Raw genomic sequence first — 56,995 nt, 5'->3', positions numbered from 1 at the left:
GGTTCGGCAATCGCTTCCACGGGCACCGGCGGCGGCACGGCGGTGACCGGCTTGAACCATTTGAACCAGGCGCCGGCGGCGGCCAGCAGGGCAACGACAAGAATCAATCCCCAGCGATTTGCGGACATCGTCGGCTCCGGTTGTTCGACAGATATACGGGACAGATATACGGGATTGCCCCGGCCAACGTGTCCGCTCAGGCCGCTTCGCGTTGCGCGAGTGCTGCGGTCAGCAACTCGTAGGACCGCAGGCGATCGGCGTGGCTGTGGATGTTGCTGACGATCATCACTTCATTGGCACCGGTATCGCGCACCATCGCTTCGATCTTCGTCCGCACCGTGCCCGGCGAGCCGACGATGCTCAAGGCGCGCTGCTGGCGCACTTCCAGACGATCGAACTCGCCCCACTCGTAAGCGGCGGCCTCGGCCGGCGACGGGATCGGCAGGTACTGGTTGCGGCCGATGCGCAGCCAGGTCAGATCCATCGACTGCGCGAGTTCATCGGCACGGGCATCGGTCTCGGCGCAGACCACCGATACGCCGAGAATCGCGTGCGGCTTCGGAAACGCTTCCGAAGGCTTGAATGCGGCGCGATAGGCGTCGAACGCTGGTGCCGCCGGCTCCTGACTGAAGTGACTGGCGAAGCTGTAGCCAAAGCCGGCGGCACCGGCCGACGAAGCACTGGCGCCGCTGGAGCCGAGGATCCAGATCGGCGGCAGCGTGACTTCGGTCGGCATCGCGGTGACTTTCGCGTAAGGGTGTCCTGGCCCGTAGCCGCCGCCACCGAAGCGCAGCAGTTCGTTCATCAGCTCCGAAAAATGCTCGCCGCCAGCCGCTCGCAGGGCGCGCGTGGCATTGCCGTTGGTACCCGGCGCCCGGCCGATGCCGAGATCGATACGGCCGGGATGCAGCGCTTCGAGCGTGCGGAAGTTTTCCGCCACGCGCAGCGGCACATGGTTCGGCAGCATCACGCCGCCGGAGCCGACACGAATCGATTTCGTGGCCGAGGCGATATGGCCGATCAGGATTTCCGGTGCGCTGCTGGCAACACTTGCCAGCGCGTGGTGCTCGGCAAACCAGTAGCGCGCATAACCGAGGCGGTCAGCCAGGCGGGCAAGGTCGACAGTGCGGCGCAGCGCTTCGGCGGGCGTCGAGCCGGTGCAGACTGGCACGAGGTCGAGCACGGAAAGAGCGAAGGTCATCGGTTATCTCCACGGACGGGCGGTGCTTGCCGCATCCCGGAAGGATACCGAATGCCATTGCCGGCCCGCATTTCGCGCCCATTTGGGCGTACTTAAGCGGGCAAAAAGAAGGCCGCTTGCGCGGCCGTCTTTTTTACATCTTCCGGGTAAAACTTTCCGACGATCAGACGCCGCCGAAACGATACCGAAGACCCGCCTCGAAGCGGTCGTCGTCACCGCCCTGAACCGCGGCGACCAGCGCGAAACGCGGTGCGATGTAGTAGGCACCGCTGAGACGCAGCGCCACGCGACCATCGCCCACGGCGTTGAAGTAGCGGACTTCCGGGGTCAGTTCGATGATCTTGCTCGGGGTGTAGCGCAGGCCGCCACGCAGGCCGTAGCCAAGGTCATCGGCCTGGCCGATATCGACGTATTCGAGGCCACCGCCGGCGAAAAGGTCGAATTCCGAGTTGATCGGCGTGTGGAACACTGCGCCAGCGCTGAACTGGTTGAGCTCGTCGTTGTTGCTGAATTCGGAGTAGGCAGCCACGTTGGGATGGATGCCCAGCATGCCGGCAACGCGCACGCCCGCATCGCTGCGGCCGTAGGTATCGCGCTGAATGAAGCCGCCTTCAACGTAGTTGTAGTCAGCCGCCGAAACCACCCCTGGCAACAGGGCAAGGGCAGCGAGGGCGGTCAGTCGGCGAATGGACGACTTTTGATTCATCGGGTGTCTCTCCTGTGATTTCTGTTTTTTGAACAACTATTGATGTTTCGACGTTTGGTAACGTGTCATCAATCAAGCTGTCATCAGTTAGCGTGCCCACGGGCCAGAAGCTGTGCAGCCGGCAGTGCCCGCCGTTGGTGACGGGGCCGAGAGTGCCGACTGATGGCTGAATCGATTCTGAACAGAGCCCCAGGCAAGCGCTCAGGCAGAACGCAACGCACCCAAGGCGTGACCGTATCTGCCGCAGCAATGTTCAGGGAGCCAGGGAGCGCTCCCCGGGATAGCTCAGGCCGCGCCGGCAACGATATCGGCAAACGCTTTCGAGCTATAAAAACTGGCTAAGCGACGACGCGCGATCGGCTCCAGCAGTTTCTTCTTCTTGAGCGTCTTGATCACTGAGGGCGCATAGCGCTGCAGTTCGTCAAGAATTCGTTCACGGTCGATACCGAGATCGGCGAGCAGCGTAGCCAGCGTTGCGTCCTCGTACTTCTCGAAGAAGCCATCGATGCCGGCGTCGATGACGATGCGGTACCAGTCCTGCTTGCGCAGATGGCGCCAGGCTTCGAAACCGGTGACGAACAACTCCTCGACGGCGGTTTCGCCGATGTCGTCACGCAGGGCGCCGACCGGTTCGTCGCGCAGCTTGTCCCAGGTATCCAGCGCCAGTTCCTTCAGCAGCTTGGGGCTGGCGTGGGAAATCAGGAACTCCGCGCTGCGCGTGGTCGAGGCCTGCACGGCCTTGGCGATGTACTTGCGCAGGCCTTCCTCGAGCGAGGATTCCAGCTTCGGCGTGGCAACACTGAGCGCGGCGCGGCCAAGCTTCAGCATCGAGCTGGCGCCGGGAATGTTCTTCGCAACATTGCTCTGCGCAAGGTAGCCGGTGATGCCGCTATACAGCAGATCGGAGGCGAAATCGGCGTACAGCGGGCTGGTCACCGCGGCGCGGATGATCTTGTCGCGCAGGGTGTCGAGTTCGAGGATCTGATCGGTGAAATCCTCGAAGTGCTGATCGGTCAGCAGATCACCCGGCGTGGTCTTGCTGTGGATCTCGTGGGCGTAGACGCGGCGGGCAATCTCGCCGACCAGTTCCGGCAAGCCCGGCCCGAACTCGACTTCGCTGGCGAACACCGCGGCGGTGTCCTTGATCTGCTTGCGGGTGACCATGTTGCCGACGGTCAGCTTGCCGGCCGCGAGCAGCGCCGCATCGACTTCCTCGGCCAGCAGCGCCTTCAGGCCCGGGCCGCTGATCTCCTCGACGATGTGCTGCACATGCGCTTCGAGCAGGGCCTCGGCGATACCGGCTTTCTTGTCGACCATCACACTTCTCCAGAATTCGGAATCAGTAGGAAACAACTGTTCGCTAGCTTCGCACAGGCGCGGCCAGCGATGACACAGGCGGCGGTTCCGGCCGTTATCCTGTCTCTCATCAAAACCCGCGAGCGCCCGCTTGAACCCGCAGTCATCTCCTGAAGCCTTGCCGCCGAAGCCGCAACCGCCGGTCGATTACGACTGCTGCGGCGGTGGCTGCGCGGACTGCGAACTGCGCATCTACCTGCGCGAACTGGGCCGCTGGCAGAAGATGGCCCGGCTGCAGGGCATTCCGATCGATGACTGAAGCCGTGCAGCGGCTGGTCGGCTTTCTCGACGCTACACCGCGCGTACTGCTGCTCACCGGCGCCGGCGTCAGTACCGGCAGCGGCATTCCCGACTATCGCGATGCCGACGGCGCCTGGAAACGCGGGCCACCGATCACCGGCCAGGTCTTCCGCAACGATGCGCTGCAGCGGGCGCGCTACTGGGCGCGCAGCATGATTGGCTGGCCGCTGCTCGCCGGGGCGCAGCCCAACGGCGCGCACCTAGCGCTGGCGGCGCTCCAAGCCCAGGGCCGCATCACGCGGCTGATCACCCAGAATGTCGACGGCCTGCATCAGGCCGCCGGCAGCACCGAGGTCATCGATCTGCATGGCCGGCTCGATACGCTGATCTGTCTGACCTGCGATCAGCGCTCGCCGCGCAGCGTCTTCCAGCAGCGCTTGCAGGACGACAACCCGGACTGGGCAGCGCGCACCGCCGTGGCGCTGCCCGATGGCGACGCCGATCTCGAGCATGCGGACTTCAGCGCGTTCACGGTGCCCGGCTGCACGAACTGCGGCGGCATGCTGAAGCCGGATGTCGTGTTCTTCGGCGAAGGCGTGCCGCGCGAACGGGTCGATGCCGCGTTTGCTGCCTTGCAGGCATCAGACGGCCTGCTGGTCGTCGGCTCATCGCTGATGGTCTATTCGGGTTACCGCTTCGCCGTAGCCGCCCGCGAGCGCGGCTTGCCGATGGCCGTGCTGACCTTGGGAAAAACCCGCGCCGACGAACTTGTCGATGTGAAGATCGATGCGTCCTGCGGCGAAGCGCTGACTGCAGCGGTGGCCCATCTGGCCAGAGAGCCGGCCTGCTGAGCGTCCAAGCGAAAGCGGCCTACCAGTGCGGCGGAATCTCGTCCCGCGCCGTGCCCTGGAATACCGGCTGGTCGCTGGACGCCAGACGATCGCCGAGCGCTTTCAAGCGCTGTTCGAGCAGCTCGATCAGGCGCTGCTGGCGCTGGATCTCGGCGCTGAGCACGTTCAGCGAGTCTTCCTGCCAGGTCATCCGCGTTTCTAGTTCGACCAGACGATCTTCGGGGCGGTCTTCAGAGCTGCTCATGTCGGCGTGACGTCGTGGCAAGGCCGGCAGTGTAACGGCAGGCACGGGCTATGCTTAGCGCATGTCCATGCCCAGCCCCGCCATGAAGATTCGTCCGGAACTCGCAATCTGCGAGCACTGCGACAGCGTTCACCAGCGCCTGCCGCTGGAGCGTGGCGAAGCAGCGGATTGCCACGTCTGCGGCGCGACCCTCTACCGCCGGCCGATGCTGGATCTCGATTCCATGCTGGCGCTCACGGTCGCCGCAATGATCGTCTTCGTGGTCGCCAACGCAGCCCCGCTGGTGACCATGGAATCCGGCGGCAACACGACCCGCGGCTGGTTGCTGAGCCTGGTCGCGACCACCTGGACGTCCGGTGTCGGTACCGTGTCGGCGATCCTGATCGGCACCGTATTCCTGTTTCCGCTCGCGCAGATCCTGCTGTATTTCTACGTGCTGCTGGCCTGCCGCCTGAAGCTGCCGGCGGCGCGGTTCGTCGATGCCATGCACTGGCTGCGCCGGCTGCGGCCGTGGAGTATGGTTCAGGTGTTCCTGATTGGCACCCTGGTATCGATCATCAAGATGTCCCACCTGGCGTCGGTGAAACCGGAGCCGGGACTCTGGGCGTTCGGCGTGCTGACCATCCTGCTGACCGCGCTCGGTACCTTCGAATTGCGCGAACTGTGGGCGCTGCACGAAGAGGCGGCCGGCACATGAGCGAACCGACAGGCCGAATCGTGCGCGGCATCGAGCACGGGCTGATCGGCTGCGAAGCCTGCGGGCTGGTGTTGGAACGGCCGGCGCACGGCAGCGACTGTCCACGCTGCGGAACGCCGGTGCATGCGCGGCGTCCGGAATCGCTCGCCCGCAGCTGGGCGTTCCTGGTCGCAGCGATGATCTTGTACATTCCGGCCAACCTGCTGCCGGTGCTGCACTCGACCAAGCTGTTCGAAAGCTGGTCCGACACCATCCTGTCCGGCGTCGTCGCGCTGTGGGAAGACGGCGCTTACGATCTCGCCATCATCGTCTTCACCGCATCGATCGTGGTGCCTCTGCTGAAGATGGGCGCGCTGGCCCTGCTGCTGCTCGAAGTGCAGCGCGGCGGCCGGCAATTGCCGCGTGAACGGGCGCTGCTGTATCGCATCCTCGAGTACATCGGCCACTGGTCGATGCTCGACGTTTTCGCGGTGGCGCTGCTGGTCACCTTGGTACACTTCGGCACCTTGGCGAGTGTCGAGCCGGGCTCGGGCATCGTCGCTTTCGGCGCCGTCGTGGTGCTGACCATGCTGGCGACGATGAGCTTCGATCCGCGCCTGAACTGGGACACGCCACGCCGGCGCGCCAGACCCCTACCCGCAGCCCCCGCCGTCAATCCCGACGCGGCCAAAGACCCGCTATCGCCATGAGCGCAGCCCTGCCTCCCGATGAACTGCCCAAGCCCGAGATTCGTCGGGACGGCCGCAAGCGCCTGTCGCTGATCTGGCTGGTGCCGCTGATTGCGGCACTCGTCGGCCTCGGGCTGGTGGTGCGTACCTGGCTGAACACCGGCACCACGATCACCATCAGCTTCAAGACCGCCGAAGGTCTGGAAAACGGCAAGACCGAGGTCCGCTACAAGGACGTGGTGGTCGGCAAGGTGCGCAGCATCTCGCTGAACGGCGATGACTCCGGCGTGCTGATCGGCGTTGAACTCACGCCCGAAGCCACCCGTCTCGCGGTCAAGGACAGCCGCTTCTGGGTCGTGCGGCCGCGCATCGGCATCGGCGGTGTGACCGGCATTTCCACCTTGCTGTCCGGCGCCTACATCGGTGTCGACGTCGGTCGCGACAAGGAAGAGCAGCGCGCCTTCGAAGGCCTCGAAAAGCCGCCTGCCGTCACTCACGATCAGAAGGGCAAGCAATTCACGCTGACCACCTACGACGCCAGCTCGATCACCATCGGCGCGCCGGTCTATTTCCGCCGGGTGGCGGTCGGCCAGGTCGTCGATTCCGCGCTCGATGAAGATGGCAAGAAGATCACCGTCAAGGTGTTCGTGGAAGCGCCATACGATCGCTTCGTGACCCGCAACGCTCGCTTCTGGAATGCCGGCGGGGTCGATCTCGCGGTGTCTTCCGAAGGCCTGCGGCTGAACACCCAATCGCTGGCCACGGTGCTTGCCGGCGGCATCGCCTTCCAGGCGCCGGACCCGAACAACCCGGGCGAAGCAGCGCCGGCCGATCAGAGCTTCGAACTGTTCGCGAAGATTTCCGATGCGCTGGCGGCAGTCGATGGCCCGTCCGTGGATGCCTTGCTGGTCCTGCGGCAATCGACTCGCGGCCTGTCCGTGGGGACGCCGGTGGACTTCTCCGGCGTGGTCATCGGCGAAGTGAAATCGATGCAGCCGCAGTACGACAGCGCCAAGCAGAGCTTCTACACCAACGTGATGGTCGAGCTGTTCCTGGAGCGACTGGGCCCGGCCTACAAGACGCTGACTGCGCTCGACAATGGCGAAGGCCGGCCGCCTCTGAAGGTGCTGCAGCGCTTCATCAACCAGGGCCTGCACGCCCAGTTGCGCGCCGGCAACCTGCTGACCGGACAACAATACATCGCTCTGTTCTTCAAGCCCGGCAGCGTCAAGAAAATCAGCATTCCTCCGGATAGCACGCCGGAAATTCCGACTGCGCCGGGCAGCCTCGAAGAGATCCAGACCCAGATCGAAAGCATCGTCACCAAGTTCGACAAGATTCCGTTCGAAGCCTTGGCCGCCGATCTGCGCAGCACGCTGAACAACGCCAGTTCCTTGCTCAAGACACTCGATCAGGAAGTGGCGCCGCAGGCCAAGAAAACGCTGGCCGATGCCGGTGCCGCGATCCAGTCGCTGAACCAGAATCTGACCTCGCCGGAAGCGCCACTGCAGCAGGACGCGCGGCGCACGCTGGAACAACTGAACCGCACTGCCGCCTCGCTGCGGACACTGACCGAATACCTCGAACAGCATCCGGAAGCGCTGCTGCGCGGCCGGCCGGTGGAACTCGACCCGCAGCCTCAGCCCTCCGCGGGCGCGGCACCCGACGCGCCCAGGAAATGAGCCGATGAGCAAACGACCCCTCGCGGCATTGATCGCCACTGTCCTGCTCGCCGGCTGTCAGAGCGCCGCGCCGATCCGCTTCTACACACTGCTGCCAGCCGCCACGCGCGCTGCCGCACCTGCGCAAGACCCGGCGTTCCGCATCGAACTCGGCGCGGTGACGATTCCGTCCCAGGTCGATACGCCGAAGATCGTCATTCGTGAAAGCGCCGGCCGACTGGCCCCGGTCGAAGGCCAGCGCTGGATCGCGCCGCTGGCTGACGAGGTTCGTGCCTCGCTCAGTGCGTCGCTGACTCAGAAACTCGGCGTGCCCGATATCGGCTACGCCAGCGCCAGCGAAACCCAGGGCCTGCCGCTGTACCGCGTCCGGGTGACCTTGCGGCGCTTCGAATCGGTGCTCGGCAGCAAGGCCCTGATCGATGCCAGCTGGACGGTCAGCAGCGCCAGCGACAAGGGCAAGAGCGCGAGCTGTGACAGCCGTGTCGAGTCCGACATCGCCGATGGTTTCGATGCGCTCGCAGAAGGCCATCAGCGCGCCCTCGCCGCACTGGCCGGACGCATCGCCCGTGGCCTCGAAGCGCTGAACGCCGGCAAGGCCAGCAATGTCTGCGTGGCGGCTGACGCAGGCTGAACGATGCTGGTCGTCAACGACAGGCTCAGCATCCCGCTGGCCGAGATCGAGCTGACCGCCACCCGCTCGCAGGGCGCCGGCGGTCAGAACGTCAACAAGACCTCGACCGCGATCCATCTGCGCTACGACATCCGAGCTTCCAGCCTGCCCGATGAGTTGAAAGAACGGGTGCTGCTGCGCGCCGATCAGCGCATCACCCGCGATGGCGTTGTCGTCATCAAGGCCCAGCAGCATCGCAGCCAGGAAGCCAACCGCGATGCCGCACTGGCGCGTCTCGCCGATCTGCTGGTCCGCGCGCTGCACGTGCCGATCACCCGTCGGGCGACCAAACCCAGCCGCGCATCGAAGCGTCAGCGAGTTGACGACAAGACCCGGCGCGGTGGGCTGAAAACGCTGCGTCGCAGCGTCGACGACTGATCGCTAAAGATTCAGCTCGATCAATTCCGCTTTCACGCTGCCATCAGCAGCGATGTACAGCTTGGCGACCGTCACCGGCAGGCTGAAACGACGCGGCCCGGCGCTGCCCGGATTGACGTAAAGCCGGCCATCGCGCGGCTCGATCAGCGGCCGATGGCTATGGCCGCTGACGATGACCTGAGCGGCTGCCTCGTCTTTCGCCAGCAGCAGCTTCAGATCGTGCAGCAGATGAATCGCGACCGCGCCGACCTGCAGCATCGCCGTTTCCGGCACGGCCTCGAATGCGACCTCGCGATCGTTGTTGCCGCGCACCGCAGTGACCGGCGCGATCGTCGCAAGCTGCTCGAGAATCGCTGTATCGCCGATGTCTCCGGCGTGCAGGATCGCGTCGACGCCGGCGAGCGCGGCAAGGGCCTGCACGCGCAGCAAACCGTGGGTATCTGAAATCAGGCCGATGACGGCAGGCGGGCGAATCATCGAGGCAGTGTAATGGCCTGGTCGGCAAGGGCGTGCCCGCATGCAGGCGGCATGGTTTCTGGATCACAATGTCGCACTCTCGACCTTGGTCCACGCATGTCCGGCAACACCGTTACCCGTCGTTCCGCGATCCACGGCAATGGGGTTTTTGCCGCCAAGCCGCTGGCCTCCGGCATCGAGGTGATGGAGTACACCGGCCGCCTGCGAACTCACGCGTATATCGACAAGGTCTATTCGGACACCGTCGAGTCCGGCCACACCTTTCTGTTCACGCTGAACGAGCGTTACGTCGTCGACGGCAATTTCGATTCCAACGACGCGCGCTGGATCAATCACAGCTGCGAACCGAACTGCAAGCCGTACGTGATCGAAGATCCAGGCAAGAACCCGAAGCTCGATCGCATCGTCATCGAAACCCTGCGCGACATCGGCCAGGGCGAGGAGCTGACCTTCGACTACGGCATCCGCCTCGACTGCCGCCAGACGGCGCGGCTGAAGAAGATATGGGCCTGCCGCTGCGGCGCGCCGACCTGCACCGGAACGATGCTGAAGCCGAAGCGCTGAGCTTTCCCGGATTACGCGCAGCGGCTGGAAATCGTCGCCAGCAGGCGGCTCAAGGTCAGCAGATGGGTGCCGAGGATCGCCTTGCCGGTGGTCAGCAGTCCGGCGGAGATATGCCGGCGTGGATCGGCCCAGCCGAGGATGTTCATGAACCCCAGGTGACCAAAGGCTTCGGCGGTGTCCGGGCCATACATGCCGGCGGGTTTGGCGCCGAGCATCATGCCTTCGCTGTAGCGCATCGGGATCATCAGGGTGCGATCGAAATTCATTCGGCCGAGTGGCCGGGCGATGCGCGCCACGGTCTCGGCCTTCAGCAGCTGCTGGCCGTTGGCCACACCGCCGTCGAGCAGCATCTGGAAGAAGCGGCTGGTTTCGTCGGCAGTCGCGAAGATGTTGCCGGCCGGAATCACCGCCTGCTTGAAGCTGTCGGTATTCGAGGCGCGCACCACTTCCGGGAACGGCACGAACAGCGCCCGCTCGGCGACCGTCGAAATCGGGAAGCGCACCAGTGCGCCGGCTTCATAGTTGATCGCCACCTCCGGCCAGTACCGCTTGCCGATGCCGTAGGTGAAGTGCTTCATCTTCAGCGGCTTGCGGATGTGCTGATCGAGGTAGCTGGACAGACTCTTGCCGGTCACCTGCTGCAGCACTTCGGCGAGGATGAAGCCGCCGGTGATCGCGTGATAGGACATCTGCTTGCCCGAGGTCGGCGGCGCGGCGCAGATCAGGCGGATGATCCGGTCCCAGTCCTCCATCAGTTCGACCTTGCGCTCGATCTTGGCGATCTTCATCGTCGGGAAGCCGCCGCGATGGGCGAGCACATCACTGATCGTGGTGTCGCGCTTGCCGGCCTGCGCGAACGCCGGCAGGTAGTGGCTGACCCGCTCTTCGAGCCGGATGCCGCCCTCTTCGGCAAGCTTGTGCAGCAGCACCGCGGTGACCGCCTTCGACGCCGAGAAAAGGCAGATCGGCGTCTCCGGCGTCAACAGGCGCTTGGGCACGTCAGCGCCGTCCGCGGGGCCGTTGCCCTCGGCGTGGCCGATCGAACGGTTGAACACCAGCTCGCCGTGGCGACGCAGGCAGAACGCGATGCCGGGATAAGCGCCGCTGCGGTACAGACTTTTCAGCGCAGCCCAGATCGCCTTGGTATCAGCAGCGCTCAAGCCCCCACGCGGCCCGGCCGCTTCGACGTCGTCGGCAATCGTGGTGATCGGATGCAGGTCGCGCGCGATCTGCACCTTCATCGGCTGGAATAGGACCATCTGAACGGGGCTCCTGCCCGGCGCGACTGATGGCGCGGGCCTGTTGTCATGAATGCGGCCGGATGGCCATCGTGTCGCAAAACCTTAACAGAACACTTGTGTTGTTTGATGCCGTTAGAGTGCCCGCATGAACACAACCCATCGTTACATCCACTTCGACCGCCCGGGCGCGGCCGAAGTCATGCAGTTGGTCGAAGGCCCCCGCCCTGCGCCCGGGCCGAACGAAGTGCTGATCAAGGTTTCGGCCGCTGGCGTCAATCGCCCGGATCTGCTGCAACGCCAGGGCGCTTACGCACCGCCGCCGACCGCCTCACCGATTCTCGGGCTGGAAGTGGCGGGCACGGTTGCAGCACTGGGCGCCGAGGTTCGAGGCTGGCAGATCGGCAACCCGGTCTGCGCGCTGACGCCAGGCGGCGGTTACGCCGAGTACTGCGTGGCGCCCGCGGCGCACTGCCTGCCGATTCCTGCCGGGCTGAGCCTGATCGAAGCCGCGGCGCTGCCGGAGACCTCGTTCACGGTCTGGGGCAACCTTTTTTTCCGCGGCCGTTTGAAAGCTGGCGAATCGGTGCTGATCCACGGCGGCACCAGCGGCATCGGCACCACCGCGATCCAGTTCGCGAAAGCCTTCGGCGCCACCGTTTTCGCCACCGCCAACGGTGCCGACAAGTGCGCGGCCTGTCGCGCGTTGGGCGCTGATTTCGCGATCGATTACGCCAGCAGCGATTTCGTCGCCGAGATCGAGCGCGAGACCGGCGGCCGTGGCGTCGATGCCGTGCTCGACATCGTCGGCGGCGATTACACGCCGCGCAACATTGCAGCACTGGGCATCGATGGTCGGCTACTGCTGGTCGGCTTCCAGCGTGGCGCGGCAGCAACGATCGACCTGACCACGATCATGCGCAAGCGCCTGATCATCACTGGCTCGATGCTGCGGCCGCAGACTCATGACGAGAAAGCGGCCCTGGCAGTCGCGCTGCGAGACAAGGTCTGGCCGCTGATTGCCGATGGCCGGATCAAGCCGCTGATCCATGCAACATTTCCGCTCGCCGAGGTCGTCAAAGCGCACCAGTTGATGACGTCCAGCGCCCACGTCGGCAAGATCGTGCTGACCATCGACTGATCGACCGCCCAACAAAAAACCGCAGCCGAAGCTGCGGTTTTTTGTTCAAGCTATCGCGATCACGCCGTCTGCCAATGCAGCGGCTGCATGCGCTGGCGCTGCTCACGCAGGCGATCTTCCAGTACCAGCAACTGCTGGCGCATATCGCTGTGCTGCCACTGGTCGGCAAGCTTGTCGCGCGCCGCTTCAATGCGCTGGCTCTGCAGATGGCTCCAGGCGTTGACGGTGGTCTTGAAGGTTTCCAGCTCGTGTTCGAAACGCTGCTGAAGCACGGCGACCCGGCCTTCGTTGTTGCAGCCCGTCAGTCGCTCGCGCACCTGATCGAACTGCCGCTGCAGCATCGCGCGCTGGATGCGGAATTCGGGCACCCGACGCAGTTCGCGAGTGATGCCCACCCACGACAGCGAGGCGATCAGCCACTTGGTCGGGTCGTACTGCCACCAGCGCACGCCGTTGCGGTAATCCCACTGAAACAGGTGGTGGTAGTTGTGATAACCCTCGCCATAGGTCAGGAAGGCGAGCAGATCGTTGTCCCTTGCAGTGTTCTCGATCGTGTACGGACGACGGCCCCAATAATGAGCCAGCGAGTTGATCAGGAAGGTCACGTGATGATTGACCACCAGACGCAGCAGGCCGGCGACCATCAGATAACCCATGACATCGCCCATCGCCCAGCCCAGCAGCGCCGGGAAGCCGATGTTCATGAACAGCGCCAGCGGCAGGTAGTAGTTGTGCTGGAACATCACCAAGCGATCGTCGAGCAGATCGCGGGCATTCGAGTAATCGGTACGGGCGCTCGGGTAGTCGCGCAGCATCCAGCCGATGTGGGCGTACCAGAGGCCACGGTTGATCGAGTACGGATCGTGATCGACATCGTCGACGTTGGCGTGGTGGATGCGGTGGGTCGAGGCCCAGACCAGCACCGAGTTCTGAAACGCCATCGCACCAAACAACAGATAGAACGCCTTCAAGCTCCAGTGCGCCTGGTAAGCGCGATGCGCCCACAAGCGGTGATAGCCACCGGTGATCGACAGACCGCAGGCATACAGCAGCGCGACACCGGCCGCCCAGGCGCTGGCGCTGACGTCGAAATTGAACAGATACCACGGGAAAACCGTCAGCAGCAGCGCCGTGCTGATCGTGAACATCGCATAGGCAGGCTTGTTGATCGCCGGCCGGGAAGAAGCAGGGTTTGCAGCAGTCATCGAGCAGACTCGTTGAAGGGCTATTTCGCTTTATCGGCAATCAAGGACCATTCTGCAACCGTCCTTGCAAACCAGACATCCCGGAAGCGAGAGACCGGGAAGCTCGGCATTTTCACCTATTGCTGCCGAGCACGTCTCATTGATGACGGCGAGTGGCGTCATTATCAAGACCGGTGTCGACAGCGGCCATCGTTACGCATTCAAGCTGCAACGACAGCCGAACGTCGGACATAAAAAAACCGCAGCCGAAGCTGCGGTTTTTCAAATACGCGCGCTTATTAGAGCGGGCGAATCTGGGTGGCCTGCATGCCCTTCGGGCCGCGCTGCGCCTTGTACTCAACGCGCTGACCTTCTTTCAGGGTCTTGAATCCGGTGCCCTGGATTTCCTTGAAGTGCGCGAAGAGATCTTCGCCGCCATCGGCCGGGGTGATAAAGCCGAAGCCCTTGGCGTCATTGAACCACTTAACGGTGCCCATCGAGTCTGACATTGCTACATTCCTTTAACGGTGAATTGACAAAAAAAGTACCGACACCAGAGGTAGTGTCGTATTTGCGGGCGATCAAGAAATGTAGCCGGGATACTGACAGCACCCGTTTGTAGCGGGGAAACTGACCACGGTAAATACCTTGCTTGAAACGACTGCAAGTGCACTGTACGCGCTAATTCCGCTGCTGTCTAACAAGCGGGACGGATGTCTGGGAAGCACGTCTCGATTGAATTTTGACGTTGCGAAGCAGCATTCGCGGTCGGGTTCCGATCGGTAATTCAACGGGAGCGGCACGTGTCGCGCATCCCCGTGACCAGCCGTCATCGAGTCCTCGGACGAGTTCTTGGAGACCATCGACGAGCATTTGTCCTGCGTCGGTTTAGCGCAGATTCGTGAGCGTTGAACGCGTACATCGGAACCAGCGGTGACTCGGCGGCTTGCGAGCAGGCAAACGGTCGCTACGCCAACCTCACGTCAAAACCACGCAGATTTGCTCACGCGAGGCTTGACGGCCAATACGCCAAATGTGCCTGCAAGTCTTGCAGCAAGAGCCTGGAGCCCTTGTGGCGACACGGTTCAACGATTCGATCAATCAGGAAAGCGGCAGACCGGGCAGACCGCTTTTGTGCACCGTGTATCGCCCGACTCACTGAAGCGCCTACTAGATGTTGTGTTTGATGTCCAGCGATGACACTATTGGATGTGACTTCGTAATTGTCAGCGAGAGGCGTTGATCAATCGGGTCATTTCCTTGAATGTTGGGAGGTTCCCATGGCTGTTAAGAAAGCTGCTGCCAAGAAAGCCGTCGCGAAAAAAGCGGTTGCCAAGAAGGCTGTTGCGAAGAAAGCAGTCGCAACGAAGGTCGTCGCCAAGAAGGCTGTCGCCAAGCCGGCGGTCGCCAAGAAAGCGGTTGCGAAGAAGGCTGTTGCGAAGAAGGTTGCTGCCAAGAAGGCCCCGGCAAAGAAGGCTGCCGCGAAGAAAGCTGTTGCCAAGAAGCCTGCGTAACTAATACGGCGGTGTTCATTGCCGGGCTCGGCGTGTTGCATGCCGAGCCTTTTTTGTCGGCGACTTCCGGCAAAACATCCGGCTAACCCGCTTCGAGCCGTCCCCCTAAGAAAACTTTGCTCAAGCTGCCTCGGCGATCGCTGACGGTTCCGGCTCGATTCCGAAGAACAGGGCCACTGCCTGCCGCTGACGCAGCGCACAGGTTTCAGCGCTGATCTCGCGCCAGAAATCGTCGGCCCCCGGATGATCCTCGCAGTACCAGCGGACATGCTTGCGGCCGATCCGCGTTCCCTGAGCGTCGCCATAAAGACCCGCCATCGCGGCGAGATGCTCGACCAGCAGATGGCCGATCCATTCCCGCGAGGGCTCGGCCAGCAGGCTGCCGGTGCTCAGATAATGGCTGATCTCACGGAAAATCCACGGCCTTCCCTGCGCTGCACGGCCGATCATCAGAGCATCCGCGCCGGTTCGCAGCAGCACCTGCCTCGCCTGCTCGGGCGTGCGGATGTCGCCATTGGCGATCACCGGAATGTTCACCGCCTGCTTGATCGCAGCGATCGTGTCGTACTCGGCTTCGCCTTCGAAGCGATCCTCACGGCTGCGGCCGTGCACGGCGAGTGCCGCGATGCCACAGTCTTCAGCGATCCGGGCAATCGCCACACCATTGCGCTCGGCCCGCGACCAGCCGGTGCGGATCTTCAAGGTCACCGGCACTGGAACTGCCTCGACGACCGCCCGACAAATCCTCGCCACCAGCGCCTCATCGCGCAGCAAAGCCGACCCGGCGTCCACCCGGCAGACCTTCTTCGCCGGGCAGCCCATATTGATGTCGATGAGGTCGGCCCCGTGCTCGACGTTGTGACGCGCAGCAGCGGCCAGCAAGGCAGGATCGTGCCCGGCGATCTGCACCGACACCGGGCCGGGCTCGCCCGCGTGGTCCATCCGGGTCCGGGATTTCTCGGTTTTCCACATCCGGGGATCGGACATGGTCATCTCCGATATCGCGAGACCAGCGCCCAGACGTCGGCAGAGCACGCGGAACGGCCGATCGGTGACGCCGGCCATCGGCGCCAGGATCAGGGCGGGTTCGATCAGGTGCTTGCCAATTTTCACGGCGCCATTTTCGCCGATTGCCGTCGCCGGTGCGCAGGGACGCGCTCCGGACTTCCGTCCGTCACGTCATTGTCGGCATGGTCCTTTAAGATGACGCCATGAATTCGACTGTCAACGGTTCGCGCCTCAGCCGGGCCGACGCCTTTTCGCTGTTCGCCGCTGTCGCCGTCATGGTGGCCGTGCTCTACCTGCACTTGCTGACGGCGCTGCTCGCCGGCCTGCTGGTCTATGAACTGGTGCACTTGCTGGCGGCACGCCTGCGCGTGGCCTCGTTGGGTCGCGAGCCGGCCAAGCTGGTTGCCGTTGCGCTGCTGACGATCATCGTCGTCGGCCTGCTGACGGCGGCCGTGCTGGGGATCGGCAACTTCCTTCGCAATGGCACTGACAGCGTGCCGGCACTGCTCGAACGGCTGGCTGAAGCGATCGACAACTCGCGCAGCCGCCTGCCAGCCTGGATCGTCGACTCGCTGCCCAACGATGCCGAAGCACTGCGCGGCGATCTCGTCGTCTGGCTGCGGGAACATTCGAGTGTGGTGCAGGGCTTCGGCCGATCGTTCGGCCGTGGTCTCGCCCACATCCTGATCGGCATGGTGGTCGGCGCGATGCTGGCCTTGCGCGAAGCCACACCCGGTCATAGCCGCGGGCCGCTGTCGCGCGCGATCGTCGAGCGCTCGTCACGGCTCGCGGAATCGTTCCGCCGTGTGGTGTTTGCGCAGACCTGGATCGCCTCGATCAACGCGCTGTTCACCTGGATCTATGTCGGCGTGGCCTTGCCGGCGTTCGGCGTCGACCTGCCCCAGGTCAAGACGCTGGTGCTGGTGACCTGGATCGCCGGCCTGCTGCCGATTCTCGGCAACCTGATCTCGAACACCGTGATCGTCGCCGTCAGCATCGGTCATTCGCTGGAACTGGCGTTCATCTCGCTGGCGTACCTGATCGTCATCCACAAGCTCGAATACTTCCTGAACGCCCGCATCATCGGCTCGCAGATCCGCTCCCGCGCCTGGGAACTGCTGATCGCGATGATGGTGATGGAAGCGGCCTTCGGCCTCAGCGGCATCATCGCCGCGCCGATCTTCTACGCCTACTTCAAGGAAGAGCTGACGCGCCTGCGTCTGACCTGACTCTCCCCCAACCAATCCCTTTCGAAACCATGGTCAGTGCCCACGATCCGGCCACCGTCGGCGAGCCACCGCATCCGCACGATTTTTCCGAGCAACTGATCACCCAGTTGTACGAGGATCTCGATGGCTATCTGTTCGAGGGCGACGCAGCGATCGATCACGCCTGGCCGCTGGTGATCGAGGCCGTCCGCCATGCGCGGACACGCGGCGCGGTGCTGGTGGTCTTCGCCCGCGCCACACTCGCGGCTCATCACCGCCTGGTGTTCGACGAAACCCCGCCCGACGACAGCATCGCGCTCGATGAAGCTTGCGCCACCGTCGCCAGCTTCGTGCCGGAAGCGCTCGCCCAGCTGCCAGCGCTTAAGTCGCACGCCGAACGCCTGATGCGCCACGTGGCGATCGCCGAGCAATCGCCGGACGCGATCCACGTGCCGCTGTCGAACGCGATCAGTCGTTTCTATGCCGCGCTGGCGGACGAGAACGCCGCGGTCGGCAGCCGCGCATTGATCGAGATGCGCTCGATCATCCTGCATCTCGACGCCTGCGCCGCCGCGCTCGATCGTGCCGAATCGGCACCCGAACCGGTGCGAGTGATCCGCCCGGATCGCTTCCACGACTACTTCATGCACTACGCCAGCCTGGCCCAGAAGCCGGAAGCCTCCGCCGGCAGCGAGCATGCGGTTGCCACCCTGAGTCAGGACGGCCGGATCACGGCAGTGATCACCGAAGACACGCATCCGCTCGAAGCAGCGGCCCGCGCAGTACGGCCGACGATTGCTGGCGATGACGTCACCCGCGATCACACCTTGGTACGCATCCGCGCGCTGCTCGACGTGCTCGATGGCCTGCGCCACGCGCCGAATCCGCTGATCGGCGATGCCCTGAACGACACCACGGTGCACCTGAGCCTGGTGCTCGCCGCAGCGACCGCGCCGCTGCACGCGTCCGGTGGCTTCTCGTTCTCAGCGATTGCCCAGATCGCCCGCTACAACCAGCAGTTGCTGCGCAGCGCGGCGGCCACGCAGCACTGACCGCTCAGGCCGGGCCGACCCAGTCGGCCAGCAACGGCGCGTGCAGCACCGGCGTGAACTCGACGAACCGGTAGCGGGCAAAGCCTTCGCGGACGTAGGGATCGGAGGCGAAGAACTCCTCGACCGTCGCCTGCGAATCGGCCCGCGCCAGGATCAGGCCGCCGACGCCGCTGGCCTGCGGACCGGCAAACAGCAGCAGGCCGTGATCGATGCCGACCTGCATATAGCTGCGATGTGCCGGCCGCACGGACAGCAGTTGTTCGGTGGCGACGAGGTAGGTGCTTTCCAGCAGGAAGTGCTTCACGGCGAATGCTCGGCAAGGTGGAGGGCCGGCAGTTTAGCTGCGCCTGACGCGCCAGCTCACAAGGTCCGCGCCGCGTGAACGCTCAGCAGTACCCAGCCGACCAGAAACAACAGGCCACCGATCGGCGTGATCGCACCGAGCACGCGCACGCCGCTGAGCGCCAGCGCATACAGGCTGCCGGAGAACAGCAGGATGCCGAACGCGAAGGACCAGCCGGACGCGCTCAGCAGTGGCCCGGGCCGGCTCATCGCCAGCAGACCGACCGCCATCAGCGCCAGCGCATGCCAGAACTGGTACTCGACGGCGGTGCGGTAGATCGCCAGCAGGTCCGGCGTCAGCCGTTCCTTCAGCGCATGTGCACCAAAGGCGCCGAAGCCGACGCCGAGGAAGCCGAACAGGCCGGCCAGCATCACCATCAGTTTCGCGCTCATGCCGGCTCCACGGTGCGGAAGATCAATCCGGAACGCTGCAGCCGCTTCAGCAGCGCATCACCCATCGCCGCCGCCGGGGTCAATTGGCCGGCGCGCTTGGGCAGCCGATCGAACGCCAGGCTCAAGCCGGACTCGCCGAGCATCCGCGCAGTCTCGTCATAACCGGGATCACCACCGCGCACTTCGGTAATCAGCCGCCGATCACCGGCCACAGCATGAAAACGCACGCGGAACCAGCTGGCACTACGCTTTGCCTCGCTGGGGCCTTGACCCGAGTCCTTGCGGCCGAGCAGCCAGTTGCGCGCAGGTTTCAGCTGCGAAGCAACGGCCACAGCGCCGACGCCGCCGATCAGTTTTGCGACCTGGGAAAACTTGTCCATCTGCAGAAAATGTCCGTAGCGGAAATCGGGGCCGTAGCGTTCCAGCATCGTCGCCGAACGCTTGACGACCTGGGGATCGATGGTCGGAAACGGCACCACCCAGGTGCCGAGTTCGGGATGGCGGCGCAAGCGTTGCGGGCTGCTGCCGATGCGGCGATCGATCAGCGGCGCTTCACGCCGCCGCCGCTCCATCGCCACGCTGGCGTACTGCCCGGCGCGGCCGAACGCATTGATCGCCGAATGATAGGTGCCGGCCGAGAACTCGGCATCGAGGCTGACATAGGCGTTGATGCGGATCGGTACATCGTCCGGCAGTTGCAGCACCGTGTAATAGACGCCGAGATCGTGCGGAATGCTGTCGAAGCCGCAGCAGTGCACCAGCCGCGCGCCGGTCTGCTTGGCGGTTTCGTGATGCTTGAGCCACATGCGATCGACGAACTCCGGCTCGCCGGTCAGATCCGCGTACTGGGTGCCGGCGGCCGCACAGGCCGAGACCAGCGGCTCGCCGAAGTGCACGTAAGGACCGACGGTGGTGATCACCGCCTTGGTCGATTCGGCCAGTTGCAGCAGCGATGCGGTATCACCGCTGTCAGCCTCGATCAGCGGCAGCTTGGCGCAGGCCGGATTGATCGCCGCCAGCCGCATGCGCACCGCATCGAGCTTGACCCGATTGCGTCCGGCAAGCGCCCAGCGCGCCGTAGGCGGTGCATGTCGGGCGAGATATTCGGCCGTTAGCCCGCCGGTGAAGCCCGTGGCACCAAACAGGACGAGATCGTGGCTGCGGGGCATGGTGGGCACCAGTTCGTGGGGCGTTGAGGCAGGAATTGTGCGCGTTTTCCGCAGCCAGTTTGGAGAACGCTGGTTCGGCGGCGATCAGCGCGGATCGTCGTACCCGCGACCATCATCCTCGATGTCCACGACCCGGCCGTTCTCGAGCAGCACGCGCCGCAGCAGCGAGCGCGCTCCGAAGTTGTAGACCCATTCTTCGCGATAGATCGCGGTGACGAATTCGCCCTGCTGGCTGCGCCGGCCATAACGGCGGATCTCCGGGCTCAGTAGACTCATCTCGCGACGCTCGGCCGGCTCGCCGCAACGCGCCAGCAGTCGGTACTTCGACAAACCATCGACCAGATCATAAGGCGTGCATCGCGGGTTCTCCGGCGGCACGAAGCCGTAGCCATCGGTATCGATATCGACCAGGCGGCCACCGCGAAAACGCAGCAGGCGCAGCAACTGGTTGTTGCCGAAGTTGTAAGTCCACACCTCGGTGTCGTTGAAGCTGCGACCCTGGCGCGGGTCGAACTGCGGCTGCACATCGCGCAGCGCCGGCTCGCCGCAGGCGGCGCGGACTTCGCTCATCCTGTCCTCGGTGGCGACGATTCTCGAACCACAGCGCAGCGTGTCGCCGGCATTGACAGCGCTGCAGACCAGCAACAACAGCAATGCGCCGGAACCGAGCCGGCAGCAGGCTGTCTGTAAGTTTCGGGCGCCTGCGTACACTGTCGCGTTCCTCTGGTTTTTCCGGACTTTCCCCGGGCTTTTCTTCAGGTTTCCATGCGCGCTCTACCGTACACCACCGCCATTCTTGCAGCGCTCGCAGGCGCCGCCTTTTCCGTCTCCGCGCAAGCCGCCGCGGTGAAGACCGAGCACGTCGAAGCCGAACTGGTTTCGGAGGCAAATGCCCTGGTCAGCGGTACCGACAACACGCTGGCGCTGCGCATCGCGCCGCAGAAAGGCTGGCATGTCTACTGGCGCAATCCGGGCGACTCCGGCATTCCGACCTCGATCACCTGGACCCTGCCGGAAGGTGCGACCGCCGGCGACCTGCAATGGCCGTATCCGCACCGCGAAACGCTGGGCGATATCGTCAACTACGGTTACAGCGAAGAGGTCTTGCTGCCGGTCACGCTGACTCTGGCGCCAGGCCTGACGGCCGACGCGCCGCTGGTCCTGAAAGCGAAAGCGAAATGGCTGGTCTGCAAGGACCTGTGTGTTCCCGGCAGCGCCGATCTTGAACTGAGCCTGCAGGTGGTCGCCAACAGTGCCGCGACCGCCATCAACGAGGCGCAGCGCGCCGGCTTCGCGAAGTCGCGCGCCGAGCTGCCGCAGCCGGCTCCGGCCGACTGGACCTTGAACTTCCAGATCTACGACGGCGGCAGCCAGAAGGACCTGGCATTGGCCGTGCGCCGTGGCGCGATCACCAGCGATGGCGATGTCTCGTTCTTCCCCTACGCGGGCGATCTGATCGGCCATTCCGCCGCGCCACGCTGGGCAAAGGATGCCGACGGCAGCCTGCGCCTGTCGCAGACGCTCAGCGATTACTACACCAAGGCACCAGACAAGATCGACGGCGTGCTGGTCGTTCACGACGGCGATCAGGACAAGGCCTGGGAGATCAGCGCCAAGCCGGGCAAGGTCGCGCTGGTGCCGGTCAGCGCCGCGAAGCCGGTCGAGGAAACTCCGCCCGCCGCGGCGCCGTCCCCGAACTACTTCCTGGTGCTGCTGTTCGCGCTGCTCGGTGGCGTGGTGCTGAACCTGATGCCTTGCGTGTTTCCGGTGCTGTCGATCAAGGCGATCAGCCTGGTCGAAGCGCGTGGCGCCACCGCCGCCCGCCAGCGCGCCCACGCGCTGTTCTACACCGCCGGCGTGCTGCTCACCTTTGCCGGTCTGGCGGGTCTGCTGCTGGTGCTGCGCGGTTCCGGTTCGGTGATCGGCTGGGGTTTCCAGCTGCAGCAGCCGGCGTTCGTCGCCGCGCTCGCTTATCTGTTCTTCGCGATGGGCCTGTCGCTGTCCGGCGTCGTCGAATTCGGCACCCGGCTGATGGGTGTCGGCCAATCGCTGGTTGGCAGCGGCGGTTACCGGGCTTCGTTCTTCACCGGCGTGCTCGCCGTCGCCGTCGCCAGCCCCTGCACCGCGCCGTTCATGGGCACTGCGCTCGGCTACGCGCTGGCGCAGCCGGCGGCCGTTGCGATCAGCGTGTTCCTGGCGCTCGGTCTCGGTCTGGCGTTGCCGTTCCTCGCCATCGGTTTCTTTCCATTCCTTGCCAAGGCCCTGCCCCGCCCCGGCGCCTGGATGGAAACCTTCAAGCAGTTCATGGCCTTCCCGCTGTACCTGACGGCGCTCTGGCTGATCTGGGTGCTCGGCGGCCTGACCGACCGCAACGGCATGACCGTGGCGCTGCTCGGGCTGCTGCTGATCGCATTTGCCCTGTGGCTTTGGAAGCGCACTGGCCTGATCAGCAATGGCCTCAAGCTGGCGGCGATCGCCGCTGCGCTGGCCCTGCTGGCGAGTCCGATGATGACCAAGATCGCCGCGACCCACGTCGCCGCGCAGGGTGCCGAGTACGAGCCGTACTCGGAAACCCGGCTCGCAGAACTGCGTGCCGAAGGCCGCACGGTATTCGTCAATTTCACCGCCGACTGGTGCATCACCTGCAAGGTCAACGAGCGCGTGGCCTTGGCGTCCGATGCGGTGAAAAGCGCTTTCGTCGAACGCAAGGTCGTCTGGCTGGAAGGCGACTGGACCCGCGAAGACCCGGAGATCACGCGCACCCTGGAACGCTTCGGGCGCTCCGGCGTGCCGCTGTATCTGGTCTATGCCGGAGCCGCCGAACCCACCGTGCTGCCGCAGCTGTTGACGCCGGAAATGGTGGTCGCCGCGTTGCCACCTGCCGTGCAAGCCGTGAACCCATAACCGCTGTCACCACAAGGAGGTTTGAACATGCGTCTGATGAAGAATCTGGGAATGATCGCAGCCGGCATGGCGTTCTCCGCTGCGGCATGGGCGGCACCGAGCGTCGGCGCACCAGCACCGGCGTTCAGTGCTGTCGACAGCAACGGCAAGACCGTGTCGCTGGCCGACTACAAGGGCAAGCACGTGGTGCTGGAATGGACCAACGATGGCTGCCCGTTCGTGAAGAAGCACTACGGCAGCGGCAACATGCAGAGCCTGCAGAAAGAGTTCACGGCACAGAACGTGGTCTGGCTGTCGGTGATCTCGTCGGCACCCGGTCAGCAGGGCTATGTCGACGGCGCTGCGGCCAACAAGCTGACCGCTGCGCGTGGTGCCACACCCACCGCCGTGCTGCTCGATCCGAAGGGCGACATTGGCCGCCTGTACGGCGCCAAGACCACGCCGCACCTGTTCGTGATCGACCCGGCCGGCAAGCTTGAATACGCCGGCGGCATCGACAGCATCGCCAGCCCCGACCCCGCCGATATCGCAGGCGCGACGCCATTCCTGAAAGTCGCGCTGACCGAAGCGCTGGCCGGCAAGGCGATCAGCACGCCGGTGACCAAGCCCTACGGCTGTTCCGTCAAGTACGGCTGATCGCCCGGGCTGCAACGAACGACGGCCGGTGCTCGCGCATCGGCCGTCTTCGTTTGTGCTGCAGGCTGAAAGCGATCAGTGAGCGCCAGCCACCGGCTTGACCGCAGATGCAGGTGCAGCGTCTTTTGACGGCACTGCCGAGACCGGCAATGACGATGGCAATGGCGTGGTGATGGTCTTGCTCGGCTTCTGTTCGGCGACCTTGCCGATGGCCGCCGTCACCATTTTCTGCAACGCGGCTTCGACCGGCGTCTTGCTGAACGCACCGAGCACGCCGGGCAGCGGCACATAGCCGAAGCCGCTGCCGTAGACGCCCTGCAGATCGAAACCGTAGCTGGTGTTACGGCCCTCGACGGCGGTCGACGCGACGATCCGGCCGGTGGCGGTATCGATGATGCGCAGATCGAGTGCCGCGAAGCCGCGCTTGAAGCTCAGCGACATCACGCCGAAGCTGGAAAAATTCTTGCCCAAGGGAATCGGGATCGGAATCGCCGCGCCGCTCAGGCCGGCATCGAATGCAGTCAGCGCGCCGACCACCAGCAGCTCCGCACCCTCCAGCTCGCCTCGCGGAATCCGCGTTTCGTCACCAACCCGCGCCGACCGCGAGAACTCCTGCTCGACGATCGCCACGTTCAGCGCATCGCGTTCAAGCACGATGAACTGACCGCTGTTGAACAGCTCGGTGACCAGCAGATCGCGAATGCCGGCGGTGATGCCGGACGCTTCCATCTGCTGATCGGCCGGCCGCTTGGCATTCAGCGCGATCACCTGCTTGACCACCGAGGCTTCCTTCAGCGGATCGGTCTTGTCGATGATGTTGCCGACGGCGATGCGGTATTTCGGGCCGTCGTAGCGCTCGGCGCGCGCCTGCTCGATGGTCTGGCCGTCACCGCGTACCACCTTGCTGCCGGTGCAGGCCGCGAGTGCGCCGGCCGCGACGGCAACCGCTGTCAGCAGGATCGCGGTTCGGAGCGAGGGCTTGCGCATGGCAGGTTCACCGGCAGCGCGCTGCCAGTGAACAGGCTCAGAGCTTGGTGTTGGCGATGTGGTTGACCGCCAGTTCGATGGCGTTGCGGATCGCGTTCTCCAGCGGCGTCTTCGAGAACGCGCCAAGGCCGATCGGCAAGGCGCCGCCAGTGAAGATGATGCCGACGCTGTTGTTCGCCGACGTCGCGTTGACCGTCGTCGCGTTGACTACCCTGCCGCTGGCGGCGTCGATGATGCGGATGTTCAAGGTCACGCAGGCCTGCTTGGCCGAAACGATGATCAGAGAACCGCCCTTGCAGCTGGACTCGAACGAAGTGATCGCGCCGCGAATGATCAGCTGCGCACCTTCCAGCTGGCCGATCGGTGCTGCGGTCTCCTTCTTGAAGCGGCTGGAGTTCGACAGATCCTGCTCGGCCGTCACTTCGTTCAGCGCCTGACGTTCCAGCACGATGAAGCGATTGGTGTTGAACAGCGCATTGCTGAGCATGTCGGCCATGCCGCTGCCGATGTCCGGATTCTCGGACGCGCGGTACTCGAAATTGCTCACCGCGATGCGGTAGCGCGGTCCGTTGGCCGGCTCGCTCTGTACCTGCTGAATGGTCGGCGCGCTCGGACGATCGACGACGGTGGCAGACGAGGTGCAGCCGGCGGCGATCAGCACGACCGCAGCGGCAACAGAACGGACAAGCACGGAAGAACTGCGCATGGATGAGCTCCGGAAGGGGTTGCCGCGGACGAGTCGGGTGCGCCGACGCTACGCGAGCGATCTGAACGATAGCTTAACAGCGGCTCCATCCGTTCCCGGTCTCCGGTCTGGCGCGCCAGTCATGGAATCACGGCAAGATTCGCGCATGAACCCGACCCACAACCCCAAGCTGATCCGCTTCGCACTGCACGGCGGCGCCGGTGATCTGCCGGCCGACGCCGGACCGCAAACGGCGCAGCGCGCGGCCTTGCGCGATATCACCGAGGAAGCCGCACGATTGCTGCGTGATGGCGGCAGCGCACTCGATGCGGTGACCCTGGCCGTCGAACGCCTCGAACAATGTCCGCTGTTCAACGCCGGCATCGGCGCGGTGCTAAATCGCGATGGCCAACCGGAACTCGATGCCGCGATCGCCCGCGGCGAAGACCGCGGCTGCGGCGCTGTGGCCGGCGTGTCCCGCGTTGCGAGCCCGATCCGCCTCGCCCGCGCGGTGATGGAACAGACGCCGCACGTATTCTTTGCCGGCGCCGGCGCAGAACGCATCGCCGAAGCGCTGGGGCTGGCGATGGTCGCGCCCGAGCACTTCGTCATTCCGCTGCGGCTGGAACAGCTTGCTTCCGCAAAGGCTTCCGGCTCGATCGCGCTCGACCATGTCGATGACGCGCCACCCCGCGATCCCGATGCCGCGTTCGGCACGGTCGGCGCCGTGGCTCGGGACGGCTACGGCCATCTGGCGGCCGCAACCTCGACTGGCGGCCTGACCAACAAGCTGCCGGGGCGGATCGGCGACAGCGCGGTATTCGGCGCCGGCACCTTCGCCGACGATGCCAGCTGCGCGGTGTCCTGCACCGGCACCGGCGAATCCTTTATCCGCGCGCTGTTCAGCCACGCCGTGCACGGGCAACTGCTGGCCGGCCGCTCGCTCGCCGAAGCCTGCGAGGCAGCGCTGGCCGATGTCCGCCGCTATCAGGGCGTCGGCGGCTGCATCGCGATCGGCCGCGACGGCGCGCTGGTCACGCCGTTCAATGCCGGCGTGCTCTACCGAGCCTGGTTCGATGAAACGGGAGTAGTAAAAGTCGCGATTCGGCGCGACGACGCGAGCTAGATCACAGCCGGTAGCGCGTACAGGCTGACCGGTTCGGCAAAGCCCTTCACCGCGACCGACGGCCGCGATTCCAGCGCGATGTCGCCGGCCAGTTCCATGGTCCGTCCATCGACCAGGATTTCGCCGTGCAGCGCCTGCTCGCAGAGCCGTGAGGCCAGATTCACCGCGGCACCGACCGCCGTGTATTCCAGCCGCGACTGACTGCCGATGACGCCGACGGTGACGAAGCCGCTGGCCACGCCGATGCCGATGCCAAGTGCGTGCGTGTCGCTGGACCAGCGCTGGGTAACGACGGTGACGGCGTCGCGCACTCTATGAGCGATACGCAGGCCGACCACCGCGTGATCGCGAATCGGCAGCGGCGCGCCGACCAGCATCAGGATGCCGTCGCCGGCGTAGTCCTTGATCGTGCCGCCGTACTCACCGACCACCTTGCCGACTTCGTCGTAGTAGTCGCGCAGCACATCGATGACTCGCGAACTCGGGTTCGCCTGCGCGTAAGCGGTGAAACCGCGCAGATCGCTGACCACGACGGTGATTTCGAGAAAGTTCTGCTCCATCGCGTGCTTCATGCCGCGCTGGCGTACCAGTTCCGCCACCTGGAACGACAGGAAGCGCGACATGAACTGGCCGCGCTGGCCCTGCAGCACGTGGTAATGCACGGAACCGATCAGCAGCATCATTTCGCCGATCAGGGTACTGATCGCCGCCGCCTGTTCGGACAGCACGAAAGCGATCATGAAGAACGGCATCGCCACCGCGAAACCGACGATGCGAATGCGTTCCGGGCGGTCCGGCTGACGGCGCATCAATAGCAGGACCGAGACCAGGCCGGTCAGCCCGGAGAACAGGATCGGCCCGGCGAACAACCAGAAGCCGAAGTGTCCGAGTGCCCCGGGTTTGCTGGCAGCAAACTGGAACTCGCTGGCGCGAAGTTCGGGCGCGGCAATCGCGAAGACGCTGTACAGCACACCGGAGACCTGGCCGAGACGGAGCATGCTGTCGCCGCCGCGGGTATCGAGCGCACCGGCCGGAATGGTCCGGCGCACGCGCAGCAGCCACTCCAGCACCGTGATGATGGCCAGCGATTCAGGAATCGCCAGCCAGCCACCAATTCGCGCGCCGGCTCCTGAACCGGGCTGCGCCCAATGTGGAGACAGTTCCAGCCAGCTCGAATTGACGAAGATCGCGATGCCGATCCAGGCCAGCGAGGCCGCCAGTGCTCGCGAAGTCGGCGAGTCACGGTCGGCCGAAATGAACGCCAGGGCCATGCCGAGTGCGACCAGGGACACCAGCACCTGCGGAATGATTGCGGTCATCGTGGCTGGATTATGCGCGGCAGCGGCCGGGCCGGAACGGCCATTCGCAAGCCTTTCCGACTCGATGCGCAGCCGCGCCATTGGTCGGCCGATCGCTGCCGCTCATTTTCGCAGTCGACCCGGTCGAACCCGCTTGTTCCGGTATCGATGCCGGTCATCGGTAGCGGAGTTTGCAGCCTCGTTGCCTGCCGACAATGGCCGCACCGAAAGAGGATTTCATGCACAGATCGTTCGACATTTCGCTGCTCATCGCCACGACCTGCATCGCAGTCGTCGCGGTCGGCTGCGTGATCGATCTGGCCAGCCGCACGCGCGCTTTCAACAAGCTGCGCCAGCTGATCTGGCAGGCGCTCGGCGCAGCCGTGATCGGCGCCGGTTTGCTGCTGATGAACCAGGTCGGCGACCTGGCGATCGGCCTTGGCGTCGCCATCGCTACCACACCGATTTATGCAGTGCTGGCGTGGATCGCGTCGTCTCTCACCGTACTGCTTGCCGTCGTCATGATCAGCCGCAGCCCCTTGAATCTTGCGCCGCTCCCGAAGACCGGTGCCGCCTTGCTGATCGGCGCGCTGTTGAGCAGCCTGCAGTTCGCCAGCATCGAATCCACCGGCCGGGCGCTGGCGGGTGCCGAAGCCGGAATCGCCCGCGGCCTGATGCTGGCCTCGATCGCCATCGGCGCAATGCTCGCCACGCTCGCGGCAATGCGTCTCGACCAGCGTTGGCTCGAGCGCCGCGCCCAACGCGAACTCGAACAGGCCGAAGTCGAGCGGGTGCATCGCCTCGCCTACTACGACAGCGCCACCGGCTTGCCGAATCGCAGCCTGTTCACCGAGAAATTGCTCAAGCAACTGGTCGACGCCAATCGCCGCGACGCCAGCCCGTTCGGTCTGATCTATGCCGAACTGCGCGATTTCCGGGTGCTGCTGCAGCGCCATGGCGATGCGCGGATGAATCGCGTGCTGAAGCTGCTGGCAGAGCGTCTCGGTCAGGAACTGGTCGGTGATGACGTGCTGGCCCGCCTGTCCTATGACGGCCTGATCCTGTTCGTTCGCGAACAGGGCGAGCGCGACACCGCCGCGGCCGTCACTGGGTTCTGCGGCCTGCTGTCGACGCCGATCGTCGAAGGCGGCGACAGTTTTCGCTTCACCTGGGGCATCGGCCACAGCCGCTATCCGGATCAGGGCCAGTCGACCCAGGCATTGATCCGCACGGCGATGACGGTACAGCGCCAGATCGGCACCGAATCACCGTCGATCGCGTCATCGAACCGTCCGCGTTACGCACTCGCTTCCTGATCTACCGCTTTTCCCGCTGCAAACGCGACACCGCTGCGCACGTTTCTCCTCCAGACCCTGAGCCTTGGGCCGCGGTGAGCACTGCTCTCGCGGCCTCTTTTTTGGGCGACGATTATTGGGGGCTCAGGCCGCCTCGCGGCTAGCTCGCGGCTTTCTCCGCGGCGAGCGCGTCGGCTTCGAACAGTTGTTCGAGTTCCTTCGAGAACTCCTTGGCGGTCTGCACCAGCGCCTGCTCGTCGCGATAGATCGCGTGCTGCTTGAGCAGCGTTTCCTGATCGAAATGGCGGAAGCGCTCCAGTTCGCGCTTGATCTGCTGTTCCGGTTCGCCGAGCGCTTGCAACAGCGAGCCGGCGGCTTCCAGGCTGGACGCATAGCTGCGCCGGATGATGTCGGTGATGCCGAGATCCATGAGCCGCATCGCATGCGGACGGTCGCGGGCGCAGGCGAAGATCCGCAGGTTCGGAAAGTGCCGACGGACCACTTCGGCGATGCGCAGGCTCTGCTCGACATCGGCGATGGCAAGCACGAAATAGCGTGCCTTGTCGGCTTTCGCGGCACGCAGAACCTCTACCCGTCCGGCATCGCTGTAGAAGATGGTGTTGCCGAACTGGCGCACGAAATCCACCTGCCGCGCATCGCGCTCGAGCACCGTGTACGGAATCCGCTTGACTCGCAGCATGCGGCCGACGATCTGCCCGAACGGCCCGAAACCGGCGATCAGGATGTCGTGCTCGGGTGCGTCGATCGGATCATAGGCAGGCGGTTCGGCCTTGCCCTGGCTCCAGCGCGCGATCAGCGCGTACAGCGGCGGCGTGGCGATCATCGACGCGGTGACCACGACGATCAGCAGATCCTTCATGCCGTCCTGCAGGATGCCGGCGGTGGCTGCGACGCCGAACAGCACGAAGGCGAATTCACCACCCTGCGGCAAGGCGAAGGCGAGCTTCAGCGCCGAATCGTTGGCCAGGCCGGAGACGCGGCCGATGAAGTACAGGATGCTGCTCTTGACTGCGATCAGGCCGAAAGTCAGACCCAGCACCACCAGCGGCGCGAGCATGACGAGGCTCAGCTGCGCCGACATGCCGACGGCGATGAAGAACAGTCCGAGCAGCAGGCCCTTGAACGGCTCGATATCCGCCTGCAGCTCGTGGCGGTATTCGGAATCGGCCAGCAGCACGCCGGCCAGGAAGGCACCAAGCGACATCGACAGGCCGACAGCCTCCATCGCCAGCGCCGTGCCGGTGACGATCAGCAATGCGGCGGCGGTGAACACTTCTGGCATCTCGACCGCCGCCAGTCTGCGGAAGATCGGCCGCAACAGATAGCGGCCACCGACGACCACCAGCACCACGACGGCCAGCGCTTTCGCGCCACCCAGCCAGCCGCCGGAACTGTGGCCTGCGATCGGCGTGCCGAGCAGCGGCAGCAATGCCAGGAACGGGATCACCGCGATGTCCTGGAACAGCAGGATCGAGAACGCCGCGCGACCGTGGTGATCGGCCAGTTCCTTGCGTTCAGCGAGCATCTGCAGCACGAAGGCAGTCGACGACATCGCCAGCGCGAAGCCGGCGACGATCGCGGCATCGCTGGGCAAGCCCAGGGCAATCGCGCAACCGGTGAGCGCCGCCGCCGTCAGCAACACCTGGGCACCGCCCAGGCCGAAGACATGGGCGCGCAGGCGCCAGAGGCGGCTGATCTGCAATTCCAGGCCGATCACGAACATCAGCAGCACCACGCCGAACTCGGAGACGTGCAGTACCCGCTCGACGCCTTCGATCATGCCCAGGCCGCTGGGGCCGATCAGCAGGCCGGCGAACAGATAGCCGAGCACGGCGCCGAGGCCCAGCCGCTTGAACAGCGGCACGGCGATCACGGCAGCGGCGAGAAACAGCGCGATTTCCTTCAGCATCGGGAGTCCGGTTGTTGTGAAGCTGGACGCCGCTGCGGAAGCAACGGTGATTTCCGTTATCGTGCCAACTATCCCCGAGATTTCAGGATCAGCGATGACTTACTGCGGTAGATGGCTGGCGGCCTCCATCATCATAGCTTGTGGTTCCGCACTTCCCGTCGGTGCCGACGAACCAACCCCGGCCCCGCTGCCGCGGCCCGAGGCCGTAGCCGACGCGATCAACCATGGCCTTGCTGACGAATCGACAACGCCGCCAGCAGCTGCCGCGCCGCGAACGCTGAGTCCCGCCGAGGAACAGGCCGAGTACGAGAGGCGGCGCAGCACCTCGTGGCGAATCATCGTCGACCCGGACACCTTCGCGCTGACCTCCGACACCAAGGGTCTGAGCCTGTACAAGTCGATGTACCTGCTGCCGGCGACCTATTCCGGCCGCTATCCCGGCGCCTCCAGCGAAGTGCTGTTCACGATCAGCGGCAAGTTGAAGCTGTTCGACTACCCGATCTTTTTCGCCTATTCGCAGAAGTCGTTTCTGCAGGCTTTCAACGGCGCCGATTCCAAGCCGTTTCGCGACAACAATTTCAACCCGGAAGTGTTCTACCGCTTCAAGCCGGTCAACCGCGCCCGCTGGCTGAACCTCGGCGCCGATCTAGGTCTGGAGCACGAATCGAATGGCCGCGAGCTGCCCGATTCACGCAGTTGGAACCGCCTCTACTTCGCGCCGTTCTACGAACACCAGGGCACGCTGGTCTATTGGAAGTGGTGGTACCGCCTGCCCGAGGACCAGAAGCGCGCGGTCACCGATCCCAAGCGCGACGACAACCCGGACATCCAGGATTACCTCGGCTATACCGAACTGCAGGTGCAGCAGCGTCTGTTCACCCGCCATCAGGCCAGCACCCTGGTGCGCTACAACCCGACCACCGGGCGTGGTGCCTTTTCGCTGCGCTATTCGGTGCCGGGACCCGGCGAGAACTTCTTCTGGACGGCCTATTTCTGGCAGGGCTACGGCGAAAGCCTGCTCGATTACAACCGCTCGGTCACCCGCGTCGGCCTGGGCATCTCGGTCGCCCGCTAGCTAAGCGGAAGCGCGGCGCCAGCCCGGCTCGCACCACAGCGCCGAGATCATCCGCAGCGCGCCGTCGGCATCGAGGCGCAGCGTGTACTGCACCTCGATGGTTTCCAGCAGATGACCGTCGCGGTGATAGCGGCGGATGTCGGCGACCTCGGCCTGCATCAAGCCGGTGGCGCAGCGCGTCGTGGTGATCGCGCCGATTTCGGTGTGGCCGAAACCGGCCGCTTCGAGCGCGACGAAAATCTCGCGCAGGAAGGCCTGCAGCGCAGCGCGATCCGCCAGCACATGGGTGCCAGCCGCCAGCACGAACACCGCCGGCTCGGTGAAGAACGAAGCCATCGTCGGGAAATCGCGAGCATTCCAGGCGGCGATGTAGTCGTGGACGCAGCGCTCGACAGTGGCAGCCGTGATCGGCGTGGTGGCAGGCATTGCCGGCTGCTTATGCCGTTTCGGCCGCGCGGCGAACCAGGGTGAAACCTTCGTAACCCTTGGCGACCACGTCCTTGCACTTGTCGACATAGGTGTTGAAGCCGACGTAAGGCATGAACACGCGGGTCTTGCCCGGCACGTTGGAGCCTAGATACCAGGAGTTGCAGGTCGGGTAGACGGTCAGGTCGGCGACTTCGTTGACGTGATCGACCCAGGCATCTTCGGCCGGCTGCTGCGGCTCGATCAGCGCGACACCGGCCTGTTCCAGATGGCGGATGGTGTCGCTGATGAAGTTCACGTGCTGGTCGATCGACACCATCATGTTGGTCAACACCGAGGGGCTGCCTGGGCCGCTGATGAAGAACAGGTTCGGGAAGCCGACCGTCTGCAGGCCCAGATAAGTGCGCGGGCCGGCGCTCCATTTCTCGCGCAGCGGCTGGCCGTTGCGGCCCTTGATGTCGACACCGAGCAGCGCACCGGTCATCGCATCGAAACCGGTGGCGAAGACGATGTCATCGACCGGATATTCGTTACCACCAACCTTGATGCTGTCGGCGGTGAACGACTCGATCGGCTGCTTGCTGACGTCGACCAAGCTGACGTTGTCGCGGTTGAAGGTTTCGAAGTAGTCGGTGTCGCTGCACAGGCGCTTGCAGCCGACCACGCCGTTGCGCGGCGCCAGGATCTCGGCCTTGTCCGGATCGTTGACGATGCCGTGGATCTTGTCGACGATGAACTCGGCGACCGTCTTGTTCGCTTCCGAGTTGAACATCAGATCGTTGAACGCGGCCATGAAATGCAGGCCGCCGTGCTCGTTCCAACGCTCCTCGTAGATGCGCTTGCGCTCTTCCGGCGACACGCTGAGCGCGGACTGATCGTTGAGATGAAAATCCGTCGCGAACGGCTGCTCGTAGGTGAACTTGCGCAGTTCACCGTAGCGGGCCTTGGTGGCATTGCGATCCGCTTCGCTCAAAGGCCGGTTGCGCGCCGGCACCGAGAAGTTCGGCGTGCGCTGGAACACGGTCAGATGATCGGCCTGTGCGGCGATATGCGGCGTCGACTGGATGCCCGAAGAACCGGTACCGATCAGGCCGACCTTGCGGCCGGTGAAATCGACACCTTCGTGCGGCCAGTCACTGGTGTACAGCACGCGGCCCTTGAACGATTCGACACCCGGAAACTGCGGCTTGTTGGCGATCGAAAGCGTGCCGGTGGCCATGATGAAATAGCGCGCGGTGACCCGCTTGCCGTCGTCGGTCTCGATCGTCCAGCAGTTGCGCGATTCATCGAACGCGGCGCTCAGCACCTTGGTGTTGAACTGCAGGTCCGCGCGCAGATCGTATCGATCGGCCACGTGATTGGCGTACTTCAGGATCTCCGGCTGCGCGGAATAGCGCTCCGGCCAATTCCATTCCTGTTGCAGCGCATCGTCGAACTGGTAGCTGTATTCCATCGATTCGGTATCGCAGCGCGCACCTGGATAGCGATTCCAGAACCAAGTGCCGCCAACGCCGCTGCCACGTTCGAAGACGCGGGTCTTCAATCCCTGCTGGCGCAGACGATGGAGCATGAACATGCCGGCGAAGCCGGCGCCGACGACGATGGCGTCGAAGTCAGTCTTTGCGGAAATGGGGCTGCGGTCATCCATGGATCTGCTCCTCGTTAGGCACGTTGACGGCGCCAGCTTCGATCGGCCGGTCGTCTCTGCTTGGAGAGTGCCTGTGCCGCAACAGCCGCGCAGCCGCCCTTTCGGGTAGGCGCGTTGTTGCGGTACCAGCCCCTCAAATCTTGCCGGTCACACCGCCGTCGGTGAACAGCGCCAGATCGACACCTTCGCTGACCAGCGAATTCGGCCTCAGCGCGAATTTCGGCCGCACCCACCAGACGATCAGCGGCAGCACCACCAGCGCCAGGACCATGTTGATGCCCATGATCGCGATCAGCAGCAGGCCCATGTCGGCAACGAACTTCAGGCCGGACATCACGTACCAGGGAATGATGCCGATGACCATGACGCTGGCGGTGAACAGGATCGCCTTGCCGGTAGTACGCAGCGCGGCATCGATTGCCTTCGCCCAGCGCTGGTCCGGCGTGCCGCTGGTGCTCTGGATTTCCTCGCAGATCCGCGACAGCAGATAGATGCCGTAGTCGATGCCGACGCCGACGCCGATCGCCGCGACGATCATCGAATTGGTATCGAGGCCGACGCCGAGCAGATGCATCGCCGCGATCAGTGCTTCATTGGCGAGGTTCACCGGGATCAGCAGGATCAACCCCGCGACCATCGACTTGTAGGCGAACGCGCAAAGGATGAACACGAACACGTTCAGCACCACGATCACCACCCACTGATAGCGCTTGATGACCCGGTTCACCGCTTCCTGCAGCGCGATGGTGCCGGTTGCCAGGCGTACGGTGAAATCCTTGTGATCGACACCGACTGCCTCAACTGCCGCCGTTGCCGAAGCCAGCGCGGCATCGACGGTTTCCTGCTTGTTGTCGGGATACCAGAGCGACACCGTCGAGTGCTGCAAGCTGCCGTCGACGACATGGCTGAAGTTCTTGCTGCTCGAGCCCATCATCGCGCCGATCGCTGCCGACGACACCGCGCGCTCGCGCGGATCGATCGTCGACCAGCGCGGGTCGCCGCCGTTGAACAGGCGGTTCGATTCGCGCAGGTAATCGGCAAACGACAGCGTTGCCCGTGGCGGATTGGGGCCCTTCTCCATCAGGTCCTGCAGCCGGGTCATGGTGTCGTAGGCGTCAACCGTGTGCGAGGCCCACTCCGTCGAGTCCGGGTTCTTCGCTTCGAGCACGATCTCCAGCGTGTTGACGCCGGGGAAGCTGCCGTTGATCGCCCGCACCGACTGATTGAACTGCGAGTCGTTCCAAAGCAGGTTGGTGCCTTCCACCGGGTTGCCGATCTTGATTTGCGACGAGGTCCAGATCACCAGCACCGACAGGATCACGACGACGACCGAGGTCAGCCGCGCCCGCGGGCCATGACTGAGGTTGGCGATCACCGCGAGCAGCCGCTGGATGCGCCGATGAACACCGGATTCCCGGCCGTGGCCGACCAGCGATTCGACATTCTTCGGTGCCGGCAAAGTGGCCAGCAGCAGCGAGATCAGCACGCAGCCGGTGGGAATCAGCCAGACCGCCCACATGCCGCAGAAGATCGCGTGGCGGACCATCGCCGGAATCGGCGCGGCCATCACCACGACGATGCCGAGCACATCGGTGAGGATGCCGAGCACGCTCGGCGCCATCATCACGCTCATGGTGATTTCGGCTGCTTTCACGCGGTCTTTCACGTGTGCATAGATTTCGTAATAGCGCTCGGTGAACTGCACCGAATGCGAGAACGAGCGCGCAGTCAGCAGCAGCGGCACGATCATCAGCAGCGGCTCGATCGAGATGTTCAGCCACCCAACCAGGCCGAAGGCCCAGATCGCCGCCGTGGCGCTGGTCAGGATCGGCGTCAGCACGCCGACCATGTTGCGCATGTACAGCGCCAGCGAGGCGATCAGCAGGCCGAGGGTGACGGCGAAGATGCCGACCATCTGCCACTCGTAGCGATAGACCCAGCCGATCAGGGTCGGCTGGCCGGCGATGAACACTTCGGTATTGGCATCGCGGGCGCCGGCAGCGAGCGCCTCGACATACTCGAAAGCCGTGCCGTAATCGACCTTATCCTCGATGAATGTCGCCATGATGATCGTCGAGCGGTTGTCCTCGCTGATCAGGAAGGTGCGCACGTTCGGCGCGCGATCGACCCGGGCGCGGAAGTCCGCCACTTCGTCGGCATCGGCCGGCGAGTGATCGGACATCAGCGGCCGCATGTCGATACCGAACGGCGTGGCTTCCGAGTAGCGCGCCTTCTCGGTGGTGATCGACAGGATCTGCTCGTGATCGACACCCGGCGCCTTGTCGATATCACGGGTGAACTGCCAGGTCTTGGCCAGGGTCACCGGGTTGAAGATGTCGCCTTCCTTGACCCGCAGCATCACCATCACCATCAGCGGGCTGCCGAAGTTCGGGTGCGCCTTGTAGACCTGCACGAACGGATCATCGGTCGGCAGCAGATCGCGGAAGATGGTTTCCAGCTTGACTCTAGGCAAGCCGGCGGCGAAGAACAGTGTGATCAAGCCGAAGATCGCAAACGAAAGCCGCCGGTGCCCGAGCACCCAGCGAGCCAGTCGGGCACGCAGCGTATACATGGTTCATCAACTCCAGGCGTCGGGCCGCGCGGCCCGACGGTGATCGGGGGAGGATCAGTAGATCAGAAAGACTTGAAACTCAGGTCGCGCCGAGACGCTGCAGTGCCACCTGGGTCAGGTACTTGTCGTAGTACTTGGGATCGTTGGCGCCGCTCAGATGCACGCCTTCTACCTGCCTGACCTGCTCGATGCGGGTGATGCTATTGGTCTGGATGTCGCTCGAGGTGACATGCGCCCAGCTCCAGTATGGATGCTTGCCGTCCATGAACTTCTTGCCGCCCTGGTCGTACAACGAGTAGGCGCCGTCGAAGGAGCGGTACGGCTTCATGTTGCGGTCGTAGGTGACCATGCCGATGACGATCTGGTTGCGAGCGTCGAAGTAGACACGCTTCTTGCCGATCGGCGCGCGCGGGAACTTGACCGGCTCGGCTTCGACGATGATCGCTTCCGGCACCAGTTCGACAGTGGCGTCCCAGAAACTCTTCCCCTTGGGCCCGCCGTGAGTCTTGTGCTCCCAGTTCGGATCGTCGGACGCCCAGCCATCGGCCAGACCTGCGAGGAACGGGCCGCGGCCGACGATCTTGTAATTGCCCCAGGTGTACAGCGGATCACCGGCGGCCCAGGCATCAGACAGGAACAGCGTCAGGCCAGGGATCAGCGGTTCGAAGCGTTGATCGGACGGGAACTGGCGAATGCGGCGGAACTCGGGCACGTAGCCGTAGAGCGCCGGGAAGGTCGAGTGATCGTAGTCCCAGATGTTCAGGAACGAGGTGCCGCGATAGGCCTGTGGCTGGGTGAAGAACACCGACTGGTAGCGCAGCTTGTCCTTCTGGCTCGGCACATAGGGCATCGGGTCCATGGTGACGCGGGCTACTGGCGAATACTCGCACCAGCCACCGGTGTAGGTGAATCGGACATCGCCGCCCGGGTCGGTCGCGTACAGCTTCAGCGCGTAGAACGAGGCGTCATGGCGGCCCCAATTCAGGGTCTGCGCAGCAAACAATTCAAGGCCGTTCTTCGGGTCTGGAAACGGGTTGCCGCCGATCCAGGGCTGGCCATCGGCCTTGTTGACGACATTGCCCCGGGCATCGAAGCCGGCCTTGCCGTTGTTCCTCAGCGTCGCTTCGATGTAATCCCAGGGCGACAGCCGCATGATCTCGCTGGTGGTCTTGCCGATCTTGAGCTTGCGACCCTGCTTGAGAATCTGCTCGTAGCGCACCGGCTCCAGCAGATCCTTCACGTATTCGACGTTGCTCGAATCGATGATGTCGCCGGTCTTGAGCTTGCCCTTGGTATAGCCCTCGATCGACAGCAGCTCGTCCGGATAAGCCTTGTTGATTTCACCGTTGGCCGAAATCGCTTCGCTCAGCGGCATCAGCACGCCGGCACCGAGCACGCCGCGCGCTGCGTCGTTGAGGAACTTGCGACGCGAAAAGCCGCGATCGAAACGATTGATATACATAGGCAAAGCTCCTCGGTGCGGGGTCAGCGTCCGGTACTTTTGCCGGCCGCCTGATCAATGTGTCTGGTCAATGTGCTGGGTCAATCTCTGATCTGGATGCAGCCCCGCCACTGTCGGAGCGAATCGCAACCGACAGCCTGGGTGGCAATGGTAGGCATGCAGACCAAGTGCCGACGATAACGCATCCGCCGCGCTTGCGGCGCCTGCACCGCAATGGCCGCAAACACTGAAGAATCCGATGTTTTCTTCATCCTCGGACCGCTCGAAGCGGCAAGGCGTTCAGCATCTCCGACACACGGCAATCGTGGATTCCACCCGTCCGGGTAGTGCGCGCCCCATCCCCTAGCGTTGACCCTCACTTGACGATAAGCACTGGTCGGGATACCGCCAGGCGGAGGAGCGAATGACCCGATTCAAACCCCAGACCGACCTCTTGGCCGGAGTGGCTGCATGAGCGCCGCGCCGGTAGTGGAACTGCTGCGCCGTCCGGAACGGCTGGAGCCGCGACGCCCTTCATACGATGCCTCGCTGCTCTTCGAGCATGCCGCCGTGGCGATCGGCCATACCCGTGATCGCCAGTTGCAGCGCTGCAATCGGCGCCTCGAAACGCTGTTCGGCTACGGCCCCGGCGAGCTGAACCACCGCAATCTGCAGATGTTGTATCCGAGCTACACCGACTATGTCGCCTGCGGCCGCAGCAGCGCACGGCTGCTTGAACGCCAGGGGCACTGCCGCATCGAACGGCAGATGCGCCGCCGTGACGGCAGCCTGTTCTGGTGCCAGTTGAGCGGTCAGGCGGTCGATGTCAGCCGCCCATCGGCAGGCTCGGTATGGACGCTCGAAGACATCAGTACCCGCAAACAGGCCGAGAGCGCGCTGCGCGAGACACAAGCCCAGCTGGAGCAGCAACTGGCCGATGTCCGCCGCCGTCACCAGCAGGAACTGGCTCGCGCCTCGCGCCTGAACTCGATGAGCGAAATGGCTGGCGCGCTGGCCCACGAACTGGCCCAGCCCTTGGCCGCCACGCTCAACTACCTGCACGGCTGCCAGTTGCGCCTCAAGCAAGGTGATTGCACCTCGGAAAAACTCGACGGCGTCATCACCCGGGCGATCCAGCACACCGAGACCGCCGGCAGCATCGTCCGCCAGGTACACGGCTTCGTCCGTCGCCATGTGCCGGAAACCACCGCCACCGATCTCCACACGCTGATCGGCGAAATGCTCGGCCTGCTCGATCACCAGCGCCGCAAGCTCGGTGTGCGCGTCGAACAGGCACTGGCACCTTCGCCGTCGACGGTGATGGTCGACGCTCTGGAAATCCGCCAGGTGCTGCTGAACCTGATCCGCAATGCCTACGAAGCGATGGCCGCCAGCCCGGCCGAGCAACGCCTGCTGCGCGTCGAATCGCGACAGCTGGACGGCGGCCGGGTTGAAGTCACGATCAGCGACCGCGGCCCCGGCATTTCGCCGGAAGCCTGCAGCCAGATCTTCGACGCCTACTTCACGACCAAGCAGGACGGCCTGGGCCTGGGCCTGGCCGTCTGCCGCTCGATCATCGAATCCCACGGCGGCAGTCTGCGCGTCGCCGCCAACCCCGAAGGCGGCGCCTGTTTCCGCTTCGATCTGAATACCGTGATGACCTCATGAAACCCCACAGCGAAATGACCGAAGCCCAGACTCCAACCTACTCGCAGAGCCGGCCCACCGTGTTCGTCGTCGATGACGATGCCGCGATGCGTGATTCGCTGCGCTGGCTGCTGGAATCTGCCCAGCTGAACGTGCAGACCTGCGATTCCGCGGAAGCCTTTCTGGACATTGCACGGCCCGATGCCTGCGGCTGCCTGGTGCTCGACGTGCAGATGCCCGGCCTGAGCGGCCCGGAGCTGATGGACGAACTGAAGCGCCGCCATGTCCATCTGCCGATCCTGTTCCTGTCCGGCCACGGCGATATTCCGACCGTGGTGCAGGCGATGAAAGGCGGTGCCGTCGATTTCCTGCAGAAACCCTACGACAACGCCCAGTTGCTGGAACGCATCGGCCAGGCGTTGACCCTGGATGCCGACAGCCGCGACGCTCGCCGCCGCGAATTTCTCCGCAGCCAGCGGCTGGAAGGATTGACCGCCCGCGAGCGTGAAATTCTCGAGCAGGTGGTCGCCGGGCGCAGCAACAAGGAAGTCGGCCGCAAGCTGGCCATCAGCTACAAGACCGTCGAAGCTCATCGCGGACGGCTGATGCGCAAGATGGGCGCGGCCTCGTTCGCCGAACTGCTGCAGATGATGCTCGGCGGACGCCGCGAAACGATCTGACTGCTGCATCCTTCTCCCAAACCAACTTCCATAACACGGCACCTGGACGGCGCGAGTCGTCCGGGCCGTTCGAGTGGCCATCGGGGCTCACGCCCTGACCCACCAACAGCACCAGTCGTCGCTGTCATTTCACCCTCAGGAACCTGAAACCATGTCGCAGTCTGCAGCCGTCAACCGCCGCCTCGTCCTTGCCCAGTCGCCCAAGGGTGAGCCGGACGCGAGCACCTTCCGCCTCGAAACCGTCGCCGTGCCGACGCCGGGCCCGGGACAGATGCTGCTGCGCACCACCTGGCTGTCGCTGGACCCGTACATGCGCGTGCGCATCTACGAAACCGACGGTTACATGGCTTCGGTGAAGCCCGGCGAAGTGATGGTCGGCGGCACCGTGTCAGAAGTCGTTGCCTCGAATCTTCCGGATTACAAGGTCGGCGAGCTGGTGCATTCCTACGCCGGCTGGCAGGACTACACGCTGTCCGATGGCAGCGACGTGATCATCAAGCTGCCGGCCAACGCCAAGCAGCCGAGCCTGTACCTCGGTTCGCTGGGCATGCCCGGCTTCACCGCCTGGTATGCGCTGAACCAGATCGGTCACCCGAAAGCCGGTGAAACCTTCGTCGTCGCAGCGGCAACCGGCGCGGTCGGCCAGATCATCGGCCAGCTCGCCAAGCTCGCTGGTTGCCATGTCGTCGGCATCGCCGGCGGTGCCGACAAGTGTGCCTATGCGGTCAAGGAACTGGGCTTCGACGCCTGCATCGACCACCGTGGCGCCGGCCTGCCGGAGCGTCTGAAGGCGGCTTGCCCGAAGGGCATCGACATCTACATGGAAAACGTCGGCGGGTCGGTGTTCGATGCGGTGCTGCCGTTGATGAATCTCAACTCGCGGATGCCGCTCTGCGGCCTGGTCGCCCACTACTCCGGCGCCGGCATGAACGGAGCCGATCGCCTGCCGGGCTTTCTGACCGAAGCCCTGTTCAAGCGCATGAAGCTCGAGGGCTTCATCATTTTCGATCAGTACCCTGCTCACTACGCCAACTTCCTCGCAGCGATGACCCAGCCGATCGAATCCGGCGCGGTGAAGATTCGCGAGCACGTCGTCGGATCGCTGGAAGAAGCGCCGCAGGGCTTCACCGAACTGCTCGCCGGCGGCAACTTCGGCAAGGTCGTGGTCAAGGTCGCCTGAGCGGCCCTGCCCGATGACCCACCGCGGGCCTGGCTGCCCACCGGGCCCGCAGGATGGGCTGGCGACGCTGTCGTCTCCTATTGAACACCTCGTCTGCGGCCGGGTCCGGATGCGCGGTAGATTGCCGCCCGCACCGTTGATGTCAGCAGGCCAGGAGAACCAATGATTCCGGGTGCCCAAGCGGCCGCCAATGCCGAGGCCGAGGTCTACAGCCACAAGCTGTTTGCCCCGACCAGCTACACAGGCGCGATCCAACGCAAGGAAGTGCTGCAGCGCGCCCTGCGCAGCAGCACTGCGCGCGTCGTATTCCTGCAGGCACCGGCCGGGCACGGCAAGACCACGGCACTGCAGCAGCTGAAATCGCTGTGCGAGTCCGAGGGCTGCCGCACCGGCTGGCTGAGCTTCGACGATGCCGACAACGACACTCGGCGCTTCTCGGTGCATCTGCAGGCCGTGGTTGCCTCGCTGATCGGCGATGACGCGATGGACGCCCCGCCGGCGGGCGACGAGGACTTTGCCGGCCCGAAGCTGCGCACCCGCACCGACTGGATCGTCGACCGCCTGCTGAAGATCGGCGCGCCGGTGGCGATCTTCCTCGACGAATTCCAGGTGCTGACCAACAAGTCGCTGCTGGCCTTCTTCCGTGAGCTGTTCGAGCACGTGCCGGCCAATGTCCGGATCTTCGTCGGCTCGCGCTCGGTGCCGGACATCGGCATGGCCAAGCTGCTGGTCAACAACCAGACCACTCTGCTGCGCGCCGATGATCTGCGTTTCTCGCGCAGCGAAGTCGAGCAATTCTTCGCTTCGAGCGGCGCCATCGAGATCAGCCGCGAGGAAGTGGAATCGGTCTACCTGCATACCGAAGGCTGGCCGGCGGCGATCCAGCTGTTCCGCTTGAGCCTCGCCAACCCGGACGTGCGCCGCACACTGGCTGATTTCGGCGCCTCCCGCCCGCGCGAGCTGGCCGAATACCTGACCGACAGTGTGCTGTCGCTGCAACCGCCGGACGACCAGGAATTCCTGCTGCGCACCTCGCTGCTCGGCCGCATGTGCGCGCCGTTGTGCGACGAAGTCACCGGCCGCAGCCGTTCCCAGGACACCTTGCTCAGGCTGGAACGCTCCGGGCTGTTCATCCGCAGCCTTGATGCCGAACTGCGCTGGTTCAAGTATCACGCGCTGTTCTCGACCTTCCTCGCCGAGCAGCTGCGCAGCGAGACTCCCGAGATCGCCTACGAGGTCCACCAGCGGGCAGCCGCCTGGCACTACCGCAATGGCAACTACGAAGAAGCTGTCCATCACGCGCTGGAGTACGGCGACGCTGAACTCGCTGCCGATGCGCTGAACATCTGGGCATCCAATCTCGTCTCGCGCGCTCATCTGATGACGGTGGAGCGTTGGTTTTCACGGCTGCCGCTGGAAGTGACACTTAGCCGCAGAGAGCTGGTCGTGAAGGTCGCCTACGCACTGACCTTCCTGCGCCGTTACAGCGAGATGCGCAAGATCGAGCTGGTGCTGGAGCGCGATGCAGACCTGCCGCCGGTCGCCACGGGTTGCCACTGCGGCATCGTGCTGTCGATGGCGGCGATGTCGCGCAACGAAGTCGCGAAAGCGTTCGCGATCCTCGAGAACGTCGACGTCCGCAACCGCGAGATGGTGGGCTTCGGCGCCTTCGAATACGGCGCGGCGGCCAACCTGCTGGCCTATCAGGCGATCACCTGCGGCGATTTCGAACGCGGCCGCGAACTGATCGCCATCGCCCGCGACCACAACGAGCGCAGCCAGGCGACCTTCAGCGGCGGCTATACCGTTGCCATCGACAGCATGGGCTATCTGTTGCGCGGCCAGATCGATGAAGCCCAGATCCGCCTGCGTACCGGCATGGCCGAGCATCAGCCGGAGCTGGACAAATCCTTCGCATCGGCGGCAATCGCCTCCTGTTACGCGATAGTGCTCTACGAAGCCAACGAGCTCGACGGGCTCGAAGCGATGGCCGGTGCCCACCTGCAGGCGATCGCCGATTCGACCCTGCCGGACTGGATGCTCACCGCCTACCTGGCCGTGGCCCGCGGCCACGATGCGCGCGGTCGCAGCAACAAGTGCAGCGAAGTGCTCGACGAGGCCGAAGCGATCTGCCGCGCCAACGGCTGGACGCGTCTGGTCTCGACCTTGAACTGGGAGCGGGTGCGCCGGTCGCTGCTGACTGGCGATGCAGTGCGCGCCAACAAGATCGCCGCCAGCATCCGGGCGGACAAGCTGCCGCAGCCGGAAGGCTGGCTGCCGTTTGCCGAGGAGATCGAGGGTGAGATTCTCGGCCGTATTCGCCTGGCGATTCACGGCGGCGATCTGGCCCAGGCTACCGAACTGATCTCCGCCGAGATGGCCGATGCCTCGGGCCGCGCCTATCGGCTGATCAAGCTGCATCTGCTCGAAGCGACGCTCCAGCACCGCAAGGGTCAGCGCAATGCCTCGCATCGCAGTCTTCGCAAGGCCTTGCAGCTGGCCGAACCGGGCGGCTACGTGCGGGTGATGCTCGACGAAGGCAACGACGTGATCAATCTGCTGCAGGAGGAGTACAGCGCGCTGCAGGCTTCGGTCGGCGGCGGCGAAACTCGCCTCGGTCCGAGCCGCGTCTATCTGGAACTGCTGCTCAACGCTGCCGGCCGCAGCCTCAGCACCAGCTCCGCCAGCGGTCAGCGGCCACTGGAAGCCTTGACCGACCGCGAGAAGGAAATTCTCGTCTTTCTCGCCAATGGTGTTTCCAACAAGGAAATGGCAGGCCGCATCTTCGTCTCCGAAAACACCATCAAATTCCATTTGAAGAACATCTACTCGAAGCTCGCGGTCAGCAGCCGAGTACAGGCCATCACTGCCGGCAGACAGCTTGGCCTGATTGCCTGAGCGTTGTTCTGAACACCCTGTTCAATGGATTTGTACGTCTCGCCCAATAAGCGCGACTACCCTTGGAAACTACCCTTCGGTGTAGTGCTGGACCAGCCCGCAGAACGTCTAATCCAATCAACATAAATTAGAAACCACTGAGCGCCTGCAGCCCTGCAGCGCACTCAGAAGGTTACAGCGGGAGGAACGGAAAGGATGATGACGTCACTGATGTCAGCGGTCGGCTGTTTGCCATATAGGGCTGCCCCGCACCCCGCTTTCTAATTCGAAATTAGCGGGCAGCCATTGCAGGCTGTCGATTGGCGACATCCTTCTCCATTGAGGTTCTAGCGAATGTTCTCGTTGCGATTCCGGATTGCGAAGTGGGTGATGAATCACCGGGGCCTCAGCGCCGCGGTATTCGCTCTGGTCACCCTCTTTTTCGGCATAGGTCTGAAAGACGTCAAGCTCGACACCATCTTCTCCGATCTCCTGCCCCGCGACGAACCCTATGTGCAGGTGTTCAAGGACCATCCGAACTTCGGCAACCCGCTGACCTTCACCTTGATGCTTCAGCGCAAGGACGGCGACATCTACAACGCCGAAACCTTGTCGAAAGTCTGGAACCTCACCCGTGACATCGATCTTGCGCCCGGCGTCGACCATGACCAGATCCTGTCGATCTCCACGGAGAAGGCCCGCTACGCCGAAGCCACGCCGTTTGGCATCGACATGCGTCCGCTCATGGGTGACTCGGTGCCGACCTCGCCGGAGGAAATCGCCGACTTCAAGACGCGGGTCGAGAAGTCTCCTAATGCGCGTACCTTCCTGATCTCGGCCGATCAATCGGCGACCCTGATCAACGCGACGTTCATCGAATCGCGCCTCGACTACGCCGAAGCTTTCAAGTACGTGCAGGGTCTGGTCGTGGCGGCTCGCGACGAACACCACAACGTCTATCTCGCCGGCCAGCCGGCACTGACGGGTTGGGTGTTCACCTACAAGCAGGAGATGTTCAAGATCTTCGCGATCACCCTCACCGCCCTGGTGGTCGCGCTGGCCTTGTACATGCGTAACGTCGTCGGCATCGTCACGCCGATCGTCACCAGCATCGTCGCTGCGATATGGGGCTTCGGCCTGACCGGCTGGATCAAGTCGCCGATCGAGCCGCTGCTGATGGTGGTGCCGCTGTTGCTGGTGGCGCGTTCATTCTCCCACTGCGTTCAGTTCACCGAGCGCTACTACGAGATTTACGCGCACCTGAAGGATCGCAAGCAGGCAGCCGAGATCACCATGGGCGTGATGATGGCGCCATCGATCCTCGGCATCTTCACCGATATCGTCGGCATCTTCCTGATCGCCATCGCGCCGATTCCGGCGATGGAACGCTTCGCGCTGTTCTGCGGCTTCTGGTGCGTCTGGCTGATCCCCACCGGCGTGTTCCTGATTTCGCTGCTGCTGTCCTGGCTACCGCCGCCGAACAACGTCGACGAACTGGTCGGCAAGGGTCACACGACTTTCCTGCAACACCTGCTGCGCCGCATCGCCACGCTCACCTATGGTCGGGCCGCGCCGTGGACGGCCGGCGTCATGGTCGGCATCGGCGTCTTCGCCGTTCAGAATGCGCTGCATATCCGCATCGGCAATCCAGTGGAAGGCTCGAATCTGCTGTGGAACGATTCCGAGTTCAACGAAGCGGTCCGCCAGATCAATCGCAACTTTGCCGGCGTCAACACCCTGGAAATCATCTTCGAGGCCAAGGACCAGAAGTCGCCCAATCGCTTGATGCAGCGGGCCGAAACCATCGAGACGATGGCGGAAATCCAGCACCTGATCGAGAACGGTCCGGACGCACCACGTGCCACGCTGGCCTTCGGTGACTATCTGGGGGAAGCCAATCGTCTGTTTGGCGGTGGCGATCCTCGCTGGGGGCCGCTGGACCCGACTGATTTCCATGTCGGCGCAGCAGCCGGCGCGGTAATGGTCGGCTCCAGCCCGAAAGCCTTTTTGCACGTCATCGATTTCGAGCAGCAGAACGGCACCGTGTCGTTGTGGTTCAAGGACAACAAGCAGGAAACCGTGGATTCGGCTCTGCGTGAAGCCAAGAAGGCCATCGACATCGTCGGCGTCGACCACAAGGAATTCACCATTCGTCTCGGCTCGGGCACCATTGCCCTGCAGTACGCGATGAACCACGTCGTCGAGCGCTATCACTACCTGATCATCGCGCTGCTGAACCTGGTGATCCTGGCCGGCTGCAGCCTCGCCTACCGCTCCTTGGTGGCCGGCATCATCCTGCTGATTCCGGTGAACATGGCGAACTTCTCGCTGAACGCCGCGATGCACGTGATCGGCATCGGCCTCGACATCAATTCGCTGATGGTGGCTGCGATCGGCGTCGGTGTGGGCATCGACTACGGCATCTATCTGCTCAGCCGCATCTGCGAGGAGTACCACGCCCAGGATCATGACTGGGGACGCGCCATTACCGTGTCTCTGGTGACGACCGGGAAGGCGATCCTGTTCACCGCATCGATCATGTTCGTCGGCATCCTGCCGTGGATCTTCATGTCGAGCCTGCGCTTCATGGCCGACATGGGTCTGCTGCTGACCCTGACCATGCTGTTCAACATGATTCTGGCGCTGGTGCTGCTGCCGCTGCTGGTCTGGATCGTCAAACCAAAATTCGTGGCCAGAAAGGACCTGCTGGTTGGCGAAGGTGTGGATCTGTCCGCTTTCACCGGCGCTGCCGATGAAACGCCGGCCACCCATTCGAAGCTTGCACCCAGTGCCAGTTGATTCGCAGCAAAGCTACCGATACCGTCCGTCGGTGAGTGAGTCCATTTGTGGGTGCAGGCCGTAGTACTTTGTGGAATGGGGAAGACCGGTTCTCTGATCGGTGCTTAACCTTCAAGTCAACGGCGCATCGCCGCACCGTTCTTAATGTGCATCGTCAGCGAGGAGTGGAAAACATGAGAATCAAGAAATACGACTTCAATTATGGGCGCCGTATGCTCATGGAGAAGGCCGCCAAGGGTGTCGGCACCGCCGGTGTTCTCGCACCGCTGTGGCCGATGATCGGAAACGCCGCAGACACCAGCAAGGCCTATCCGGACGAACTGCTGTCGATCTCGATGTTCACCAAGGGCAAGATCAAGCCCGGCGACGTCATCAGTGCTGCCAATGTCGACGCAGTCAAGGATCTGTTCGATCCGATCACCTACATCCAGATCAAGAATCAGGGTCGCAAGATCAACGTTGTAGAGTCCACCAAGGACGCCTCCAAGTTGTTCCCGAACCAGTATCTGAAAGCCACGCTCAAGAATCAGGGCACGGCCAAGTTCGATGACACCGGCAACATCGTCGGCAAGGATGGCGGGCCGTGGAATGGTGGCAATCCATTTCCGGAACCGAAGAATGGACTGGAAGCGATTTCCAACCTGACCCTGGCTTGGGGCCGTCATTCGTATTCGCAGTACGCGATTCGTGACTGGGATATCGCGCCGGATGGCAGCGAAGCCTACAAGTACGATTTCGTCTGGTGCGAAATGAACACCACGGCGCGTGCAGACGGCACCGTCTACAACGGCAAGAAGGACCTGCTGCGCTATCAGTCGGTGTTCTTTACTTCGCCGTCGGAAACCGCCGGCTCATCGTTCCTGAACACCTGGTATTACGATCAGCGCAAGTTCCCGGATCTCTACGGCTACCTGCCGGCGTTCCGGCGCGTGCGCCAGTTCCCGGCCAACCAGCGCTTCGAGCCGCTGGTGCCGGGTATCACGCTGTTCCTGTCCGATGCCTGGGCAGCCGGCGATCCGATGCTGACCTGGGGCAACTACAAGATCGTCGGCCGCCAGCCGATGATGGGCTGCATCAGCGGCATCAACTTCCGCGGCGGCTATCACCCGAACTACGAGCGCACCGTGCACGGCGGTCCGAAGGGCACCACGTTCTTCGACACCTGGTTCGAGCTGATTCCCGAGTGCATCGTGCTCGAAGCCGAACCGACCGGTTATCCGCGTTCGCCGGTGGGCAAGAAGCGCATCTGGATCGACGCCCGCAACGGCATGTTCGTCGCCTACATCACCTATGACCGCCGCGGCGAGATCTGGAAGTCCTTCGAGCCTGCCTTTGCGCAGTACTCGAACGACAAGATGACCATCAAGGATGCCGATGGCTTCCCGGACTGGTCATGGGTGTACGTCCACAGCCATGATCTGCAGGCCAACCGCATGAGCCGCTTCTCGCAGGTGAGGGAAGTGACCGGCGGCTACAAGTCGAAGTTCTCCGAGCAGGGCGAAGACGTCTACTCGAAGTATCTGACCACTCAGGCAATTTCTCGCCTCGGCACCGGCTGATCCCGGTTCGAAGCGTTTCGCAGTATGGCGGCTTCCGCTCCTACGGAAGCCGCCATTCGAATATTCCGGAGAGTTGGTACCGCATGAAGCACACACTGAAATCGGCCGTCGTCGGCGCAGCATTGGGCTTGGGTCTCTGCGCGTCTGGCGCGCCGCAGGCCGCCACGGCGACAGCCGTGGTCACAGGCACTGTCCACGACGCCTTGTTCGCCGTCTCTTTCGACGGCAGCAACGGCCTTGCCGCCGGTGCTCCCGGTACTCTCCTCGAAACCACCGACGGCGGCCAGAAATGGGCACCGGCGAAGAACGTTCCGACGAAGCTTGCTTTGCTCGGCGTTGCCTTGAAAGGTGAACACGCGATCGCTGTCGGCCAGCAGGGCCTGATCCTGACGCGCAGCGGCGGCGAGTGGAAGAAGGTTGAATCCGGCAGTACCGAAAGACTGCTTTCGGTCGCCATCAATTCGAAGGGCGCGGCAGTTGCCGTCGGCGCTTTCGGCACCGTGCTGTCGTCCAGCGATGGCGGCGCCACCTGGGCGGCCATCAAGCCGGTCTGGGAGCAATACGCCGAAGCCGGCACCGAGCCGCACATGTATGCCGCGGCGATCGACGAGAACGGCACGATCACCGTCGCCGGCGAGTTCTCGCTGATCATGCGGCGCGCCGCGGGCAGCGGCGAATGGAAGTCGTTGAACAAGGACGATGCTTCGCTGTTCGCGTTGTTCATGGGCAGCAACGGCATCGGCTATGCGGTCGGCCAGAACGGCACCGTGCTGCGCAGCGCCAATAACGGGGACAGCTGGACCAAGGTGGATGCCGGTACCGGCGCCATCCTGCTCGGCGTTCATTCCAGCAACGATGGCAAGGTGGTGGTCACCGGCATGCGTGAAATGCGCTACAGCAGCGATAACGGCAGCACCTGGACCGGGGTCACCGGGGGTGGCGTCAACACCCTGTGGTATCAGGGCATTGGTCAGCCGGAAGGCAGCACGGCAGCACTGGCCGTTGGTCAGGCGGGACGCATTCTGCGAATCGAGAACTGACCGGTCGACCACAGATCGGCGGCAATCGCATTACTAAAAAAAACGGGTCTGCATACGGAGGGGTAAACAATGAGCAACAGCAGCAAGATTCCAGGGATCAAGATCATTGTCGCGGCAGCCATGGCGCTTGCGAGTGGCGTGGTGTTCGCGCAGGACAGCGGTGGTGACGGCGGCGGCAGTACCAACGTTGATGGCAGTGCCAGCAATGGCAGCGGCATGTTTGCCGATTTCGACGTCAGCTGGGGCGGCTTCATCCGCCCCGAACTGGCGATCAGCCTGGGTTCGGAGAACCCCAACAATCAGCGTGGCAACACCTTCAATGGCGTGCCTACCGCGAGAATGCCGGGTGTGCCGCAGCCGGTCGATGCGCTGGGCGGCCTGCTGCCAGCGTTCTCGGTTCCGAACCCTTTGCTCAATGACACCGTGACTCGTCCGGTCAATCGGGCGAACAACTTCTTCAACCTGAATCTGCTGCGCATCGAACTCGAAGGCGCGATGAAGTTCACGCCGAGCCTGAAACTGGTGGCCCGTCTGCGCAGCATCGTCGATCCCGGCAACTACAGCAGCTTCGATCCAGTCAGCGTTGCCAATGCCGCCACCGGCAGCATCCAGGGCGGCGATCCGGGCCTCTATGGCGGCGCGCCGAACTACTTCCAGTTCAGCGTCGACGGCATGAAGCGGCCCAACCCGCTGGAAGCCGCCGGCCCGAACTACCTCGTCTACTTCCCTGCCCTGTTCCTCGACTACCAGGAAGGCCCGCTCAACGTTCGAGTCGGCAACCAGCAGATTGCCTGGGGTCAGGCGATCTTCTTCCGGGTGCTCGATGTCGTCGACGGCATCGACTTCCGCCGTCACTCGATTCTGGACAACGCCCAGGAAGAGTTCTCCGACAAGCGCGTGCCTTCGCTCGGCGTACGCGTGAACTACCAGTTCACCGACGAAATCCTCGCCGACGCTTTCGTGCAGAAGTTCCAGCCGACGATCTACGGCAATCCGAACACCCAGTACAACGTCATCCCGTCGCAGTTCACGGTGCATGACCAGTACGCCGACTACGACACCAAGCTCAGCTACGGTATCCGCTTGAAGGGCAACTTCGGCCAGTGGGGCGCGCAAGCGATCTTCGTCAGCCGCCTGAACCCGGACGGCGTGTTCCGCTGGACGGCCTCCGGCGTCAACAAGAACCTGCCGAACAACAATCCGCTCGGCCTCGCGGTCAACGCCCTGAACAACGGCCTCACGCCGAATCCGCTCACCGGCCAAGTCGGCACTTCCGGCGAAATCCTCGCGCAGACACCGTTCGAGGCATCTCCAGGCGGTGTCTACTCGGCGAAGGAATGGTTCACCTATGCGGCTTCGGCACGCCTTGATGGCGTTGGCGGTCTCAACGCCGCAATCAACGAGTTCGGACCGTCAACCAACAGCCTGCTGGCTTCGCCGGTCGACAACTACACGGCCGCCGGCCGCGAGTTGGATACCTTTTTCATCGCCGCCGGCGACGGCTTGCGTGGCCACATCGCGCGCGAGTACTTCCGCGAGTACAACATCGGCGGCGGTGTCAGCTACGTGGTCGAAGGTGAACCGGGTTCGCTGCTCGATCAGCTGATCATCAACCTCGAAACCACCTACACACCGGATCGCCGCTTCACCAATCCGACCCTGAGCCGCGACTACATCAAGGAAGGCAACCTGGTGAGTGCGTTGGTCATGGAGAAGTACCAGCGCTTCTCGACCAGCTTTCCGGCGACCTACATGGTGCTGCAGTACATGCACCGTACCAAGGACGATTTGTTCGGTCGTTCGCTGAAGGGTTATGGCGGTTCGGTAGACCAGGCAGCCACCGGCGTCAACGGTGGTTCGGACTACGTGGTGTTTGCCTTCCAGCAGCCGTTCCCGCAGGCGATCTGGCGTATCGACTTCGCCGGCCTCTACGACGTCCGCGGCGGCCTGCTGCTGCAGCCGGGTATCCGCTGGAAGCCGAATGGCTCGATCACCGCCGATGTCTTCTACTCATATATCAACGGCTCGATCACCGGCGGCAATCCGAACAACAACGCGCTGTCGACGGCCGCCTTCGCGGACGAAATCACCTTCCGCGTCGGCTACCAGTTCTGATGCGGCAAGCAGTGACTGTCTCAAGGTTTCAGGGTCGGTAAAAGAGTCTGTCAGAAAGTCTGAATCCCGCTGGAAATCGGCCGGCCTCCCGCATCTGCGGCAGGCCGGCTTTTTTTATGCTCTGGCGCAGCCGAGGGCTTGCACCCGATCATCCCGGCAAGCGCGATGACTACCCCTGCGGGTAGCGGTTGCCTTGCATCACGAACCTAGATTGGTATGCAGCCATACTGGAGCTCGCCCATGCACGCTTTCCTGTCTTCGGGCTACTGAGCCACAACGCCATGCCCGCCCTCGATGCCCCCTTGATCAGCGAAGGCACGCCCCTGTGGACGCCAGGCGCAGAGCTGATCGCCAGCTCGAACGTCGTCCAGTTCCTGCATTGGCTACGCGATCAGCGCCAGCTCGACCTCGCCGATCACGATGCGCTATGGCGTTGGTCCACCCAGGAAACGGCGGCCTTCTGGGCGGCGATCTGGGACTACTTCGATGTCCAGTCCGATACGCCCTACCAGCGTGTGGTCGATCGCCTGACGATGCCGGGAGCCAAGTGGTTCGAAGGCTCGAGAGTCAACTACGCCGAGCACCTGCTGCGCCATGAAGCCGTGCAGCCAGCCGCTGCCATCGCCTTCCACCACCACAGCGAAAGCCGCGAGCCCGGAAGCTGCACCTGGGCCGAAACCGGCCGCCAGGTGCGCATCCTGGCAACTCAGCTACGCGCCCTAGGCGTCCGCCCGGGCGATCGCGTGGCTTCCTATCTGCCGAACGTGCCGGAAACGGCGATCGCGATGATGGCCACCGTCGCGATCGGTGCCGTCTGGTCCTCGGCATCGCCGGAGTTCGGCGCCCGCACGGTGATCGATCGCTACGGGCAGATCGAGCCCAAACTGCTGTTCGTCGCCGATGGCTATCGCTTCGCCGGCAAGGTCTACGACCGCAGCCGCGAAGCCCGCGAGATCGCCGCCGCCCTGCCCAGCCTGCGCACGGTCATCTGGCTGCCCTATCTGTACCCGGACAAGGCCAGCCCGCCCGTCGATGGTGCGCTGGACTGGAACGATCTGATGGCGCACCCGGACGTGCCGCGCCAGACGTTCCGCTACGAGCGCGTGGCGCACGATCACCCGCTGTGGGTGCTGTTCTCCTCGGGCACTACCGGCCTGCCGAAAGCGATCGTCCACAGCCATGTCGGCGTGCTGGTCGAGCATCTGAAGCTGATGAGCTTTCATCTCGATCTCAAACCCGGCTCGACGATGTTCTTCCACTCGACCACCGGCTGGATGATGTGGAATCTGGTCATCGCCTCGCTGCTGACCGGTGCCAGCGCCGTGCTCTACGACGGTAGCCCGTTCCACCCGGCGCCGGACCTGCTCTGGCAGATCGCTGCCGAAACTCGGGCAACGCACTTCGGCGCCAGCCCAACCTTCGTGCAGATGATGGAAAAGGCCGACCTGACGCCGGGCCGGACGCATGACCTGTCGGCCCTGCTGGCGATCACTCTCTCCGGCGCGCCGTCAACGCCGGAAACCTTCGCCTGGTTCTATCGCGCGGTGAAACCCGATGTCTGGGTCAGCTCGCAATCCGGTGGCACCGAGATCGTCAGCGGTTTCGTCGGCGCCAGCCCGACCCTGCCGGTGCGTGCCGGCGAAATCCAGACCCGCATGCTCGGCATGGATGTGCGCGCCTGGCGCGACGATGGCAGCGAAGCGATTGGCTCCGTGGGCGAACTGGTCTGCGTCAAACCGTTCCCCTCGATGCCGCTGCGCTTCTGGAACGACCCCGACGGTCGACGCTACCACGAGGCCTATTTCCAGGCCTTCCCTGGCGTCTGGCGGCACGGCGATTTCATCCGCATCAACGCGCAGGGCGGCTCATACATCCACGGCCGCTCGGACTCCACCTTGAACCGCAACGGCGTCCGCATCGGCACCGCCGAGGTCTACCGCGCCGTGGAACTGATCGACGCCATCGACGACAGCCTGATCGTCTGCTGCGCCCTGCCCGGTGGCCACTGGTTCATGCCGCTGTTCGTGTGCCTGAAGCCGGGCTGCCTGCTCGACGACGCCCTGATCGCCACGATCAAGGATCGCCTGCGCAAGGACTGCAGCCCCCGCCATGTTCCAGACCGTATCTACGAAGTGGAGGCCATCCCCTACACCTTGACCGGCAAGAAGATGGAAGTGCCGGTGCGCAAGCTGCTGATGGGCCAGACCCCGGAGAAGGTCGCCAGCCGCGACGCGATGATGAATCCGGATGCCATCGACTGGTTCGTGCGCTTTGCGCAGGAGTCACTGGACTATCAGTGGCGGCCTTCGGCAGCGTGAGGCGCATCGCGGCATCCGGGCTGCGCGGGCTCGGGCTAGATAGCCGTCGGGTCGCCCAAAGTCTGATTGAGCCGGACAGCCGCTTCGACGAGACGGCTCGCCGTGTGGCTGCTGACGTCCTCGTTCTGAAGCAACACGATGGTGGCCATCTCGTACATGCCGCCGGGCTTCAGACGCGGATCGATCTCACGTAATCGCTGTCCGCGCCAGAAGCCGAACAGCACGCGGTGCTCTTCGGCACGGATCAGTAGCACCGGGCCATTGGACAGATAAACCAGATGCCCCCACTTGATCACTTCATCGAGGCTGGCATTGGCGACGACGATGGCGCGCAGCTGCTCGACCGTGTGGCGCTGCCAGCCGGAGAGTGCGGCAACGTAGGCATCGGGGCTAGCGGCGGGAATCGATTTCTTCATCATCGCGAGCACCTGTGGCTGTCCGGCTGTTTATTCGGAGAGATTACGAGCTAATGCTGGCTTGTTCTCGGCTTGATCTGCCTTCGCTGTTGTTTGCTGATTTCAGAGCACTATTCCGCGCTGTCGCGCGGGTCACTTTCCTTGAACGCCCAAGGAAAGTAACCAAAGGAATGCGCCCCGCGGCATGCCGCCGACTCGTGAGAAGAAGAGGCGCGAGTCGGTGCCCTGTGCTTCTCGCGCTCTCCGGGGCACCGCGCCGACAGGCCATCCATGGCCTGGCAGCGCTCGACCGGCATCCATGCCGGTCGTCCCTCTCCGAGCACTGCGATGCTCGGCGGCATGCAGGGGGGATGAACGTCAGAAGCAAAGCACGGCAACGTCAAAAGCCAAGGCGGCTTCGCTTTTGATTCTGCTGTTGCCGTTGCCGTTGGACCCCCTTAAGCGCGCCGAGCATCGCAGGCCATGGCGGACAGGCTCCGAAGGAGGCGAGGCAGGATGCCGAAGCCTTTTCGCCGCGCCACGGATGGCGCGTCGAAAAGCCCCGTCATGGCCGAGAAGCACAGGGCATCGGATCGCGCTTCTGTTTCTCGCGATCCGACGCAGCGCCGGGGGCGCCCTTCCTTTGGTTACTTTCCTTGGGCGCCAAGGAAAGTGACCCGCGCGACAGCGCGGAACAGTGCGCCGAAATCAGCCAACGAAAACTAGGGCGGATCAAGGTCACAACAAGCAAAAAATGAAATCCGTCGGGATGCGTGATGAAGCCGCTTTCCCCATCTAGTCAGGCTCGGGCTGTACGTCCATCGCATAAAGCCGCCGTTCCAACTCTTCCTTAGTTGGAACATGCTTTTCCTCGAGCATTTTGGTTAAGACTTCGCGAACAAGATTGAAGCTGGCAAGCACGTCTGCGTTGTCGTGCTTGGAACCTCCGTGTGCCGCAGAAGAGCGGCGGTCATAAAGCTTTGCCACTTCCTTGGCGCGAGCATGGCGTCTCATACCAGGCGCCTCAAGATACGCTGCTATAAGGGCGGACACACGGAAACGAAGCTCTGCGGTGGATGGCGAAAAGAGTGCCTCTAATGCGGCCCAAAGTGCCATGATCGTGAGCGCGGATCGGTGCACGTATTGACCGATGTTCAATGCGTCGACCGCAAGAGAAAACTCTGAACTCTGTGAAATGAACTTGAGCGCAACTGGCCATTTTTCGGCGACCCAAAGCGCTGCAGCTTTGTTGAAAGGCTCGCCACTCGTAGCAAGTTGGAATCTGCGCTCTTCCGCTTCAATTGGGTAAAGCCATGCATCAGTGTTGCTGGTCTGGGCACTTGCCTCAAAGGGCCGATTGGAGAAGATGCTCAGTGAGGCGGCAGGATCAACACCCAATCGCAGAGTGAACGCAATAGCACGAGCTATAGAGTCCGTACTTCCGAGAGAGGCTGTAGGCACGGCTGGTATGAAGAGCTCTGCCGTGATGTCGTGAGCAATTCCACCACGCGTGGCGGTCCACGGCCCTAGGTGAGGCTTCCCTGATTCGGCCGGCGCGAAGGCCATCATGAAGTTGGCAAACAGATGAGCGGATACTTGTCTGAGCTTAACGCCGTGACCGAGGTCGTAGGCTTGATCTTGAAGGGGCAGGCTTGCAAAGCCTGCGAAGAGGTCTGGACCGGAGGTTTCCATTTGGACGGAGTGTGACGCCGCGTCATACGGACGAACAGGGCGCAGTCCTGACTAAGCCAGAGATCTCGGGCTCAACCAACGCCGCGGCTCTGCCCATCCCAAAACGGCTTACGCAGCTCTGTCTTCAACACCTTCCCCGCCCCCGAAACCGGCAGCGCCTCACGCACTTCCAGACTACGCGGGCACTTGTAGCCGGCGATCAGCGTCTTGCAGTGCGCATACAACGCTTCCTGCGTCAGCGACGCGCCCGGCTTCAGCACGACAGTGGCGTGCACCTTCTCGCCCATCTCGGTGCAGGGAATGCCGATCACCGCAACGGCGGCGACGGCCGGATGCTTCGAGACGGCATTCTCCACTTCGACGGAATAGATGTTCTCGCCGCCGGAGATGATCATGTCCTTCAGGCGATCGACGATGAACACGTAGCCGGCTTCGTCCATGTAGCCCATGTCGCCGGTATGCATCCAGCCGTTCTTCAGCGCTTCGGCAGTGGCTTCCGGCTTGTTGAGGTAGCCGATCATCACGTTCGGGCCGCGGGCGATGATCTCGCCGACTTGGCCTCTCGGAAGCTCATTGTCCTGCTCATCGACGATACGCACCTGCACGTGATAGCTGGCGCGGCCGCCGGAGCGCAGGCGGTTGCCGGTGCGGGTTTCGATGGCGTGTTCGGATGACGGCAGCGCGGTC

Annotated in this window: 51 protein-coding genes (2 of these 51 cut by a window edge); 26 read left to right on the top strand and 25 right to left on the bottom strand. The window is 63.7% G+C overall.

The genetic code is table 11. The annotated features are described in order from the left end of the window. The 4 genes from G513_RS23260 to G513_RS0114855 form a co-directional block, all read right to left on the bottom strand. A protein-coding gene (locus G513_RS23260) for a DUF3014 domain-containing protein (RefSeq protein WP_084711551.1) crosses the window boundary here: on the bottom strand, nucleotides 1-128 show its 5' portion. It extends 676 nt beyond the left edge of the window; 128 of the gene's 804 nt are visible here — the first part of the coding sequence; it begins with the start codon at nucleotides 126-128; its stop codon lies beyond the left edge, outside the window. 68 nt (nucleotides 129-196) lie between these two features. After that, nucleotides 197-1,201, bottom strand: coding sequence for an LLM class flavin-dependent oxidoreductase (locus G513_RS0114865; protein WP_022977645.1), 1,005 nt, complete (start codon nucleotides 1,199-1,201; stop codon nucleotides 197-199). Nucleotides 1,202-1,364: 163 nt separating this feature from the next. Then, nucleotides 1,365-1,907, bottom strand: a complete 543-nt coding sequence (locus tag G513_RS25055) for a hypothetical protein (protein WP_028475589.1) — start codon at nucleotides 1,905-1,907, stop codon at nucleotides 1,365-1,367. Nucleotides 1,908-2,192: 285 nt separating this feature from the next. Beyond that, on the bottom strand, nucleotides 2,193-3,224 hold the full coding sequence (locus G513_RS0114855; protein WP_022977643.1) for a hypothetical protein: 1,032 nt from the start codon (nucleotides 3,222-3,224) through the stop codon (nucleotides 2,193-2,195). Nucleotides 3,225-3,354: 130 nt separating this feature from the next. Here G513_RS0114855 and G513_RS25530 point away from each other — a divergent pair, with 130 nt between their 5' ends. Continuing rightward, a complete protein-coding gene (locus G513_RS25530; protein ID WP_084711550.1) occupies nucleotides 3,355-3,522 on the top strand; it encodes an oxidoreductase-like domain-containing protein in 168 nt (55 codons plus the stop codon). After that, nucleotides 3,515-4,354, top strand: a complete 840-nt coding sequence (locus G513_RS0114845) for an NAD-dependent protein deacetylase (RefSeq protein ID WP_022977641.1) — start codon at nucleotides 3,515-3,517, stop codon at nucleotides 4,352-4,354. Before G513_RS25530 ends, G513_RS0114845 begins: the two co-directional genes overlap by 8 nt. A gap of 19 nt (nucleotides 4,355-4,373) precedes the next feature. On the opposite strand, the gene G513_RS0114840 is transcribed toward G513_RS0114845, so the two are convergent. Further along, nucleotides 4,374-4,598 carry a SlyX family protein gene (locus tag G513_RS0114840; RefSeq protein ID WP_022977640.1) on the bottom strand — a complete coding sequence of 75 codons (225 nt, stop codon included), beginning with the start codon at nucleotides 4,596-4,598 and terminating at the stop codon, nucleotides 4,374-4,376. An 82-nt stretch (nucleotides 4,599-4,680) separates the two neighbouring features. On the opposite strand from G513_RS0114840, the gene G513_RS0114835 reads away from it, so the two are divergent. From G513_RS0114835 to arfB, 5 genes are read left to right on the top strand one after another with little or no spacing between them, the layout of a single operon-like run. Continuing rightward, entirely contained in the window at nucleotides 4,681-5,295 is a 615-nt protein-coding gene (locus tag G513_RS0114835) for a paraquat-inducible protein A (RefSeq protein WP_028475588.1), read from the top strand. Further along, complete coding sequence (locus G513_RS0114830) at nucleotides 5,292-5,984, top strand: paraquat-inducible protein A (protein ID WP_051144441.1); 693 nt, start codon at nucleotides 5,292-5,294, stop codon at nucleotides 5,982-5,984. Before G513_RS0114835 ends, G513_RS0114830 begins: the two co-directional genes overlap by 4 nt. Beyond that, the gene (locus tag G513_RS0114825) at nucleotides 5,981-7,645 is read left to right on the top strand and encodes a PqiB family protein (RefSeq protein WP_022977639.1); all 1,665 of its coding nucleotides are present in this window, start codon (nucleotides 5,981-5,983) and stop codon (nucleotides 7,643-7,645) included. The genes G513_RS0114830 and G513_RS0114825 overlap by 4 nt, the downstream gene beginning before the upstream one ends. Nucleotides 7,646-7,649: 4 nt before the next feature. After that, on the top strand, nucleotides 7,650-8,276 hold the full coding sequence (locus G513_RS0114820) for a PqiC family protein (RefSeq protein WP_022977638.1): 627 nt from the start codon (nucleotides 7,650-7,652) through the stop codon (nucleotides 8,274-8,276). A 3-nt stretch (nucleotides 8,277-8,279) separates the two neighbouring features. Then, entirely contained in the window at nucleotides 8,280-8,693 is a 414-nt protein-coding gene (gene arfB / locus G513_RS0114815) for an alternative ribosome rescue aminoacyl-tRNA hydrolase ArfB (protein WP_022977637.1), read from the top strand. A gap of 3 nt (nucleotides 8,694-8,696) precedes the next feature. Here the strand turns inward: arfB and G513_RS0114810 are convergent, their stop codons facing one another. Beyond that, complete coding sequence (locus G513_RS0114810; RefSeq protein ID WP_022977636.1) at nucleotides 8,697-9,170, bottom strand: metallophosphoesterase family protein; 474 nt, start codon at nucleotides 9,168-9,170, stop codon at nucleotides 8,697-8,699. Nucleotides 9,171-9,266: 96 nt separating this feature from the next. Between G513_RS0114810 and G513_RS0114805 the strand changes: the two genes are divergently transcribed. Continuing rightward, entirely contained in the window at nucleotides 9,267-9,734 is a 468-nt protein-coding gene (locus G513_RS0114805; protein WP_022977635.1) for an SET domain-containing protein, read from the top strand. A gap of 11 nt (nucleotides 9,735-9,745) precedes the next feature. Here the strand turns inward: G513_RS0114805 and G513_RS23250 are convergent, their stop codons facing one another. Next, nucleotides 9,746-10,993, bottom strand: coding sequence for a serine hydrolase domain-containing protein (locus tag G513_RS23250; RefSeq protein WP_022977634.1), 1,248 nt, complete (start codon nucleotides 10,991-10,993; stop codon nucleotides 9,746-9,748). A gap of 127 nt (nucleotides 10,994-11,120) precedes the next feature. Between G513_RS23250 and G513_RS0114795 the strand changes: the two genes are divergently transcribed. Then, complete coding sequence (locus G513_RS0114795; protein WP_022977633.1) at nucleotides 11,121-12,113, top strand: NAD(P)H-quinone oxidoreductase; 993 nt, start codon at nucleotides 11,121-11,123, stop codon at nucleotides 12,111-12,113. A gap of 59 nt (nucleotides 12,114-12,172) precedes the next feature. On the opposite strand, the gene G513_RS0114790 is transcribed toward G513_RS0114795, so the two are convergent. Further along, nucleotides 12,173-13,318, bottom strand: a complete 1,146-nt coding sequence (locus G513_RS0114790) for an acyl-CoA desaturase (RefSeq protein WP_022977632.1) — start codon at nucleotides 13,316-13,318, stop codon at nucleotides 12,173-12,175. 278 nt (nucleotides 13,319-13,596) lie between these two features. Further along, on the bottom strand, nucleotides 13,597-13,806 hold the full coding sequence (locus tag G513_RS0114785; RefSeq protein ID WP_022977631.1) for a cold-shock protein: 210 nt from the start codon (nucleotides 13,804-13,806) through the stop codon (nucleotides 13,597-13,599). 771 nt (nucleotides 13,807-14,577) lie between these two features. Here G513_RS0114785 and G513_RS23245 point away from each other — a divergent pair. After that, complete coding sequence (locus G513_RS23245; RefSeq protein WP_033417917.1) at nucleotides 14,578-14,811, top strand: histone H1-like repetitive region-containing protein; 234 nt, start codon at nucleotides 14,578-14,580, stop codon at nucleotides 14,809-14,811. Between the two features lie 120 nt (nucleotides 14,812-14,931). On the opposite strand, the gene dusB is transcribed toward G513_RS23245, so the two are convergent. After that, nucleotides 14,932-15,924 (bottom strand): tRNA dihydrouridine synthase DusB, encoded by a 993-nt coding sequence (dusB, locus tag G513_RS0114775; protein ID WP_022977630.1) that lies wholly within the window; start codon nucleotides 15,922-15,924, stop codon nucleotides 14,932-14,934. A 98-nt stretch (nucleotides 15,925-16,022) separates the two neighbouring features. On the opposite strand from dusB, the gene G513_RS0114770 reads away from it, so the two are divergent. Together G513_RS0114770 and G513_RS0114765 are read left to right on the top strand one after the other, a co-directional pair. Next, the gene (locus G513_RS0114770; RefSeq protein ID WP_022977629.1) at nucleotides 16,023-17,048 is read left to right on the top strand and encodes an AI-2E family transporter; all 1,026 of its coding nucleotides are present in this window, start codon (nucleotides 16,023-16,025) and stop codon (nucleotides 17,046-17,048) included. A 29-nt stretch (nucleotides 17,049-17,077) separates the two neighbouring features. Further along, nucleotides 17,078-18,079, top strand: a complete 1,002-nt coding sequence (locus G513_RS0114765; protein ID WP_022977628.1) for a hypothetical protein — start codon at nucleotides 17,078-17,080, stop codon at nucleotides 18,077-18,079. 4 nt (nucleotides 18,080-18,083) lie between these two features. Here G513_RS0114765 and G513_RS0114760 read toward each other — a convergent pair whose 3' ends face one another. The 4 genes from G513_RS0114760 to G513_RS25050 all read right to left on the bottom strand — a co-directional run bounded on the left by G513_RS0114760 (nucleotide 18,084) and on the right by G513_RS25050 (nucleotide 20,694). Next, nucleotides 18,084-18,383: a YciI family protein gene (locus tag G513_RS0114760; RefSeq protein WP_022977627.1), complete on the bottom strand. Its 300-nt coding sequence runs from the start codon at nucleotides 18,381-18,383 to the stop codon at nucleotides 18,084-18,086. A gap of 56 nt (nucleotides 18,384-18,439) precedes the next feature. Beyond that, entirely contained in the window at nucleotides 18,440-18,814 is a 375-nt protein-coding gene (locus G513_RS0114755) for a DUF423 domain-containing protein (protein WP_022977626.1), read from the bottom strand. Beyond that, entirely contained in the window at nucleotides 18,811-19,983 is a 1,173-nt protein-coding gene (locus tag G513_RS0114750) for a saccharopine dehydrogenase family protein (protein WP_022977625.1), read from the bottom strand. The genes G513_RS0114755 and G513_RS0114750 overlap by 4 nt, the downstream gene beginning before the upstream one ends. Before the next feature lie 84 nt (nucleotides 19,984-20,067). Further along, a complete protein-coding gene (locus tag G513_RS25050) occupies nucleotides 20,068-20,694 on the bottom strand; it encodes a DUF2845 domain-containing protein (RefSeq protein ID WP_022977624.1) in 627 nt (208 codons plus the stop codon). A 54-nt stretch (nucleotides 20,695-20,748) separates the two neighbouring features. Here G513_RS25050 and G513_RS0114740 point away from each other — a divergent pair, with 54 nt between their 5' ends. Continuing rightward, nucleotides 20,749-22,887: a protein-disulfide reductase DsbD family protein gene (locus G513_RS0114740; protein WP_022977623.1), complete on the top strand. Its 2,139-nt coding sequence runs from the start codon at nucleotides 20,749-20,751 to the stop codon at nucleotides 22,885-22,887. A gap of 27 nt (nucleotides 22,888-22,914) precedes the next feature. After that, nucleotides 22,915-23,523, top strand: a complete 609-nt coding sequence (locus G513_RS0114735; protein ID WP_022977622.1) for a thioredoxin family protein — start codon at nucleotides 22,915-22,917, stop codon at nucleotides 23,521-23,523. 75 nt (nucleotides 23,524-23,598) lie between these two features. Here G513_RS0114735 and G513_RS0114730 read toward each other — a convergent pair whose 3' ends face one another. Both G513_RS0114730 and G513_RS23235 read right to left on the bottom strand, forming a co-directional pair. Further along, on the bottom strand, nucleotides 23,599-24,510 hold the full coding sequence (locus tag G513_RS0114730) for a CsgG/HfaB family protein (RefSeq protein ID WP_022977621.1): 912 nt from the start codon (nucleotides 24,508-24,510) through the stop codon (nucleotides 23,599-23,601). A gap of 37 nt (nucleotides 24,511-24,547) precedes the next feature. Then, complete coding sequence (locus tag G513_RS23235) at nucleotides 24,548-25,216, bottom strand: CsgG/HfaB family protein (protein WP_022977620.1); 669 nt, start codon at nucleotides 25,214-25,216, stop codon at nucleotides 24,548-24,550. A 145-nt stretch (nucleotides 25,217-25,361) separates the two neighbouring features. Between G513_RS23235 and G513_RS0114720 the strand changes: the two genes are divergently transcribed. Further along, a complete protein-coding gene (locus G513_RS0114720; protein WP_051144437.1) occupies nucleotides 25,362-26,321 on the top strand; it encodes an isoaspartyl peptidase/L-asparaginase family protein in 960 nt (319 codons plus the stop codon). On the opposite strand, the gene G513_RS0114715 is transcribed toward G513_RS0114720, so the two are convergent. Continuing rightward, complete coding sequence (locus G513_RS0114715) at nucleotides 26,318-27,640, bottom strand: adenylate/guanylate cyclase domain-containing protein (protein ID WP_028475583.1); 1,323 nt, start codon at nucleotides 27,638-27,640, stop codon at nucleotides 26,318-26,320. The genes G513_RS0114720 and G513_RS0114715 overlap by 4 nt on opposite strands. Before the next feature lie 218 nt (nucleotides 27,641-27,858). On the opposite strand from G513_RS0114715, the gene G513_RS0114710 reads away from it, so the two are divergent. Then, nucleotides 27,859-28,935, top strand: coding sequence for a GGDEF domain-containing protein (locus tag G513_RS0114710; protein ID WP_169560661.1), 1,077 nt, complete (start codon nucleotides 27,859-27,861; stop codon nucleotides 28,933-28,935). Nucleotides 28,936-29,074: 139 nt separating this feature from the next. Here G513_RS0114710 and G513_RS0114705 read toward each other — a convergent pair whose 3' ends face one another. Then, nucleotides 29,075-30,844: a monovalent cation:proton antiporter-2 (CPA2) family protein gene (locus G513_RS0114705; RefSeq protein ID WP_022977617.1), complete on the bottom strand. Its 1,770-nt coding sequence runs from the start codon at nucleotides 30,842-30,844 to the stop codon at nucleotides 29,075-29,077. Between the two features lie 94 nt (nucleotides 30,845-30,938). Between G513_RS0114705 and G513_RS25045 the strand changes: the two genes are divergently transcribed. Next, nucleotides 30,939-31,919: a phospholipase A gene (locus tag G513_RS25045; RefSeq protein ID WP_022977616.1), complete on the top strand. Its 981-nt coding sequence runs from the start codon at nucleotides 30,939-30,941 to the stop codon at nucleotides 31,917-31,919. On the opposite strand, the gene G513_RS0114695 is transcribed toward G513_RS25045, so the two are convergent. From G513_RS0114695 to G513_RS0114680, 4 genes are all read right to left on the bottom strand, one after another. Beyond that, entirely contained in the window at nucleotides 31,920-32,345 is a 426-nt protein-coding gene (locus G513_RS0114695) for a DUF6841 family protein (protein ID WP_022977615.1), read from the bottom strand. It lies immediately after the preceding gene. Nucleotides 32,346-32,355: 10 nt separating this feature from the next. Next, nucleotides 32,356-33,993, bottom strand: a complete 1,638-nt coding sequence (locus G513_RS0114690) for a flavin-containing monooxygenase (protein ID WP_022977614.1) — start codon at nucleotides 33,991-33,993, stop codon at nucleotides 32,356-32,358. A gap of 133 nt (nucleotides 33,994-34,126) precedes the next feature. Further along, the gene (locus tag G513_RS0114685; RefSeq protein ID WP_022977613.1) at nucleotides 34,127-36,565 is read right to left on the bottom strand and encodes an efflux RND transporter permease subunit; all 2,439 of its coding nucleotides are present in this window, start codon (nucleotides 36,563-36,565) and stop codon (nucleotides 34,127-34,129) included. A gap of 79 nt (nucleotides 36,566-36,644) precedes the next feature. Then, the gene (locus G513_RS0114680) at nucleotides 36,645-38,027 is read right to left on the bottom strand and encodes a DUF1329 domain-containing protein (RefSeq protein WP_022977612.1); all 1,383 of its coding nucleotides are present in this window, start codon (nucleotides 38,025-38,027) and stop codon (nucleotides 36,645-36,647) included. A gap of 450 nt (nucleotides 38,028-38,477) precedes the next feature. Between G513_RS0114680 and G513_RS25040 the strand changes: the two genes are divergently transcribed. From G513_RS25040 to G513_RS0114635, 9 genes are all read left to right on the top strand, one after another. Next, complete coding sequence (locus G513_RS25040) at nucleotides 38,478-39,674, top strand: ATP-binding protein (RefSeq protein WP_022977611.1); 1,197 nt, start codon at nucleotides 38,478-38,480, stop codon at nucleotides 39,672-39,674. Continuing rightward, nucleotides 39,671-40,333: a response regulator transcription factor gene (locus G513_RS0114670; protein WP_022977610.1), complete on the top strand. Its 663-nt coding sequence runs from the start codon at nucleotides 39,671-39,673 to the stop codon at nucleotides 40,331-40,333. Before G513_RS25040 ends, G513_RS0114670 begins: the two co-directional genes overlap by 4 nt. Nucleotides 40,334-40,484: 151 nt before the next feature. Further along, complete coding sequence (curA, locus tag G513_RS0114665; protein WP_022977609.1) at nucleotides 40,485-41,513, top strand: NADPH-dependent curcumin/dihydrocurcumin reductase; 1,029 nt, start codon at nucleotides 40,485-40,487, stop codon at nucleotides 41,511-41,513. Between the two features lie 162 nt (nucleotides 41,514-41,675). Further along, nucleotides 41,676-44,411 (top strand): winged helix-turn-helix domain-containing protein, encoded by a 2,736-nt coding sequence (locus tag G513_RS0114660; RefSeq protein WP_022977608.1) that lies wholly within the window; start codon nucleotides 41,676-41,678, stop codon nucleotides 44,409-44,411. Between the two features lie 333 nt (nucleotides 44,412-44,744). Continuing rightward, complete coding sequence (locus G513_RS0114655; RefSeq protein ID WP_022977607.1) at nucleotides 44,745-47,189, top strand: efflux RND transporter permease subunit; 2,445 nt, start codon at nucleotides 44,745-44,747, stop codon at nucleotides 47,187-47,189. Nucleotides 47,190-47,362: 173 nt separating this feature from the next. Next, nucleotides 47,363-48,748, top strand: a complete 1,386-nt coding sequence (locus tag G513_RS0114650; protein ID WP_022977606.1) for a DUF1329 domain-containing protein — start codon at nucleotides 47,363-47,365, stop codon at nucleotides 48,746-48,748. Nucleotides 48,749-48,831: 83 nt separating this feature from the next. Beyond that, entirely contained in the window at nucleotides 48,832-49,788 is a 957-nt protein-coding gene (locus tag G513_RS23220) for a WD40/YVTN/BNR-like repeat-containing protein (protein WP_022977605.1), read from the top strand. A gap of 69 nt (nucleotides 49,789-49,857) precedes the next feature. Next, nucleotides 49,858-51,903 (top strand): DUF1302 family protein, encoded by a 2,046-nt coding sequence (locus G513_RS0114640; RefSeq protein WP_022977604.1) that lies wholly within the window; start codon nucleotides 49,858-49,860, stop codon nucleotides 51,901-51,903. Between the two features lie 281 nt (nucleotides 51,904-52,184). Continuing rightward, on the top strand, nucleotides 52,185-54,221 hold the full coding sequence (locus tag G513_RS0114635; RefSeq protein ID WP_022977603.1) for an acetoacetate--CoA ligase: 2,037 nt from the start codon (nucleotides 52,185-52,187) through the stop codon (nucleotides 54,219-54,221). A 35-nt stretch (nucleotides 54,222-54,256) separates the two neighbouring features. On the opposite strand, the gene G513_RS0114630 is transcribed toward G513_RS0114635, so the two are convergent. From G513_RS0114630 to G513_RS0114620, 3 genes are all read right to left on the bottom strand, one after another. Next, entirely contained in the window at nucleotides 54,257-54,640 is a 384-nt protein-coding gene (locus tag G513_RS0114630; RefSeq protein WP_022977602.1) for a DUF1801 domain-containing protein, read from the bottom strand. 771 nt (nucleotides 54,641-55,411) lie between these two features. Then, nucleotides 55,412-56,308, bottom strand: a complete 897-nt coding sequence (locus G513_RS25035; protein WP_022977601.1) for a HEPN domain-containing protein — start codon at nucleotides 56,306-56,308, stop codon at nucleotides 55,412-55,414. Between the two features lie 71 nt (nucleotides 56,309-56,379). Continuing rightward, on the bottom strand, nucleotides 56,380-56,995 hold the 3' end of the coding sequence (locus tag G513_RS0114620) for a long-chain-fatty-acid--CoA ligase (RefSeq protein WP_022977600.1). The gene runs 941 nt beyond the window's last position; 616 of the gene's 1,557 nt are visible here — the last part of the coding sequence; its start codon lies off the right edge, out of view — the gene reads right to left on this strand; its stop codon occupies nucleotides 56,380-56,382.

Origin of the sequence: Nevskia ramosa DSM 11499, assembly GCF_000420645.1 — a bacterium.
Lineage (GTDB): Bacteria > Pseudomonadota > Gammaproteobacteria > Nevskiales > Nevskiaceae > Nevskia > Nevskia ramosa.
Note: the sequence above shows the minus strand (reverse complement) of the source record. Positions and strands in the feature narration are given on the sequence as shown.

Excerpts from the sequence above, each read along its gene's own strand:
- G513_RS0114785 (WP_022977631.1), bottom strand. The coding sequence starts at position 13,806 with ATGTCAGACTCGATGGGCACCGTTAAGTGGTTCAATGACGCCAAGGGC.
- G513_RS0114840 (WP_022977640.1), bottom strand. The coding sequence starts at position 4,598 with ATGAGCAGCTCTGAAGACCGCCCCGAAGATCGTCTGGTCGAACTAGAA.
- G513_RS0114690 (WP_022977614.1), bottom strand. The coding sequence starts at position 33,993 with ATGGATGACCGCAGCCCCATTTCCGCAAAGACTGACTTCGACGCCATC.
- G513_RS0114735 (WP_022977622.1), top strand. The coding sequence starts at position 22,915 with ATGCGTCTGATGAAGAATCTGGGAATGATCGCAGCCGGCATGGCGTTC.
- G513_RS0114640 (WP_022977604.1), top strand. The coding sequence starts at position 49,858 with ATGAGCAACAGCAGCAAGATTCCAGGGATCAAGATCATTGTCGCGGCA.
- G513_RS0114670 (WP_022977610.1), top strand. The coding sequence starts at position 39,671 with ATGAAACCCCACAGCGAAATGACCGAAGCCCAGACTCCAACCTACTCG.
- G513_RS23220 (WP_022977605.1), top strand. The coding sequence starts at position 48,832 with ATGAAGCACACACTGAAATCGGCCGTCGTCGGCGCAGCATTGGGCTTG.
- G513_RS25055 (WP_028475589.1), bottom strand. The coding sequence starts at position 1,907 with ATGAATCAAAAGTCGTCCATTCGCCGACTGACCGCCCTCGCTGCCCTT.
- G513_RS0114630 (WP_022977602.1), bottom strand. The coding sequence starts at position 54,640 with ATGATGAAGAAATCGATTCCCGCCGCTAGCCCCGATGCCTACGTTGCC.
- G513_RS0114710 (WP_169560661.1), top strand. The coding sequence starts at position 27,859 with ATGCACAGATCGTTCGACATTTCGCTGCTCATCGCCACGACCTGCATC.
- G513_RS0114770 (WP_022977629.1), top strand. The coding sequence starts at position 16,023 with ATGAATTCGACTGTCAACGGTTCGCGCCTCAGCCGGGCCGACGCCTTT.
- G513_RS0114720 (WP_051144437.1), top strand. The coding sequence starts at position 25,362 with ATGAACCCGACCCACAACCCCAAGCTGATCCGCTTCGCACTGCACGGC.
- G513_RS25040 (WP_022977611.1), top strand. The coding sequence starts at position 38,478 with ATGAGCGCCGCGCCGGTAGTGGAACTGCTGCGCCGTCCGGAACGGCTG.
- G513_RS0114855 (WP_022977643.1), bottom strand. The coding sequence starts at position 3,224 with ATGGTCGACAAGAAAGCCGGTATCGCCGAGGCCCTGCTCGAAGCGCAT.
- G513_RS0114685 (WP_022977613.1), bottom strand. The coding sequence starts at position 36,565 with ATGTATACGCTGCGTGCCCGACTGGCTCGCTGGGTGCTCGGGCACCGG.
- G513_RS0114730 (WP_022977621.1), bottom strand. The coding sequence starts at position 24,510 with ATGCGCAAGCCCTCGCTCCGAACCGCGATCCTGCTGACAGCGGTTGCC.
- G513_RS0114740 (WP_022977623.1), top strand. The coding sequence starts at position 20,749 with ATGCGCGCTCTACCGTACACCACCGCCATTCTTGCAGCGCTCGCAGGC.
- G513_RS0114695 (WP_022977615.1), bottom strand. The coding sequence starts at position 32,345 with ATGCCTGCCACCACGCCGATCACGGCTGCCACTGTCGAGCGCTGCGTC.
- G513_RS25035 (WP_022977601.1), bottom strand. The coding sequence starts at position 56,308 with ATGGAAACCTCCGGTCCAGACCTCTTCGCAGGCTTTGCAAGCCTGCCC.
- G513_RS0114680 (WP_022977612.1), bottom strand. The coding sequence starts at position 38,027 with ATGTATATCAATCGTTTCGATCGCGGCTTTTCGCGTCGCAAGTTCCTC.
- G513_RS0114830 (WP_051144441.1), top strand. The coding sequence starts at position 5,292 with ATGAGCGAACCGACAGGCCGAATCGTGCGCGGCATCGAGCACGGGCTG.
- G513_RS0114705 (WP_022977617.1), bottom strand. The coding sequence starts at position 30,844 with ATGCTGAAGGAAATCGCGCTGTTTCTCGCCGCTGCCGTGATCGCCGTG.
- G513_RS0114825 (WP_022977639.1), top strand. The coding sequence starts at position 5,981 with ATGAGCGCAGCCCTGCCTCCCGATGAACTGCCCAAGCCCGAGATTCGT.
- G513_RS25045 (WP_022977616.1), top strand. The coding sequence starts at position 30,939 with ATGACTTACTGCGGTAGATGGCTGGCGGCCTCCATCATCATAGCTTGT.
- G513_RS0114750 (WP_022977625.1), bottom strand. The coding sequence starts at position 19,983 with ATGCCCCGCAGCCACGATCTCGTCCTGTTTGGTGCCACGGGCTTCACC.
- G513_RS0114635 (WP_022977603.1), top strand. The coding sequence starts at position 52,185 with ATGCCCGCCCTCGATGCCCCCTTGATCAGCGAAGGCACGCCCCTGTGG.
- G513_RS23250 (WP_022977634.1), bottom strand. The coding sequence starts at position 10,993 with ATGGTCCTATTCCAGCCGATGAAGGTGCAGATCGCGCGCGACCTGCAT.
- G513_RS0114790 (WP_022977632.1), bottom strand. The coding sequence starts at position 13,318 with ATGACTGCTGCAAACCCTGCTTCTTCCCGGCCGGCGATCAACAAGCCT.
- G513_RS0114715 (WP_028475583.1), bottom strand. The coding sequence starts at position 27,640 with ATGACCGCAATCATTCCGCAGGTGCTGGTGTCCCTGGTCGCACTCGGC.
- G513_RS0114865 (WP_022977645.1), bottom strand. The coding sequence starts at position 1,201 with ATGACCTTCGCTCTTTCCGTGCTCGACCTCGTGCCAGTCTGCACCGGC.
- G513_RS0114755 (WP_022977626.1), bottom strand. The coding sequence starts at position 18,814 with ATGAGCGCGAAACTGATGGTGATGCTGGCCGGCCTGTTCGGCTTCCTC.
- G513_RS0114660 (WP_022977608.1), top strand. The coding sequence starts at position 41,676 with ATGATTCCGGGTGCCCAAGCGGCCGCCAATGCCGAGGCCGAGGTCTAC.
- G513_RS0114795 (WP_022977633.1), top strand. The coding sequence starts at position 11,121 with ATGAACACAACCCATCGTTACATCCACTTCGACCGCCCGGGCGCGGCC.
- curA (WP_022977609.1), top strand. The coding sequence starts at position 40,485 with ATGTCGCAGTCTGCAGCCGTCAACCGCCGCCTCGTCCTTGCCCAGTCG.
- G513_RS0114805 (WP_022977635.1), top strand. The coding sequence starts at position 9,267 with ATGTCCGGCAACACCGTTACCCGTCGTTCCGCGATCCACGGCAATGGG.
- G513_RS0114835 (WP_028475588.1), top strand. The coding sequence starts at position 4,681 with ATGAAGATTCGTCCGGAACTCGCAATCTGCGAGCACTGCGACAGCGTT.
- arfB (WP_022977637.1), top strand. The coding sequence starts at position 8,280 with ATGCTGGTCGTCAACGACAGGCTCAGCATCCCGCTGGCCGAGATCGAG.
- G513_RS23235 (WP_022977620.1), bottom strand. The coding sequence starts at position 25,216 with ATGCGCAGTTCTTCCGTGCTTGTCCGTTCTGTTGCCGCTGCGGTCGTG.
- G513_RS0114845 (WP_022977641.1), top strand. The coding sequence starts at position 3,515 with ATGACTGAAGCCGTGCAGCGGCTGGTCGGCTTTCTCGACGCTACACCG.
- G513_RS0114820 (WP_022977638.1), top strand. The coding sequence starts at position 7,650 with ATGAGCAAACGACCCCTCGCGGCATTGATCGCCACTGTCCTGCTCGCC.
- G513_RS23245 (WP_033417917.1), top strand. The coding sequence starts at position 14,578 with ATGGCTGTTAAGAAAGCTGCTGCCAAGAAAGCCGTCGCGAAAAAAGCG.
- G513_RS0114810 (WP_022977636.1), bottom strand. The coding sequence starts at position 9,170 with ATGATTCGCCCGCCTGCCGTCATCGGCCTGATTTCAGATACCCACGGT.
- G513_RS0114765 (WP_022977628.1), top strand. The coding sequence starts at position 17,078 with ATGGTCAGTGCCCACGATCCGGCCACCGTCGGCGAGCCACCGCATCCG.
- G513_RS0114650 (WP_022977606.1), top strand. The coding sequence starts at position 47,363 with ATGAGAATCAAGAAATACGACTTCAATTATGGGCGCCGTATGCTCATG.
- G513_RS0114655 (WP_022977607.1), top strand. The coding sequence starts at position 44,745 with ATGTTCTCGTTGCGATTCCGGATTGCGAAGTGGGTGATGAATCACCGG.